Genomic DNA, 57671 nt, shown 5'->3' with positions numbered 1-57671 from the left:
TCACTACCGGAAGCTCCAGGTGGGAATCGACAGACGTATCTCCATGCCCGGGGAAGTGCTTGACAACAGGTACGATGCCCTCACTCGCAATACCCTTCATTTCTGCAATGCCAAGCTCGATAACCTTTGCGGACGTGTTGCCGAAGGAACGGACCCCGATCACCGGATTGTCCGGATTGCTGTTGATATCCAGCACCGGGGCAAAATCCACATTGAAGCCTGCGGTTTGCACTTCTCTGGCCAGCAGCTTACCCATCATTTCTGCTGCCTCCGCATTACTGCTTGCACCAACCGATCCACTTGCCGGAATCTTCGCATATTCGTCCGGCATACGGCTGACCTTGCCGCCTTCCTGGTCGACACTGACGAACAGCGGTGCGGGGTTTCCGGCATTGCTGCGCTTCAGTTCATTGGTGAGGCTGACCAGCCCCTTCAGGCTCTTTATATTGTCCCCGTACAGGATGATGCCGCCAACCTTGTCATTAGAGATCATAGTTTGTGTCTGCGCGCTTACTTCTGTCCCGTCAATCCCCACGAGGAGCATCTGGCCGATCTTGTCTTCCAGCGGCATGGAAGCAATCTCCTGTTCAAGCACACCTACTGGGCCGCTTCCTTCAGCGCCGGCAGGCTCTGGAGAAGCGGCAGTCACCGGTGGTGGGGACTGAGCCGGAGGTGAAGCAGCATCCGTTTGCCGGGGAGGAGGATTTTCAGAAGAGGAACCTGCTTTTCCGCTGCAGCCGCTGCTTAAGAGGAGGCAAGTAATGGTCATAACCAAAGTAATCCTTTTATAGCTTGGAACAACAGGGTTACTGTGTTCGTGGAACCGGGTCATTGTATGCTGACTCCCCTTTCTGTTTGCTGGATCACAAGTGCAGATGTTAAGATGAAGTAGACATTTGCTACATAAGCTTTGCTACACTGCACACAAAATTTTAAGGATGAGGTGAATTTGATCATGAAAGAAGAATTGGTAAATGCGCTAAATGAACAAATGAATTTTGAGTTTTATTCTGCACATGTGTACCTCGCGATGGCTGCATATTGCTCCGGCGAAAGTCTCGATGGCTTCGCTAATTTTTTCCTGATCCAGGCAGAAGAAGAACGGTTCCATGCAATGAAAATCTACAAATTCCTGAATGACCGGGACTTCCGGGCCAGACTGGCTGCCCTTCCCGAGCCTAAAAATGAGTATACATCCATGCTGGACGCATTTGAGCATGCATTCGCCCATGAACAGCAGAACACCTCAAGATTCTATCATTTGGCTGACTTGGCGCTTGATGAACGGGAACATGCGACCATCTATTTCCTGAAATGGTTCATCGATGAGCAGGTGGAAGAAGAGGCATTATTCAGTAATATTATCGCCAAGCTGAAGCGGATTGAAACCGACAGCAATGCCTTCTACATGCTGGATGCTGAGTTTGCAGGACGCACATTCACAGCACCGGCTGAATAAGAAACTGCGTAGCTATTGAATCGCAGCAGGCAGCTTGACACCCAGCATCTTCCCTCCGCTGCGTACTATAAGGATATTCCCTGTTTTGAGTGAAGGCTGGAATTCACGGGAAGCGGTTTTGACAGTGAACAACGGCTTCTGGCTGATAAGATCATAAGCATGATATAATCCGTCGGATTGTCCAGTATACATGGTCCGGCCGAAGATATCCATTTGAACCGAGGGATTTTCACCCTGCTTCGTGCTGATCACTTGTCCATTTGCGAGCTTCATGGTAATCAGGCTGTTGTCGCTATAATTGTAATACATCAGCCGATCCTGGATCACCTTGTACAGTGGGAATACATGGTCGGAAAGCGGCTGGTTCCATTGCTTCAGAGGTTTCCCATTCTCTGTATAGTTCCAGAAGTTATACTGGGCAACCTTCTGCCCTTGCATAACATACAGGTTGCTGCCATCCAGAAACGCTGAACCATACACCCCTCCGGACCGGAATCCACCGTCTGAAGGGGTGTTGTTGTCTGTCCAGCGGTAATTGCGTTCACCTTGGAGCTGACCGGTCTGCAGGTTGAAAATAGATACCAGAACTTTACGGTTCACCGGGTCTTCATCCAGCATTTCCAGTGATTTGATGGAATACACCAGACCATCGCGAATGGTCAACGGCATACTCTGGCGGTATTGCTCCCATAACTTCTTACCCGTCTTAGAGTCATAAGCTATGATCGACGGGAAGGTTAAGACTCCAGCGCTGGTATAGAGGCGGATCAGCACTCCATCCACTTCTGTTAAGTCCGTGTAGCCCTCATAATTGCTGTCCTCGGCGATTATCCATTTGAGCTTCCCGGTGGAAGCATCCACAGCCGCAAGCTGTCTGCCTTGAGTCACATAAATCTTGTCTCCCAGAGGATGTATGCTGGATGCATTAGAAAAAGGCAAAGAAGTATTCCATACTTTCCGTCCTGACTCTGCTACGGCGTATAACGTGCCGGTTTGCGTTACTCCATAAATCATTCCTTTGCTGTAGGTGTACAGCGGCGCCAGGGCGCTGCCGTATTCCCACAGCTTTTTGCCTGTAGCTGCGTTCAGCGCAGCTAATGTATAGTTCTTCTGGAGCGCAAAAACCTTGCCGTTCTCTGCGAGAGCAGTAATGGACTGGGCCGGGAGACTGCTCGGAATGGTGGCCGTGGAGAAAGACCACAACGGCTTAAGTACAGGGGCTGTGACTTGAGTATAGAAAGGATTTCCAATACTGACAGCTGCCTTCTCAGCCGAAGCGGCAGGGAGGAGGTCTCCGGCATACAGGGGGAATATCACACTAATTCCGGCGAGAACGGAAGTGATCTGTTTAAGCTTAATTCTGTTCATTTTATCAATGCTCCTTTTGTGTTAGAAGTAGACTCCATTTCGAATAGAACTAAACCTTACTACCTTTAGACTGGGAAAATAGAAAAAAGTTACAGTCATATATGCTGAACTTAAGAATGCAAGCCGGCTGCTTGACCAAACCTTTGTGAATCAAGAATATTGCCAATTCAGCAAGTTAGATCGTTGAGTTCTGAAGTTGAACAAGGGCAAACAATGTTGCGTGCGGCAAAACACTTCCGGTCTTCCAACTCTATTTGGCTGGGCGAACACTTGCGCGGCCCGGCAACACTGTTTCTCTAGACCCACCCGGTTGTCTGCGTGTAGTATAGAACGATACTATTCTTTGGAGGTTCTTTGCTTGGAAAACTACAGTGATATCAAACAAAGTGAAAAAGGGGCCTGGCTGAGTCTTTTTGCATATATCCTGCTGTCTGCCATCAAGTTATTTATGGGTACAGCTTCAAACTCTCAAGCACTTCTTGCCGACGGTTTGAACAACAGCACGGATATTATTGCCTCGCTGGCCATTCTGGCAGGGCTTAAGATTTCCAGGCGGCCGCCAGACTCCAATCACAGCTATGGACATTTCAGGGCGGAAACTGTGGCGGCACTGGTCGCTTCTTTCATAATGATCGCTGTAGGACTTCAAGTTCTGTATCAGGGTGTGAACAAATTCATTCAGCCCGCACTCGAGACACCCGATCTAGTATCCGCATGGACGGCAGCAGGCTGCGCTATAGTAATGTTCGCTGTTTACATGTACAACATCAGACTTGCCCGCAGACTGAACAGCAATGCCATGCAGGCCGTTGCTCAGGATAACCGGTCAGATGCTCTTGTGAGTATTGGTGCTTTTATCGGGATTGTCGGTTCGCAATTCGGCCTGCCTTGGCTGGATCCGCTGACCGCTACAATTGTCGGGGGATTGATCTGCAAGACTGCCTGGGATATCTTCCGCAAGGCAACACATGATCTTACCGACGGTTTTGATGCCAATAAGCTTGAGCTGATGAAACAGACCGTTGCTAATATTGAAGGGGTTGAATCCATTAAGGATATCAAGGCCAGAATACATGGAAATAATGTGCTGGTGGATACGACGGTACTGGTAGACTCCAACTTAAATGTGGTGCAGAGCCATGATATTACCGAGAAAATTGAGGATCAGCTGAAGGACCTTCACCAGGTCGCTAATGTTCTGGTACATATTGAACCCGTGTAAATGCAGCTCTTCTGTGTGACGTAGAACTTCAAGTAATTCAACGGTCAGACACCGATCTGTAGTATGCTTAACGCAAACTGGAGGTGGGCTATACAATGAGGAAGGTAAACCTGGAAGGCCTAACATTACTCGCCGATGATGTTGCCCGATTGGCACGGTTCTATCATGAAGTCCTGGGATTTGCAATCGTTGTAGAAGAAGCGCATTACGTAGAATTCAGCAATTCAGGCGTCCGGTTGGCAATTTGTTCCAAACCCCTTATGGCGGAGAATACCAATGGTCATTTCTCCTTCAGTGAGCAACGAAGCGGACAAGCCGCCGAGCTTAATTTCCAATGTGATTCGCCGGATGAAGTATATACTTTGTACGATGAATTCATTTCGAAAGGAGCTATGGACATCATGAAGCCGCAAGTGAAGTCTTGGGGTCATACTACTGCTTTCTTTGCCGATCCCGAAGGGAATATTCATTCCTTATTTGCGATAAATCCTGCGTAAGCTGAAGATCCAGAAGCACTAATAGCGAAGAGGCGTAACCAGGTTAGTGGTTACGCCTTTTATGTTGTAATTAATATCTGTTTATGCTCTCAAAAGCTCTTATGGCCGCCAAAAAGTTGAACAGTCTGCTTTATCCAAAATATTAAACTCAATTAATGTTTCAAGTAATGAGAAATCAACTGGTTTATCCCAGTGGATACGCACCAGCTGCTGGGTATGATTATAGCCAGCCTGCACAATTGTATCAGAAAAATAATTAATCACTGCCTTTTCAGGAGCAACGGCCAAATGATGTTTGGCGATGCTGAAGCCAATAATAAAGGTGCCGTGATCGGTAAACATAGGCTGATTCCACGCAATCTTTGGCACTAAAGTCGGGAATTCCATGATTACCCACGTCAAAACCTCTTCCGTTCGGGCCCGATGCTGCGGGTTAGCAATATTCGCTACATACTCTGCAAAAACTTCCATGTTGTTCCCTCCTGAAATAAAATCATCTCGTTCTGAGAATCCCTCAAACCCATTATGCGTACTAAGTATATCTATGAAAAGCTTGATATAACAGAGTTGCTGATTCACCTGTTTGTGTCCATGTCCCAAAAGATTTCACAGCAGAGATGCTATAACAATATTAGGGAGTCCGGTGTCATTTATATACGTTTAATATTTTTGTTTAAACAAACGCTTGACTTCACTAACGGGATTGGGTATATAATAACATTATGATAATAACACAATGATAATATCTAACGGGCTAACATACTCCCAATTCTTAGCCAAAGGAGTATCCACATGCCGCAAGAACCGGTCACTGACCGCAATGGCTTAACCGAGGAACAATTTTTACAGGGCTATGATGCAGGGATGTATGAGCGTCCGTCCGTAACAGTCGATATGCTGATCTTTATCGTAATGGAGCACAGTATGCGATTGAACGCCTTCGGAGCAAGGTGGAGTACACTGATATTATTTTTAATCTGATGCCGCCCTTGTTTACACTGTCCGAGCTTCAACGGGTCTATGAAATTATACTTGGCAGAGAACTGCTGGCGCCCGCCTTCCGCCGTAAATTGGCCGACCGTGTGACCGAAACTGAGGAGTTCACCAAAGATGCCGGTCATCGGCCTTCGAAGCTGTACCGGTACAGAGTGGACCGTGATACAAATTAAATTTTGAGTGAATACAGAATGGAGAGTTATAAATGGAGACTTTTACTTACTTTTACCGCAGCGGTTCGCCGTTCTCGCAGTGGTATCCTTGCAATTTCACTGTAGATGAGATGAGCTTTAACTGTGCAGAACAATACATGATGTACGGCAAGGCGCTTTTATTCAAGGATGAAGGCACGGCCAGACAGATATTACGCGCAAGAACACCCAGGGAACAAAAGGAGCTGGGTCGTAAAGTGAGCGGCTTCAATGACAGCGAATGGAATGCTCACTGCAGAGACATTGTCTACCAGGGGAACCGGGAGAAATTTCTGCAAAATGAAGAGCTACTGCAGCTATTGCTGAATACAAAGGGAACTACACTAGTTGAAGCCAGTCCGACAGACCGTATTTGGGGTGTGGGCTTGGCCGAGAATGACCACCGCATCCACAGCAGAAGAACCTGGAGAGGCACCAATTGGCTGGGTGAAGTGCTTACGCAGCTTCGTGACGACCTGTTACAGGAATAAACAAACCCCGGTACGACTCCGGGATAAGGAGTGAACACATAGGATGAACAACCTGAATCCGAGGAATAGAAGAGCAGCAATCGCGCAAGAAACACTGGATATATTGGAAAAAGGAAATTACGTTAACCGGATGGGCCGGCTTGTTGACATTGCTGAAGATGTCAGAGCAGCCATCTCAAATACCCGGCTATATGCACCGGAGGAGCTGCCGCAGCTTAACGATGCAATGGCGGAACACCTCAAGGGAGGTGCCAGGCAGACCGCGAAGCTGGCTGTCACCAGCGAATCCACTTTGGCTGCGGCCTATCGATTAGTTGTAAAAGAGGGCCGTGATCAGACGGTATGCCTGAACTTTGCTTCAGCCAAGAACCCGGGTGGCGGCTTCCTGGGAGGAAGCCAGGCACAGGAGGAAAGTTTAGCCCGTGCTTCTGCACTTTATCTGTCCATCGCCCCCAAAAATGAAATGTACCAACACAACCGCGGCCGTAAGACCTGTCTATATTCCCATTACATGATTCATTCTCCTCAGGTACCTGTCATCCGTGACAGCCAGGATCAGCTGCTGGACGAACCGTATCTGGTGTCGTTCATTACCGCGCCAGCAGTGAACGCGGGAGTCGTCCGCGAGCGGGAGGCTCAGGAGATTGGAATGATCCCAACCGTTATGCTGGAGCGCATCCGCTATATTCTGACTGTAGCCGCTAATAATGGGCATAAGACTATCGTACTCGGAGCATTTGGCTGCGGAGTTTTCCGGAATAATCCGAATGAGGTGGCCGAATGGTTCAGACAGGTGCTGCTGGATGAAGGCTATCAAAGGCTGTTTGACCAGATCGTATTTGCTGTGTTGGATCACTCTCCGAATCACGGTGTGCTTGGCGCTTTTCAGACAACCTTCAATGTGTAAAAGGTTTCTTTTCTGACCGTTTGCCCAACATAACACCCCTTCTTTCGGCTTAAGCATTGGCATCTGTCAATGCTTTTTACCAGTTTACTCCTTCGTAGGCATGAATGTAAGTACTGTATATGCTGCATGGCGATTTTAACTCTTCTTTGATTCTGGAATATAATCGATATTTGTTACATTGTGTCGTGTGATGTTATTAACAGAACTTTTATGCCGAAAAGTAGAAAATAAAATAGGCTTTTCATTATGTAAAATATGGTAAAAGGTAGGGTGAGTCAATGATTAACTGGAAAGATTCATATGACATCGGAGTGGAGAAGATTGACTGCCAGCACCGACAGCTGCTTGTGAAGCTGAACGAATTTTTTGATGCCTGTACGAACCAGCAGGGCAAAGAGAAGATTGAAGAAACCCTGAAATTTCTCAAGGACTATACGCTAGAGCATTTCAGTGATGAAGAGAAATTAATGCAGGATATTGAATTCCCGGAATTGACCGAGCACCGCAAGACCCATGCCGAGTTTGTCCAGACTGTGCTGGATCTTGAAGAGAGCATTAAGACTAAGGGTATTTCTGTACTTTCGACCATTAAGCTGAACCGCACATTAACTGACTGGCTGCTCAATCACATCAACAAATGCGATAAACTGATTGGTCAATGCATGGCCAGCAAAGGGAATCAAGCGATATAGATTACAGCGTGAATATTTCATAATGAAGATGAAGATGCCGCAGGGCATTTTCTTTTTTTTTGGCCTTTATTTTCATTGCCGGAGCAGAGTTTATACTACTCGAATGCTTTGTGTTATCATTTGAATTAGAGATTCAGATAAACTGCAAGGCAAGGGAGTGGAATGATGAAAATATTGCGTATGCTTGCTTCGGGTCTGGTCATGCTGCTTGTGCTGGGTCTTGTGAATTTCTACATTGGGCTGCATCTATGGGTTCTGCTGGTGAAATGGCTGCCGGGGATTCACGCAGGGGTATTTTGGCCGCTGTTTCTGCTCATTGCTTTTGCTTATATGATTGGAATGGTTCCTTGGCCTAAAGCGGTGAAGCCGGCTGCCCGGCTGTTCAAGGTGATTGGTTCCTATTATCTCGCCTGCATGGAATTTGCCATTATAGTGCTCCCGCTTACGGATTTGCTCTACTGGGTGCTTGGTCTAATGGGGGTCGAGCGTGCAGCGTTTACTTCGAAGGCGGGTACAACACTGGTTCTCCTGCTGGCTATCTTCCTCATCTGGGGTTCGCGCAATGCCTGGAGTACAGTTGTGCGAAATCACCCGATTCCAATTGACAAGTCAAATGGAACTAGTGCACCGCTGACCATTGCGGTCGCATCCGATCTCCATCTGGGTAACATTGTCGGCAACCGTCATCTGCGCCGCATGGTGGCAGAGATGAACCGGATGCAGCCGGACCTGATTCTGCTCGCAGGAGATGTGCTTGATGACAGTATTGAGCCGTTTATCCGCAACGGGATGAGTGAAGAGATCCGAAAGCTCAAAGCGCGCCACGGGGTTTACGCTGTACTCGGCAATCACGAATATTATGGAGGTTCCATTAAACAATACACAGAGCTGATGGACAGTATCGGGATCAAAGTCCTGCAGGACGATGTAGTAGACACCGCTGGTCTGTATATTGTGGGGCGAAAAGATAAAACCGCCGAGTCTATGGAGGCCGGTGGCCGCAAAAGCGTGGAATCCTTGCTGGAAGGACTTGATCTGTCCCGGCCGGTAATTATGATGGATCATCAGCCCACCGGATTTGATATCGCCGCCAAGGCGGGAGTGGACGTATTGCTCTCGGGACATACACACCGGGGTCAAATTGCTCCGAACCACTGGATTACCAGACGGTTATTTGAACTGGACTGGGGCTATCTGCGTAAAGATAAGATGCATGTGATTGTCTCCTCCGGTTACGGAACCTGGGGACCGCCCATCCGTTTGGCTAGCCGTTCCGAGCTGATCAAGCTTGAGGTTAGACTGGAGGGCAGCAAGCGCTACAGAGACGAGCCGGTTCACGGAAATCCTGTTCTGATATAACAAAAGATGAGCCCCTGCCTCGTATTTTGAGGTGCGGGGGCTTATTTTGTTTTGACATTTACAGCTGCATCCGTTATGTTAAAAACAGAAATAGTTAAGCTATTAACTAAATGGAGCTGAACAGAAAGTATGGACGATCTGCAAGAGGGGAATTTACCGCAAGATGATCTGCAGGAATATGTGCTGAACCTCCCGCTACCGAATGAAGCTTTTTTTACACTGGTTGAGGCGACTGCAGGTCTGGTGGCTGTGTCTGAGAGGTACTGGCAGTCCAAGGGTTTAAATGGTGCAAGAATCCGGGTACTCGTGGAGATTGCCAAGCAAGGCGGAAGGGTGTTGCCTTCGGTGCTTGCCGGGAAAATCGGTGTTACCAAGGCCAATATCAGCCTGTTGTTGACCCCGCTGGAACGGGATGGCTACGTCACCCGGGCTGAGCATGCCCAGGATGGACGCAAGTCAGTGATTTCACTTACGGATGCCGGCCGTATTCTATTAGCAGAGCAGCTTCCCGGTAACCGCGAGGCCGTTGCTGGAAGGATGAGCCGTTTGAACGGAGAGGAACTGCGCCAGCTAACACAGCTGCTGCAAAAGCTGAACCGGTAATGACAGCATGTAATCAATAAGACACCAAGCTGCATGAACGGTGAAACAGAATTTGTGGCAAGCTGTAGGCTAAATCCCTACATTCTTGGGATGTCCATACGTCCCTTGCTTCACCTATATAGTTAATAGCTTAACTATTATTTTCAAATACATTAGGCCTATTTAAGGAGGAAGAATGAAAATGACCATTCTGATTACCGGAGCTACAGGGCAACTTGGCAGCCAGATTATAGAAAACCTGCTATCCCGTGTCTCAGCCAGTAACTTCGTTGCGGGGGTACGTAATTTAGATACAGCCGCACAATTAACCGGTCGTGGGGTGGAAGTCCGGTGTTTTGATTACGATCGGCCGGAAACACTACAGAATGCTTTGGCCGGAGTGTCCAAGCTGTTGTTAATCTCCAGCTCACATACGGATGATGCTGTAAGGCTGGCAGGGCACAAGAATGTAATCGATGCGGCCAAGACAGCCGGAGTTGCGCATATTCTCTACACCAGCTTCGCTTTTCCGCAGGCAGGTAATATACATCCAGGCAATGTTCATGCGCTTACTGAACAAGCGATACTGGAGTCGGGGATGGAGTATACCATTTTACGCAACGGGCTCTACATTGATTTCGTAGGAGTGCTCGGACTGAATGAAGCGATTCGCAGCGGTGTGCTGCTGACCCGGCCCGGGGATTGGCGGTTCAATGCTGTAACACGAGGCGACCTAGCACGGGCAACGGCAAATGTTCTTACCGGAACCGGACATGAGCATCGGGTATATGAGCTGGCTGCGCCGCAGACCTGGTCTTTTGACAATCTGGCAGAGGTGCTTACTGAGCTTGCCGGCAAGCCTGTAACTCATACTGAAGATATGTCTATACAGCACTGGATTTATCATTTTCTAAGCAGTATCGACACCACATCTACCTCTGAGGATCTGGAACACCTTATGGGCCAGCCTGCCGCTTCACTAAAGGAGAGCATTATGCCATTTTTGAATCTGGGAGATCTGTAAAATATAGTCCTCCTACCGCCAAAGTTGTCTAAACTCCTTAATGTTGCTACTATGATGACAGCAAAAGGGATTACCCAGGGAGTGATAGAGATGAAGAAAATAATAGTGGCCGACGATGATATGAATATCCGCACCCTATTGCGGCATGTACTGACGAGGGAAGGGTATCAGGTGCTGGAAGCTGCCGACGGCCGCGAGGCGATGGGTCTGATGAAGAAGAGTACAGTAGATCTGGCCGTGGTCGATGTGATGATGCCCTATATGGACGGGCTTGAGTTGTGTGAGTACATCCGGGAGACCTACGATATTCCGGTTATCCTGCTTACCGCGCGCCAGCAGCTCAGCGACAAGGAGCAGGGATATTTGCGCGGGACCGATGACTATGTGACAAAGCCGTTTGAACCGGAAGAGCTTTTGTTCCGCATCAAAGCGCTGTTCCGCCGCTACTCCGTGGCTGCAAGCGACAAGATCCGCCTGAATTCTCTGGTGATTGACCGCAAGAATTATGAGATCAGCGACGGGAATGATGTGCTTTTACTGCCGGTGAAGGAGTTCGAGCTGCTGGCCCAGCTTGCGCAGTACCCCGGCCGGCTGTTCTCGCGCAGCGAGCTGATTGAGCTGGTATGGGGCGCGGATTACGAGGGGGATGAGCGGACGGTAGATGTGCATATCAAACGCCTGCGCGACCGGTTCAGCGGATACAAGAATGATTTTACCATCCGCACGGTCCGCGGCATCGGCTACAAAGTGGAAATGGTGAATCTATGAAATCCCTGTATGTAAGAATGAGTATATTGTTCTGCTCGGTGATTGTGATCAGCAGCGTGCTGGGATTTCTCATGTCCAACGCTTATTATCAGGTCAAAATCAAACCGCAGAACGACGCAAAGCTGACCAAAATGGCCCTTGGCCTGCAGTCCTTTATAGAAGATCACCCGGATGCTGTGGAAGAATATCTGCTAAGCACAGCCTCCTTGGGATACAAGATGTATCTCTCGAACGATCAAGGCGATGAACGGTTTTATGGTCTGCCTTTCCGTAAAAATGATCTGAAGGAAGGCGAGCTGCAAAAAGTGCTGGCCGGAGGCATCTACCATGGTGTGGCTGACTTTCCCAGTCAAATGTTCATTACAGGCTTTTTTGATAATCAGCTCAGCAATTCGATAGGCGTTCCCATACATATTCACGGCCAGACCTATGCACTGTTTATGCGTCCGGATGCCGAAGTGCAGTTTGGCGAGCTGCGGATCTTTTTTGCGGTACTTATTGCGGTTACGATTCTGTTCAGCCTCTGGTTTGTTCTGATTACTGTCTTTCATGTGGTTAGGCCGATCACCCGGTTGACGGAAGCTACGAAAAAAATCTCCAAGGGCAGATACGATATCAAGCTCTACACGGCACGGCGCGATGAAATCGGCCAGCTGGCATCCCACTTTATGGTCATGAGCCGGGAACTGGAGCGGACGAACCGGTCACGGCAGGAATTTGTCGCCAACGTCTCGCATGAGATCGAATCGCCATTGACCTCTATTCAGGGCTTCGCCCATGCTCTTAAGGATGCTACTCTCCCGGATCAGCAGCGGATAGAGTACCTGTCCATTATTGATGAGGAGAGCCGGAGGCTGTCGATGCTAAGCAAGCAGCTGCTTACCTTGTCATCGCTCGATTATGACGGAAATGCGCTGGATAAGAGAAGCATTGATCTCCGGGCGCAGCTGCGCCAGGTTGTGCAGATTATGGAGTGGCGGCTGACGGAGAAGGAGCTTGCCGTACGGCTGCATGCAGCGGATATCACCCTTCAGGGCGATTCCAATCTGCTCTATCAGGTATGGATGAATCTGTTGTCCAATGCGGTAAAATATACCCAAGCCGGCGGGTCGATCTCGATTTCGGCGGAAGTCTCTGACCACAGCTGTGTCATAAGCTTTGCGGATAATGGCGAAGGCATTCCAGAGGATCAGCTTCCGATGATATTTGACCGCTTTTATAAAGTGGACCGTGCACGTACCCGTGACAGTAACAGTACCGGACTTGGATTATCCATTGTGCGTAAAATCATCGAAGTGCACGGCGGAACCATCGAAGCAGAGAGCCATCTCGGGAAAGGGACGACTTTTACGGTAACGCTGCCGCTTCTGTAATTTTCTATTCATACTCCGTTCATTTTCATCTTCTAAACTGTGGTTATACAGATTAGAAGGAGTGGTTACATGTTTTTGGCATTGAGGGAGATGAGGCACTCCAAAGCACGCTACAGCCTCATTATGGTCATTATGCTGCTGGTTTCGTTTCTGGTCTTGTTCGTAACCGGGTTGGCGCGGGGTCTGGCTTATGCCAATGTTTCAGCCGTGGAAAATATGTCCGCGAACTATTTTGCCGTGCAAAGTGACGCTGATCATGCGTTCAGACGTTCCCAATTAAGTGAGACGGAGCTTACTGCCGCCCGTTCGATGGTCGGGGAAAAGAACGCAACACCGCTGGCGGTGCAAATGAGCACGATTACGGCAGACGGTGCCGATGTGAAGGCGGACATTACTTTTTTTGCAGTAGATATGGATGGTATGCTGAAACCAAAGGTGGTTCAGGGCGATGGCATTACCAATGAAACCAAGGGCAGTGTCGTTGTGGATTCGAAGCTCAAAGAGTCGGGAATCAGCATCGGCAGTCTGGTCAAGGATCAAGCTTCAGGGCTGACCTTTAAGGTCGCCGGTTTTGTAAAGGACAGCTCCTACAGCCATACTCCTGTCGTATACATCAACAATCTGGACTGGCAGGCGATGAGACAGGGTACAGGACAGGGCGGCAGCAGCGCTCAGCAGGTCCCTTATAATGTTATTGCACTCAAGACTACTTCCTCTGTTGCAGCACAGATCACAAGCAAGCTGAACAATGTAGAGGTCATTACACAAAAACAGGCGATTGCCAGCATCCCAGGTTATTCTGCCGAACAAAATTCACTCTTGATGATGATCGTATTCCTGTTCGTGATCTCTGGGTTCGTGCTTGCGGTATTCTTCTATGTGATCACGATCCAAAAGTCCAGCCAGTTCGGTATCTTGAAGGCAATGGGCACCAAAATGTCCTATTTAGCCTGGAGTGTGGTCGGTCAGGTGCTGATCCTCTCAGTAGCTAGTCTGACGATCAGCCTGCTGCTGACCTTTGGGATGAATATGGGGCTGCCGGATACGATGCCATTTCAGCTGAAAGGCCAGACGATTGGGCTGACCAGTGTGCTGTTTATCGGTATGTCGCTGCTGGGGTCGCTAATTTCTGTAGCCAAAGTAGCAAAAGTAGACGCCTTAGATGCGATTGGGAGGACTGGAGCATGAGTGCCAAACTGATGATGAAGCAAGTGACTCATACGTATGGTGACGGAGATGGGGCAAGGACCATCTTGAATCATCTTGATCTTACTGTAAATGATAGTGAATTTGTTGCAGTACTGGGGCCTTCAGGCACAGGGAAAAGCACCTTTCTCTCCGCCGCAGGGGCGCTGCTGACTCCGACCAGCGGGGAAATCTACATCGATGGTGAGCCGCTGGGCAACAAGGACAAAAGCGCCTTAACCGAGCTGCGGCTACAAAAAATCGGCTTTATGTTCCAAAGCGCACAGCTTCTTCCGTATCTGAAAGTAGAGGAGCAATTACTGTATGTGGCTAAACTGGCGAAGCTCAGTACCAAGGAAGCCAAAGAGCGTTCAGCTTATCTATTGAAGCGGCTGGGAATTTGGGAGCGGCGGAATCATTACCCTGAGAAGCTCTCCGGCGGGGAGAAGCAGCGTGTGGCGATTGCCAGAGCGTGGATGAATAAGCCGGCGGTTCTGTTCGCGGATGAGCCGACAGCCAGCCTCGATTTCAGCCGCGGCAAGGAGGTTGTGCAGATGATCGCAGACGAGGTGAAGAACGAAGGCAAAGCTGCGGTTATGGTAACCCATGACGAGCGTATGCTGGAATGGTGCGACCGGGTGTATCATTTGCAGGATGGCGTGCTGGTTGAGCAGTAAGGGATGAATAGGCTGGGACCGGGAAGACGTGACACTACACAATCTGGACATCAGACGCAGCTATGTGTCACAGACCCGGAAGTAGGCGCTGATGAAGCTGAATCATGAGTTTTAAAAGATAAGTTTATATAGAGTGACGAAGGTGATTTATGATAAATCCAGAGGGATCTGATCCTTTTGGATTTTTTGTATGCTAACTAATCAAGCAACATCGCAAACAAATCGAATAATTATTGCTTGTGAGTTTCTTGAGAGATTGATATCGTATGATATATTCGTCGAGTATGTGCAGAATGGGGTTACTTATGAAGAGTTGGGGCAAATTTTTGATTGTAGTGGTGGCGTTGCTCGCGTTTGGGCTGCTGTTTTTATATATGGAATCGCTTAAGAGTGCGGTGATGCCGCTTGCTAAGCATGGAGTGCTGGACTTAAGGGAAACCCGTCTTCCTGATCAAGGCTTGGTGAATTTGAACGGCGAATGGGATTTCTATGAAGGAAGGCTGTTAACGCCGGCTGATCTGAACGAAGAAACGGTAAAGGGACAGCTTTATTTGAACGTGCCTGGAGCGTGGGAAGGGAAGCATAAGAACGAGGGAATGCACCGAAAAGGGTATGGCACCTATCATCTGAAGCTGCTGGTTCCGAACGGTGATTCGGTCTACGGGATCAAAATTAACAATATCCGCATGTCGCACAAGTTATACATTAACGGGAAGCTGGAGGGTGAGAGTGGTGTTCCGGTGAAGGCTAAAGAGCAAAGCCACCCGGGTAATACGCCGTATACCGTTTTTTTTCATTCCAGTGATGAAACGATTGATATTGTTATTCAGGTTGCCAACTACGAATTTATTAATGGAGGCGTGATCCGTCCCATTCAGTTTGGAGCACAGAAAGAAATCCTCTGGTTAGGAGCCTTTGGCATTGGTGCGGATTTGGCTTGCATTCTGATCTTTATTATGTTCGGCGCCCACCAGCTAACCATGTATTTCCCTGAGCGCAGGGACAGAAGCAATCTGTATTGTGGAATATTCCTGTTATGTTTTTCAGTGAGTCAGATGCTTCAGGACGAGAAACTCTTCCAGCGTCTGCTGCCGGATATCTCGTTCAATGTGACCTACAAGCTCATGGATCTCAGTATTTTTTTTATGATCCCTGTACTGGGTATTTTACTTTTTTCTTCACTCAACAGCCGGTTGATGTCCAGAAAGCTGCAGATACTGCTGATTGGCCCTTTTACTGCTTATGCTGCAGCCATACTGATCTTACCCTACAGGATCTATAACGAAGTTAAACCGGAGTATCTGCTCTATCTGGTTCTTGTGGATATTTATATTATTGCGAGGTTAGTTTTTCTCTGGATCATTTCTAAGAAAGGGACACATGAGAGTAAAGAATTGATCCTGTTCATACTGGCAATTGTGTCAATGATGATCTATCTGGTAGGGGATCTTCTGTCAACGGAAAATATTCTGGCGTCTGATATTGTCAGCAAGCTGGCTGCTTTGGGATTTGTCATGCTGATGAATACGTTGCTGGCAATCCGCTTCTCCCGCACCTTCGAGAAAACCCAAGCCCTGACTCATGAGCTTATGGTCTCCAATCAGATCAAAGATGAATTTCTCATTCATACCTCTCACGAGCTTAGAACCCCGCTGCATGGAATTATGAATATTTCATCATCCCTTCTGGATAATTCCGAGGGCACTCTGTCAGCCGGGCAGCTTGAAAGTCTGTGGCTAGTAAAAGATACGGCAGTGAAGCTGTCCATGCTAATGCAGGATTTGATTGATGTTACACGGCTCAAGCATGGGGATCTGCAAATGCAATTTTCGGTTGTGAACGTGCGGGCGGCAGTACAGATTGTACTGGATGTGCTGCAATTCGAGCTGGCCGATAAAGATGTGGCTCTGGTGAATCAGGTATCTCCGAAATTGTGGGTTCATGCGGATGAAAACCGCTTTAGACAAATTTTATATAACCTTGTACATAACGCAATCAAACATACGGATAGAGGAATGATCTCTGTCAATGGGACGATTGCGGATAACTTGGTTCATTTGTTTGTTCAGGATACGGGCGAAGGTATAGCTCCGGACAAACAATCTGACTTGCTCGTACGGGATGATCCCTTTGGCGCAAGCGGGCCTGAAGGCAGGTACTCGGGCATGGGGGTCGGGTTGTATATCAGCCGCAAGCTGGTAGAGGGAATGGGCGGACAAATCCGCTTGGACTGGACCGAGGCGGGGAAGGGGACCCGTATGGCCTTTACCATTCCAAGTGCTAAAGAACGCAGGTCTGCAGCGGATAATGAAGCGGAGCTACCCCGGTTTCGAAATCCACGCAAGTCCGGTTCTCTGGAGATTACAGAGCAATATGAATATACAATTCTGATTGTAGATGACGAGGCCTCCAATATTCACGCTCTTCTTACTATTTTGCGGAGACATCCGTATAATGTGCTGACTGCACTGTCGGGCAGGGAAGCGCTGGACAAAGTCAGCCGGTACCCCCGGATTGATCTCGTCATTCTTGATGTGATGATGCCGGATATGTCAGGAATCGAGCTATGCCGTAAGCTGCGTGAAAAGTATACCATTCTGGATTTACCAATACTGTTCGCTACCGCCAAGGACCGGTCACAGGATATTGCACTGGGCTTTGCGGCAGGAGCCAATGATTATTTGAGCAAACCGTTTGACGGGGAGACTCTGATTGCCAGAATTCAGACATTGCTGGTCATGAAGACCTCCATTCATCAGGCCATTCAGAATGAACTGGCCTTTTATCAGGCTCAGATTAAGCCACATTTCCTCTACAATGCCTTGAGCAGCGTAATCTCCTTCTGCTATACGGATGGAGAGAAGGCGGCTTACCTGCTGTCCAGTCTTAGCCAGTATCTGCGCTATATTCTGGATATGGATCATAAAGAGATATTTGTTCCTCTGGGCAGAGAGCTGGAGTTGATCGATGCATACGTAGAGATTGATCTGGCCCGTTTTGATGACCGTTTTGAATTTGTTAGTGATGTGAACGAAGGCTTGAAGAACTTTCAAATCCCTTCCCTGATTATCCAGCCGCTCGTAGAAAATGCTATTCGTCACGGACTGTTTGACAAGGACGGGCAAGGACTGGTTACACTCACGGTTGCAGAAGAGGAACATAGTCTGCTGATAACGATAGAGGATAACGGTTCTGGTATCTCCGACGACGTACTGTACCGCATTTCCAGTGGTGAACGGCCACGGGAAGGTACGGGGGGGATCGGTATTTTTAATATCCGGCGCAGATTGGAGTCGATACCCGGTGCGGTCTTAACTGTGAGCTCGAAACTGGGCTGTGGGACCAAAGTGATGATAGCCCTGCCGCTCGAGCATAACAAGGAAGGGTAAAGGAGGAAGAGATTATTGTTCACAGTAGTTGTTGTGGAGGATGAAAAACCGATCCTGGAGCTAATGAAGGTGGTTGTTGGAAGAAACCCCGATTGCCAAGTGGTGGGTGCTTTCAGTAATCCGTTAGAGGCTCTGGAGGCTCTGCCGTCCCTTAAACCGGATATTGCCTTTTTGGATGTAGAGATGCCTAAGCTATCCGGGCTGGAGCTGGCGGGCAGAATGATTGATTGCTGCGAACACACACGTATTGTTTTCACTACGGCCCACAAGGAATATGCTTTGGAGGCTTTCAATGTATTCGCCTTTGATTACATTCTGAAGCCCATTACGCCCGCCAGTGTCCAGCGTATTACGGATCGTCTACTGAAGGAATCTGGGAGGCCGGTTTCGACGAACATGGATCTACACTCCCAGAGAACATCTATCCGCTGTTTTGGCGGTTTCGAGGTTCGCAATTTCAAGGGGGATTTGGTGCGTTGGCCCACACGTAAGACTGAGGAGCTGTTTGCCTATCTGCTGTGTTATCCCAATCAGGAAGCGGGGAAGTGGCAGCTTGTCGATGCTTTGTGGCCCGAGATGGATGAAGCACGATCGGTTCATAATTTGCATAATACGGTCTACCGGCTGAAAAAAATCCTAAAGGAGCATCAGCTTGGCCTAGATATAGGCAAAACCGGGGAAGGATATTTGCTGGAGGTCCTTGAGACTACGTACGACCTGCTGGAGTTTCAGCGTTACAACTCTGCACAGTCTGATGCTCACGGGGAAATTGCACGGCTGGAAAGCTTGTGCATGATGTATCAAGGGCATCTGTTTGACCGTAAGGACTACTTATGGAAGCATTGGCTGGAAGAAGACTACCGCAAGCGGTTTTTGTCCGTGGTCTATGATCTGGGCCGACTCTGCCTGACCCGGAAAGATTGGATCCGTGCAGAGCAAAGACTGAGTGATAGTTTGGAGATATATCCTTTTGAAGAAAATATATGTATGTTGCTCATGGAAGTGTATGCAGCGAGCGGAAAATGGGAGAGATTACGTACGTTTTATACCAATTTTGAAGAAAGGTACTGCATAGAATTTGGAATAGCACCATCCCGGGAATTGCAGGATCTCGCTATTGGCTACATAAAAGATAACCAAGGGTAGTTTTATGCCCCAAAATGACCTTGAAATCCACAATTCAGTGGAGGAAGAGGTCGTTTTTTTATGGATCATTATTGACGTATTTCGACATCATGCCGCGAATCTGAGAGAAATTTGAGAGAATGCGTTTCTATAATGGAGCTTAGGAATGTGACTAAAGTCATGTATGGAAAGGATGGTGGGCCAATGCGGCGAAAGTTCGGAGCGCTCATTCTGGTGGTCTTTGCCGTGTTTTTGCTGCAGAACACTGCACCTGTCTCCATGGCACAGACGCCGGCTCAGTATGATGCGGAGGGGCTTTACACCTATGCAGAGCAAGCGGTGTTCTATGTGCGGGCGTTTCGGGAGGATGGCACAGTCAAGGATGTAGGCAGCGGATTTCTGATTCAGCCAGATGGCACAGCTATCACGGCCTATCATGTGGTGGAAGGGGCGGCGCGGCTTGTCTGTGTAAGAAATGACGGCGTTGAAGCCGTCTGCAGGGTGCTGGTATTCGATGAGGTGGCGGATACAGCGGTGCTGAAGCTGCCGTCCCCTGGTAAGGACAATCCCTATCCGTATCTGTCCTTGCGTACTGGCCCGGTCAAGCATGGGGAGAAGGTGTTTGCCATTGGTTATCCTCTGAAAGAGACCAAGATCATCACCGAGGGAATCGTGAATGCACCCGGTGTGGCTATTAACGGCAGGAAACGTATTTTGATGTCAGCAACGCTGGTCAATGGCATGTCCGGAGGGCCGCTGATTGACCAGGACGGATATGCGGCTGGACTGCTGTCTGGCTCACTGCGTACGATGAACGGCATTCACCTGGCGGTAGATGCAGAGACAGTGAAGCGGGTAGTCAGCCGGACAGGAATGTAGAACCGGCGCAGAACCCGGGTCTGCCGGTGGGGGCAGGCGGTTAAGAGATATTTACTACATAGATCAGATTCGTTAACCAAAATCCTGGCAGGAGGGTGCATGAATGAGAACATGGGCTAAAAAAAGCCTGACCACCGTACTGGCCGCAGTGATGCTGACGGCCGGTATGCCGTGGCCGGGACAACAGGTGAATGCAGCGGGAAGCTATGAGGATGTGTATGTGTCCGGAACGAAGCTTCTGCACAATGGCGACTGGTACCCGGAAAAAACATCCGACTATGACGAAGATACCGAATCGGATGCTCTGCTAGTCAACGCTTTTGGATGGTTCTCCAAAGTGCAGAATGGCAATGTGGTTCCTGGAGTTACCATTGATAAAGTTGACGGCGATCTGGACGGCGGGCCGCATTTGGGTGACGCTGATGTGCTTAATGCGACCATTCGGATCGCTGACAACCCTCAACTGAAGCAACTGGCGGAAGGGGAAGGGCAGTTCAGAGTTTATATTCGCAGTCTATATGAATCGGATGATGACAGTGCAGAAGTGGAGGTCCACAGTAAAAATCTGGGGAGATGGTACCGCGAGGATTATGTGGGAGCCGGACCTAACCGGGATGACCAGACGACAGACTGGGTTGATCTGGAACCCGATGATGTGATCACCATTCACTTAGAGAGCTGGGGGTCTGGTACGGTCACCGGCATCCACTTGAACTTCCGTGATGTGATTGCGCCTACCGTTAAGGATTACATCTTTGATACTACGGGAACGCAGCGTGACAATACTACGATTGATGAGAAAGAGCTGCTGGTGAAATGGGGCGACGAAGTGAATCTGACCTACCCGTTCAGTGAGCCGCTCAAGGCATCTTCCGGAGAAGCAGCCGACCTTATGCGGCATGATCTGTTCACCAATCCTTCGGGAACGGGATTGCCTGCCGACGGGGAGAATCAGGGGATGCAGCTGCCCGCAGCAACAAGCTGGGCTCAGTTCACCGACAAGCTTAGCTATACCTATAAAGCGGCTAATTACCAGCATACGGGCAATCTGCCTATTGTGAACGGCGGCGAGATAAGTACACTTCCGTCCGGAATCAACCTGAATGAGAAGTCACTGAAGCAGAAAGTCATCGATGCCGATTTTCATGATGCAGCCGGTAATCCGCTGATTGTCAGTAACTTCGGCCAGCGGGCTTCTGCTGCTGCAGGCGATATCTTTCTTCGCGGTAAGGCTATTAATCCATTCGATGCAACGGCCGACCCGGGCAATGCCAGTGACGGTTTCAGGGTTATTGTTGATGCGGTTCCGCCCAAATATAGCTTCGCTGCCAACGGTATCCAGCCGGATATTGTGACGGGAAGCACATTGAACAAGGGGGATACCCTGGATTTCAAGGTGCGGCTGACGGAAGACGTTATCGCTAAAAAAGGATTGTCGGCGGACGGGTTGTTCCTGTATTTCAACAATGGGATGAAAGCCTATTATGTTGAAGGGGAAAATTCATCGCTTTGGACTTTCCGGGCGGCCGTGACGGAGGACGATCTGGATGTGGCACTGCTTAAGGTCATTGCCCTGACCCATTCGTCCAGAGCCGGCGATAGGCCTGCTTATGCGGACAAGGGAGTGCTTCAGGATTATGCCGGCAATCTGCTGACGGATCCTGTGAATACCAGCAAATCGGCGGCTCCGGCTCCGACAGATCCCTCCCGGCAGGTTCCGAATACCAAGATTGACTGGGCGAAGCTGTCCATTGACAATACCGACCCGAGCTTCAAATATCTCTACGATACGCCGGGTGCAACGGGGAACTCGTGGGCACGGTCAGGCAAGATCACCATTGATGCCCGTGATCCTCAAGTCATCGCACCTCCTCTCGACCCGGATGAGGCCGGACAGCCAAGACCAAGCCGCGGCATTTACCGGCCGCTTAATATGACAGGCTCCTCGGGTGAATCTGCGAATCTGGGTCTGGTCTACTATTACTGGAGCCAGAGTCCGGATGATCCGCTGGCCGGAAAAGAAGCCGACGAGTTCGCGGCGGTTAAGCGCTACTCACTTACAGGACAGCAGCCCCGGGAAGGGCTGTATACCGGTGAACTGGATGATTTCAATCTGATGGTGGCCAACAATAGCACCAATCTGCTGTCTCCACCCGCCAAGGCACTAATGGCTGAAGGTAGCGGGACCTGGTACCTGCATACTTGGACGGCGGATATGACCTGGGATTCGGCCCGTGAGCTCATGCAGTACGAGAAGATGAAGACATATAAGTCCAGCCATGCTGCCTCTTACAATGGCTGGATCAACGAGTACAAGGCTACTCATACCGGAGCATCCGAGGCGGATGCGGAAACGTATGCGAACGGCAAAGCCCTTGAAGCGGTCGGTGATTACGGCGATCTGTCCTTGTGGACGGCGGCGGACTTCAAGCATGACGATTCCAACTGGATTTACGGCAAGACCGCCATTCTGCTGGACAACAAGGCTCCAGTCCTTGGCGCTTCCATCTCCGGAATTAATCATACGGCCGTAGTCAAGGCAACAGTCGGGGCATCGGATGAACACAGCGGCATTGATCCTGCTTCGCTGCAATTTCAGTGGGTTAAGGTGGGGGAAACCCCCGGAGAGCTGGATTGGCACGTTGTTCCTTCGGATCGTAGTGTGACGACTCTGAACAATGTAGTAGAAGACGGGGAATATATTCTGTACTTGAGAACTTCCGACAGAGCCGGAAATACGGCTGAATTCCAGATGGTTGAGCATGTTGTGGTTGACTCTGCCAGAGAAGTCAGCATCTCCTTCACTCCAGAAGCGCCGGAATCCTATATCCGAAGTCAGGATATCGAAGTTACCGCTCGGGGAGCGGCGGTACTGGAGCTGCAGTACGTCTTCAGTCCTTCTGCTGTCCGGCCAGCTGAGAGCCTGTACCGTACAACGGCGATGGAGTCTGTGTATAAAGACGTCAGTGTGACGGATTCGGTCTACCGCGGTGTCGTTCAGGCGGTCTACGGTCTGAACGGAGAGCAGTACCTTCATATCCGGCTCAAAGAAGATGGGAATGTGCGGTACTACGACTACAGCACACTGTACCGGTTCGACAATGCCGCTCCTGAAATCACATTCAGTCTGAACGGTGTGAGCTACCCCCGTCCGGCTTATTCAGTGCTTGTGACCTCAAACGAGCTGTATAACCCATCCGGGACAGTGGTGGAGTACCAGTGGTTGCCGGAGAATGCTGCTCCGCCGGAGGAATCCTCCGGTGGCTGGCTGCCGCTTCCGGAGGACGGTAAGGCCGTTCTGGACAGCAGTCAGCTGGCTCCTGGCCAATCGGCAGGCTACGTCCTGTATGTGTATGCCCGGGATGGACTGGGCAACAGTGCCGTCACCCACACCGGAACCTTCCGCTTGTACCGTGCGGATACCTCTCCAGTGGAGGTGCTGCAGTCCGATCTGGTTGCTTTTGAAAGCGGCAGCGGGCAGGGAAGCAAGGCGATCCTTCAGCTGGAGCTGAAGAGTGTCTCCAAGGACGGGTTTGAATACTCTGTCTCCAGCGACAATGGCACCACATGGGGATTGTGGAGACCCTACACGAATTTCGTGCAGGTGGCTGTTCAACAGACCTCAACTGACCAGCTTCAGTTAAAGGCCAAATTCCGTTCACCTTCGGGTGTGGAGAGCACTCCTGTATCTATTGATACGAGCCATTTCGATGCTACGGCCGATCCTCTGTATGGTCTGGCCTCTTACAGTACTCTGAGGCCGACAAAGAGCGGTGGTATTTCGTTGAGCATAGCTGTGGCCACAGGGATCAAGGTGACCCCTGCGGCAGATAATCCAGCTCTGGCAGAGCGGGTGAAGGGCAATACCTTCAAGATTTCGCAAAATGGCCTCTATACCTTTAATCTGGTTGACCTGACAGCGCCGGAGCGCAAGACCCAGCTGCTGGCGGTAGTGAGCAATATCGATTTGACCCCGCCAGTAGGAGTGGTTGAATACAACATAACCGGACCTACAAGAGGGAATGTGACTGCCAAGCTCTCTACCTCCGAGCCGGTGCGTATTGTGAACAATGGAGGAAGAGACAGCTATATTTTCAAGGACAACGGTTCATTCACCTTCGAATTTGAGGATGAAGCAGGGAACTTGGGCTCTACTAAGGCGACGGTGAATAATATCGACAGAACGCCTCCGGAAGTATCTCTGGTCAAGAGCTATGCCTACGGAATAGGCGGCTCCAAATCCTTCAAGACGATTCTGGACACTCTGGGCAACGTGCTGTTGTCGACCGGAGTAACGCTGACGGCAGAAAAAAGCTTGCCGGGCAGCGAGGATTTCCAAGTAGTACAAGGTAAGAATCCAGCGGTCATGCTTCAGAACGATCCGGTCAAGCTCATTGTACAGGACCGGCAGGGCAATACTGCGGCTCTGGAGGAGACCATTGCCAATATTGCTCCTGACCTGTTGCAGCCGCGGATTACCCAGGAATTTGTGGACGGGACCGGGCAGCCGCTGGAGGCAGGCAAGCGGGTCACCATCAACGGCAAGACCTATGCCAAGGGTGCGGTGAAGGTAACGCTGAGTGGGCGGATTGATGAGCCTAACCAGATGTTCGCAGGAGCTGTCCCGGTGGTGCAGGGAACTGGCTATGCCAACAAAATCAGCGACGCGGACGGCAACTATGCCTATACCGTCACCTACCGCGCAAACGGCAATACCAGAATGGTACTGAGTGATCTTCTGGGTCGCACCGTTGTGTCGGCCATTCAAGTGGACGGACTGGATAACACGGCGCCGGAGATTCAGCTGAAACGTCCGGTGACTGCGGTAATCCGGGGACAGAAGGATTTCGAGCCGCTGCGGGATCTTGGCGGCTTCACCGCAATGGATAATGTATCTGCAGCGGATAAGCTGAAGGTCACAGTAAGCGCACTAGATCTGACCAAGACAGGCAAACAGATGGTCACTTATACAATAACCGACCAGGTGGGCAATACGGCGACTGCCAAGCAGGAGGTTATGGTCATGAATGACAGCGGTCTGCTGATTATCGGCAACGGCCAGGTACTGTCCTCCAGCCTGGCGGAAACGGTATTGTTCGACACGAACCGGATTACGTTCAGTGTGCTTGGCTATGACAAGATGAGCGTAGGCGGAAAGGAGCGGGTTAATGAGAGGGCTGCGTATACGCTGCTCTATCACACCGGATTGTACCGGGAGGGTCAGATGAAAACGATCGCCGAGGAAATACCACTCCAGGAGCTGACAGCGAATCAATATCAAGTCATCTTCCCGAAGACTGGCTGGTACACCCTTATTATCAGAACGCAAGAGAGAGAAAGAGAGTATGTCACCTTCTTTATCGGCGGCAAGGAATCATAAGCTAGCATCAGGCTCTAATACCGGGTGAGAAAGCGGGCGAACGAAAGAGGTGGAAGTATCCCTCTTCGGGTGCCGGCTTTCTTCCTACATCCCTAGAATGAAGGAGTTAAGATTGAATGAGAGGATTAAAGCAGACAATCACGGTTCTACTGGCGTTACTCCTTGCCTTCGGTTCTCCCGTCTCGGCACTGGCCGGTGAAATCGGCAAGAAGGACACAACGGTTCTGAGCAACAGCCTCGTGAAAGTAACCGTTAATAATGATACGGGCCGATTTGCCATCCGCACGGTGGAAGGGCAGCCGATCCGCAAGAAAGACCAGAATATTAACATGATGTTCAGGGGCGATGATCCAGAGACTTCGTTTACGACCTTCCGCATTGACGGAACTGATTATATTTTCGGTAACCCTTACAAGTTCGGCGCAGATTTTTTTTCCGAGATTACAATGCCCCAGATTGTCCAGAATACCGACGGAACCAAGCAGATTGAGACGATATGGACGATTAAGGGTATCCAGATCAAGCAGATTATCAAGCTGTATATGAACACTTCCGATGTGATGAATGCCGGCAATGTGAATGTCAGCTATCTGGTTGTGAATAACACGAAATCCACGGTCGAGGTGGGCTCGCGTATTCTGCTGGACACCATGGTCGGCAGCAATGATGGTCCGGCCTTTCAAGTAGGTAAGGTCTACAAGACCCCTTTGCAAGTAGAGCGGAGGCTGGTGGATGCGGATAAGCTTCCTCCCGGCATCGGCGACGATGAGAAGGCGCTCTATACGCTGCCTGCCTATTGGGTTATGAAGGATAAGTATGACAGCACGGACCCGCTGGCGACCCATGCTGTGGCCTATGGCTTCAATAATTTTTCGGAGAACGACATCAATATTGTCGATGAAATGGTTGTGGGCCACTGGAGCAAAATGGCTAATACGAAGTGGGATTATGAGGTTAATCCGAACCTCGACTTCACGGCGGACACCAATGATTACGGGACAGCGGATTCGGCTGTTGCCTTGTACTGGAACCCTGACGCTATTGCTGCAGGTGCCGTACACAGCTATGAAACGGTATACGGGCTGGGAGAAATTGTGCAGCCGGACAAGGCGTTCTCCATCCGCTATATCGATCCGGTGAACCAGCTGGCGACACTGGAGGATGGCAGCGGATATGAGAACGAGGGCGTCTTTGATATCACTGCCGAGGTGGAAAATCTGGAGGCGTATGCCACGGAGCAATCCAGTATTAGCGTTAGTCTTCAGTTGGACAACGCACTTAAATTCGTTGATTTGGATACAGACGGGAAGATCAAACGGGATGCGAACGGAAAAATCATGACAAGGTCGGGCAACTCGCAGACTGCGATATTCCGCAAGGATGCCACACCGGAGGAGGCGGAGCAGGGGATCCAGCCGAAATTCAAGCCAGGTGAAACTGTAACAGCTTCCTTCAAGGTCATAGCTACCGGTAAAGCTTGGCCGACAACGCCGGAATATTTGCTGAACGTCAGCAGTCCGGAGACTGAGGCCAAGCTGGAAAACATCAAGGATGAGACGGTTAAGGCCCAGTATAAGTCGAGCAAGGCCAATTTTGTATTGTTGCCTCCTGTCGGCACGGCTACCTCGACCTATGTATACGCGATGTCTCCAGAGGAAGTGTACACCTCGGATGTGAAGTACATTACCCTCAATCTGTCCAACATCGAGGCGTACAATACCGGAAGCGCGACGACAGTCCCCAATTTCGACCTCTATTTCAGAGAAGTCGCTACAGGCAACCGCTACAAGGTACCGGTAAAAGAAGCGGTTATTCTGCAGCCTGCCAATGACGGTCAGGTGGGCGATATGCGGATTACCTACCGCACCGGTGATCTGGTTGATAAAGCTGGCAACATCCAAAAGGATGAAGACGGCCGGGAGCGTAAGGATCTGGGGCCAAATCTGCCTCTGGGAGAATATCAGGTGGAGATTGACTACAAGGATTCGGGGGATACCGGCGGTCTGTATGATCTGACCACCTCTCAACGGTTTGTGGTCAGCGACAACGAAGAGGCCCGGATCAAGAAGGCAAGCATTCTGGCAGTAGTCAAGAGAAGCTTCGACTTTACAACTCCTTATAACAGCAGCAACAAGAGCGAGCTGGAGGAGGCCTACGAAGAGGCGTTCCCGGGGTACACCTTCCCCGGCCAGGCTGGATATGCGGGAATGAAGACAGCCTATACTACCGCCATGAATGCGATGGTTCTCAGTGCCAAAGTAACGGACCCTGAATTCGGCGGAGAGTATCTCATGCAGGCAGAGGAGGTTCCCGCCTATCATCTGCAAGCTTTTGAGAGTGAAGAGGAACTCGAGGAATACAAGGAGAGCCTGGCTGAAGAGGATAGCGGCACTGGCAGCGACGAGGAGGAAGAGCCAGGCGATGAGGTGCTGCTGGAGATTCGCGGGATGATTAACCAGATTGGCAGCGGCACTGACGCCGAGTATGTGGTGGACACCAAGAGTGAGCCGGCGATCATAAACAACGCTGTGGCCTATACCGGAAAGGACATGGTGTTCGCCAGTGGCAAGCTCGATGTGCTTAGCATTAAAAAGGCGATTAATACAGACGATACGCCATTATTCGATACGTTAAGTGTAAAAGGTGAAGGTACTCTGAGCGTGGCGGGCAGCGGTTTTGTTTTCTTTGACGGCGAATGGACACTTGATTTCTTCAACGGCTTCAGCAAATCACTGACGAAGCAGGAAGAGGAAGAAGACGGCGATGACGGTGAAGAAGAGCCGGATGAGCAGAAGGAGCAAAAGAAGAAAGATCAGGGAGGCGGTGCGGAGGACAGCTCACTCAACGGAGCGCTAACCTGGGCTGCCGGTGCTGTGGGTGAGCGCCTCAATCCACTGCGTCAGCTGATGATTCCGGATGTCTATTTCAACCAGCGTAGCCTATTCGCGGCACCAAGCTTCTCGGTTAACGGCTTCGGATTGAAGTTTAACGATTATATTCTCCGTCCGGGTGGCATCTCGTTCGGAGGTAACGTCAATATGAAGATTGTTGAGTCGGAGATTAACAATGTGATTTTTAATGACAAAGGTTTTGTCGGCATTGACGCCAAGCTCAAATTCGATCTGAACGAGAGTATTGGATTGATCTCCAAATCGAAGGAGGGCGACGAGGAGGACGGCGGCAAACCGTCGGGCGAAATCTCAATTGTCCATTATGTGCAGGAAGTAGAGGACGTGTCCAATACCTATGGCCTGAAGTTCGATGCAACCGTGAGCAGCGTGGGTGTAGGAGTGGAGCTTGCCTTCAAGCAGGTTGCGGACAAGCGGATTTTGCCGGATGCCATCGGCTTTAAAGCGGAGCTCGGAGATCCGGGCGTGCTGATTACCGGCGCTACCTATCTGACTGGCATCCGCGGCGCGATCCGCGAACTGGCAGATACGATTGCCGGAGAGGGCGATGTGCCGCTGACACTGGAGGCCGGTGCAGACATCACCTTCGGTGTCCAGCCGGCAACCTTCTACGGCAGCATTGATATGACGCTGAAGAAATCGGGAATTAAGCTGGTGGGGAAAATGGACTATAGCCCGTCTCCCGAATCGGACAAGCTGACTATGCTGACTGAAGCCAAGATCGCCGCCCAATGGATGACGCCATGGTTCGTCAGCGCCTCGGCAACAGTGGATGTGCTGGGCTGGGATGTCATTATCGGCAAGGCGTCCCTATTCGTAGGCCAGAATCTGATCAAGAACCGGATTGATTTTGAAGGCTTCCTGAGCGCGAAGCTCCAGATCCCTTCTGATGTGCCGATGGTTGGCGGAATGCCGCTGGCCGGTGTATCGCTGGGGGTCAACAATGACAAGATGTGGGGTAGCTTCGCGATTTTGTTCATCAGTCTGGGTGTGACCTATTATTTCGACGGTGATATTGAATTTGGCACCTCAGGTGAGAAGCTTCCGGATGGATTGCTGTATCTGCAGGTTCAGGATCCGGAAACCGGGCCTAAGCTGGTCGTGTTCGGCCAAGGTGCGGAAGCGGTGGCCACGTCATGGGTCACGAAGGAAGACGTGCAGCATGAAATTGAGTATCACAGTATCGCGGACGGTGTGAGCCTCATGGACAATGGCTCGCTGGATGTGGGCATCGGAGGCATCAAGGTTTCTGAAGATGGCAAGCTTCATGAAATCCCGATCTCGAAGGTAACCGGGAATGCGATCCTGGAAGTGCAATATTACGGCAATTCTGTGCCGCAGCTTGAACTAATGGACAACAACAACCGTGAGTACAAGCTTGTGTACGATGAGCGCCGAGTCAATGATCCGAGCGCCAATGCCTTCACCCAGGTCATTGCCGGGCAGAACGAAACGATCCGCAAAGCGTATATTGCCATTCCGGCAAGCCGGGCCGGCAGCGGCACCTGGAAGCTGCGTGCGGATCAGACGGTGGATACGCGGTTGTTCAACATTCCTGAGGTGTCCAAGCTGGATGAGGTCAGATTGGACCAGGACAGCGGGAACGCGAACGCCTTCACAGCCTCCTGGAAGGTATCCAATGCCAAGTCTGACGATACAGTCAGCCTATATTTAACCAAAGATCCGGTACTGCCGGCTGCTTCCGCTGACGGAGCGGTTCAAGCACCCGGAGATGCAGGCGTACTGATCGCCAAGGATCTGAAAGTAGACCAGGGCGGCAGCGTATCCGGCAGTCTCACTTCCGGCAGCGTCTTGATCGATGCTACCCAGGTATCCCTGCTTGGAGCAACGGAGGACATCCGGGGCCTGATGGCCCAGGGTGACTATTATCTGCGGGCGGAGCTGAAATCGTCCACGAGCTTCGGGACGAAGACGAGCGCAAACAAGTTCACGCTGGTTGACCCTCTGGCTCCGGCGGAGGTAAGCGACGTAGCGGTCAAGCCTGCGGGCAACGGATATTTTGAGCTGTCCTTCAAACCAGAGGAGAAAAAATCGGCCCAGACCAGCTATGAGCATAGCTACAGCATAGAAGTTCTTCAGCAGGCGAACGGAAAGCTTCAGGAGTACGAGAATTTCAGCTCACTGCAGTTCACTGAGGAGGAATTACAGCCGTACTGGAATAAACAAAGCGGCAAATATGAAGGCATCCGGCTCGGCGGCTGGACACCAGCCTCTACGTCGAGCCAGGTGGATCATTCCAGTCTAGAAGGCAAGGCGTTTGCTGGTGATTCGCTGAGCTACAAGGGGCTGAAGGTTGGGGAGAAATACGTCGTGGGCGTATCCTCGGCAGTGAAGCCAGACAAGGCTGCAGACAAAAATGAGAATTGGCATTTCGCCAAGCGGGTGGATACGGCTAGCACGCTCCTGCCGGTTCCGGCGAAGCCTGCCCTGTCCATTCTGAGTACAGATTCAACCCAAGTAGGAAAGGCAACCGCCGCTTATGCAGAGGTGCTGAGCAGCAGCGCTGCAAAGCAGAGTATTCGTGTTGTTTCCAATCAGCGCAATGTGGAGGTCGAGGCGATTTATGACGGCAAGTCACTGGGCCAAACAGAGCTTACGGACGGCTCGGCCGGAAGCAGCGGGACGCTGAATTTCACTACTTTTACAACAGACGGAACTTATGCGGTTGAGCTTCGCACAAGAAACAAAACAACCGGCGATTTCACAATTACAATGCTATATCTGACCGTGGACACAATAAATCCGGTTCTCTATATTGATTCTCCGCTTCCAGGGGCCAGGACTTCGGGAGGCAAGATTAAGGTATCCGGACGGACGAGTAACGATGCTGTGCTGAAAGTGAACGGTCAGCCGGTAACCGTAGGCACAAATGGTCACTTTGACGGTGAAGTCACTGCGGCTGGTACGGAGCCCACGCTGAATTTGACGTTTGAGGCTGTAGACCATGTTGGCAACACCAACAGTGCCTCGGTTGTACTGACCAATGGAGGGTATCAGCTGCCGGTTGGCCTGGTGCTGCGAACAGTAGGTACCCTTGGCGTTAAGGATGAACGGCAACTGGAAGCCTTCCTGCGGATCCCCGATGGCAAGGATGCCAGCGGCAAAGCCAAGTACAAGGAAGTGCCGGTTGCCGAGAACGACTTGGCCAAGCTGACTTATTCCTTGTACACAGGAGAAGCTGCCGAGGTCTCCGAGGACGGCAAGGTCAAGGGAGTGGCTGAAGGCGCATCAATCGTGTCTGCAGAATACAAACTGTCGGAAAACGCTTCGCTTCAAGGAATGACGGTGGTGAACGTAGTTACCGACATCAAGGCATATACCTCTGCAGTTTCCGGCAATGGGGCAGCAACGAAGATCAATGTATTGTCAGCAGGAGACCTGAACGACGCTAAGCTGGTCTACAAGATATACCCTGCAGGCGACAGTGTTACAACAGCTCCGCGCTACAAGGATGATGTAAGCGGTTGGAAGGTTCTTCCGGCTGACGGTATTCTTCCGGCCGCCAGCGGCGACCGGATAGCAGTAGCTAAGCGTCCTGATGGCGGCAAGCAGGCGCTGGCGGTATCGGCGCTTATGCCGGCGGTGCTGTGGAGTGACAGTGGAAGCGGCACAGGCGGTGGCAACACAGGTGGCGGCAGCACAGGTGGCGGTACGGGCGGCGGTGCCGGCGGTGCGGGTGCAGGCAGTGCAGGAACCGGCAACGATTCCGGCGTTCTTGTCGGCGGCACCGCAGTTCTGGCAGAAATGCAGAATGGCCGTCTGGCGGCCAGAATCACCGGCGCCGGAGCGGTGGGCGACGCCTCTTCCAAGATCTTGCTGATCGAAGGCAAGAATGCGGTCGTGAGCGGATATGAATTCGCCATTGACCGTAAGGTGCTGTCACAGACAGCGGGTCTGAGCCAAAGGATTCATATTGTACTGCCTTATGCGGAGCTGACCTTCCCTGCCGGTGCAGCAGCAGCAACAGGAGAGGATCTGAAAATCAGCATCGACAAGAACAGCAGTAGCCGGAAGGCAGAGCTCGCACAAATGGCCAAGACACTTGGCGCTACACTGCTGGGCGATGGAGATGGAGTTACTTTTGATGTACAGGAAGCAGGCATTTACAAGAACCGTTCAGTCACGGCGAAGGTGGCTGTGCCAGATACAATTGCCGCAAGAGATATTACTGCGGTTGTGCTGAAGGACAGCAGAGGCAGCTGGACTACGGTGCCATGGTCGCTGGATGTTGTCAGCAACAAGGCATATGTCGATCTGAATTTGACAGGCAACGGAACCCTTGGATTTATCAGCAAGAAACCGGCATTCACCGATGTGAATGATACCCATTGGGCGAAGACGACGATTCTGGAGGCGGCGGCCAAGCTGTATATGCAAGGCCGTTCCGATAAGCAGTTCGAGCCGAACAGCCGCATTACACGGGCCGAGTACCCCGCAGTGCTGCTCCGGGTTCTGGGGCTGATGAATCAGCAGGAGCAGGTGTCCTTCTCTGATGTGAAGACGGACAGCTGGTACAGCCGCACATTGTCCATTGCCGTCAAGAACGGATTAGCCACCGGCTACAAGGACGGCACATTCCGTCCGAATGAGGAAATTTCCCGTTTGTCAGCGATGGTAATGGCCGGACGGGCGGTGAAGCTGCTGGGAGTGGACAAACAGGTCACGAAAGCGGAAGCCGATACCATCCTGGCGAAGTTCAAGGATGCTGAAGCAATTCCGGATTGGGCGAGGGATGCGGTTGTCCTGTGTGTCATGCAGAAGCTGATCTCGGGGCAGGATGGATACCTTCTCCCTGAGGGTGTACTCACCCGTGCCCAGGCTGCAGCTATTGCGATCCGCCTTGGTGATCTTGAAACAGTGGGCACTCCGTAAGTAGCGAGGAAGAGGAAATTCATTTCATAAGGTGGAAGGTGACCTATGCTATTCTCAAATAAATGGATCAAGCTGTTATGCTGCGCTTTGCTGCTGGTTCCGCTGCAGCCCGGCGCTAAACCGGCGAACGCCAGCGGCGGAAGCTGGGGGGATCATGCGGATACCAGCTGGTATTCAAGCGACTATTCTACCTATATTATTGATTCGGCGGCCAAGCTTGCGGGTGTCGCTAAGCTTGTGAACGACGGCATTACTGATTTCGGCAGCACAACGCTTCAAATTGCCGCCACGGGTCCGCTGTCGCTGGCAGAATATAACTGGATGCCGATTGGCAATGCGGAGCATCCGTTTCGCGGAACTCTCGTGGGTCAGGCCGGGCTTAGCCCGGAGCTGACCGGTATGACGGTTACTGACAGCGTATATGGGGGGCTGATCGGCCGCATGAGCGGGGCCACGGTTGGCCGGTTCTCCCTATCCGGCAGTATTGACACTATTGTATCCGGTGACGCATCTGTGGGCGGGATTGCCGGATACATGGATGAAGACAGCACCATCCTGGATGTGAACAGTGATGTATCCGTTCAGGTTAGAGGAACGGTGACAGGCAATGTGTATGCCGGCGGGATCGTTGGCAGCGGATCAGGGCTGCTGTCGGCAGTGGCAAACCATGGCCGCATTTCGCTTATCGGCGCAAATTGGGGGATGGCTGGAGGTATTGCAGGCTCCACTAATAGTGTTCTGACACTGAAGAAGAGTGACAATACCGGACCGGTGAGCGTATCTGGCAGTGTCTACATGGCAGACGCAGGCGGCATTATCGGTCTGGTGTCCGCCCCGTTGTTCATGGCAGAGGAAGATACTTTCATGAAGAACAGCGGCCAGATCACGCTCGCAGATGTCGGGAGCGGGTCTGCAGGCGGGATTATGGGCAGGGTGACAGCGGATAGCAGCGTCACCATTTCGCTTCAGACCTCGAATACTGGGGAGATTCGAGTGGATTCCGGAGCTGCGGCTGGGGCTGGCGGTACTGGTATCGCTGCGGGTGGACTGGTCGGTGCGTATGAGAACACCGGAGGGCTGAACGTTTCTATCCCATTCGTGCAGACCGCACCGGCCATAGTCAACAAGGCGGGCGGACGAGCTTATACCGGCAGTATTGTCGGCCGCGTAGCCGGTGACTTCACCTGGGGACAGAGCGTTGTCAACAACTCGTCTCTGGCTGCCGGAGGTTCGTCCGAGGTCTACACTGGCGGGATCGCCGGCAAGGTAGAGGGAACAGCCTCCTTCGTGGCATCGGCTTGGAATCAGGCCACAATCCAGGTGGCGGCTTCCGGTACTGGAGTATATACCGGTGGATTAGTAGGCTTCGCAGGCGACCAGCTGCTATTTCACAGCACTGGAGCTGAAGCATATGGTAACAGCGGCAGCATTGCTGTAACCGGAACGGCATCGGATGTGAATACCGGGGGGATTATCTCCAACCGGAACTATGGCAAGGCTGCTGCCAATGTATTGAGTAAAGGGGATATTGAGGTTACGGGGGGAGAAAGACTCTACAGCGGCGGATACGTAGGGAAGATGACCAATGGGGAATCCGGAATAACCAACGAATCCTACAACGGCCATATTTCCGTGTCCTCTATAGCATCCGGTACTGATAATCAGGTGTATACCGGCGGAATTGTAGGATACTACGGGCTGGGCGGCGTCATCACTGATCCTGTCTTCACTGGAAGGATTAAGGTTGCCGGGGGAGCAGGCGTTCATACAGGCGGTGTTGCCGGCTATATGACGGGAGGCGGCACCATTGCCGGTGCGGTCATCGGCGGAACGGCCGGGTCACCGGCCGTGATTCATTCCAGCGGTAACGCCGGGGGTGTTGCCGGCTACGCAAACGGTGTGATACGTTCTTCCACCGTCAAAAATACTGAGATTACTGCTTCAAGGTCCGGCGGTTCAGCAGGTGGTATCGCTGGTACAGCCAGCGGTCAAATTGCGGACGTGGCGGTAGGCGAAGCGGATGCCGACGGCAGCTACACTGTGAAGATTACCACCGCCGCCGCCGATTCGGCAGCGGGCGGCGTAGCAGGACGGGATGCCGGGACACTGGTGCTTGGAACAGCCAGAGTTAACCGTATCACTCTGTCCGCAGAAGAATTGGCGGCTCGCTCCTCCCTTGGGGGGCTGGCAGGTAAACTTTCGCTAGGAACCACGGTAAGTGTGGCCGGAAAGACTTTTAATGTGCGGAGTATAAAGATGAGCTCCGCAGCGGCCGGCAGTGCCTTAGGCGGAGTTATTGGTGACAACAGCCTGGATCTTAATGCGGACATCTTGCAGAACGTATCCGATATTTCGATTGATGCCCAGGGTGATCATTCAGATCTGGGTGGCATTGCTGGCAGAAACAGCGGCCAGCTGACTAAGCTGACTGTAATGGATGTAAGCATCAAGTCGGCTGGGGCTGCCAGTCAGCTCGGGGGGATTGCAGGATGGTCCACGGGTGTGATCATCAGCCCGGTCGTTATTCCCGGGGACGGGGAGCTGCAGCTCGCCATAGAAGGTTCGGATAGCACAGTCGGCGGTGTAGCCGGAAGCCTCAGCGGAGGAGCTGCGGTCAGCGGCAACGGGGCAGACCGCAATGTGACCGGACTAAGCATCACCGCTGCAGCATCTGCCAGTAAAGCGCGGATCGGTGGTATCGCAGGTGATAGCAAGTCCTCTGCAATCAGGAATATGATTGTGGAGAGTCCGGTATTGAATGCGGCAGGTGCGGACAGCATGATCGGGGGGCTGGTCGGAAGGATTACCGGTGCAGACATAGAGCAGTCGGTGGTCCGGGGGATTCTTCCCGATTATGCCATACTGAATGTGTCCGGCAGTGGCGTCCAGGCGGGCGGTGTGGCCGGACGGGCCGAAGATGCAGTGCTCACAGGAGGCGGAGCATCGGCTCCAGCCGCCGAGACTCTGCTGCTGACCGGGACGGAATCAGCGGCCGGTCTGTATGCCGGAGGTATCGTAGGCTATAACACAGACAGCGCCATCAAGCAGGTGTCTGGTTCCACGATCAAGCTTTCATTGAAAGGAACAGGGACCATCGCCGGCGGCATTACCGGCTATAACCGGGGCGTGGCCGGCTATGGTCTGCCCGCTGCTTCCAGAGTGATGGAGGACAATGTGATGAACGCTATGACCCTTGTCCTGTCCGCTTCGGCGGCTTCCTCGACTGCAGGAGGTCTGATCGGACTGAATGATGCCAGAAGTGACGAGGATTCAGGGAAGCCAGCCTCTTCATCCATAAGCTCCATTCAGCGCAGTAAAATGACCGGAAGCCTTACGGTCCATGGACCTTCTTCGGTTACCGGCGGCCTGGTTGGCGAGAACCGGAGCGTTGTTGCCAAGAACAGCATCAGCAACCTCCTTCCTGTTGTATCTGACGGGGGCAACGGAGTGGTTGGTGGTCTAGTTGGCAGAAACACGGGTACGATCTATTTCATGTCCTCCAATGCAGTTCTGTCCGCAGGAGGTAAGTCTACTGTTATCGGGGGGCTGGCGGGAGTCAACACGGGCCGGGTCGGGTCGTCCTATAACGAGACGGATCTGAAGAGCAGCCTGTCCGGCACGGCAGACAACTACGCTCTACTGGGCGGTTTGATTGGCAGGAACAGCGGTAGTATTGATAAAAGCTTCACTATGTCCAAAGTGACGGCGAGCGGTGCCTATACGTATGTTGGCGGACTAATCGGTGATCATTCCGGTTCCGTGATCAATTCGTACACAGGCAAGGATGTCTCTGCCAGCGGCAAAGGCTCATACAGCGGCGGCCTGATCGGACGGATGACAGAGGGCACGGTAGCCAGCAGCTACTCCGCCGGGAGGATCACCGGAGACAAAGGTGCGTATGCCGGAGGCTTTGCGGGATATTACGCCAGTACTAACAAGAAGCTCATTGACGATACGTATTACGTTAAGGATGAGAGCCTATCCATCAACAGCGGAGTCCTGGACTTTGGCGGGGGAGCTTATAATGAATTGAACAATTATGCCCGTCTGAGTCCTGTTCTGTCCTCCACACTGGCCGATAGTAAAGTATTTGCGGCCTTATCCGGCTGGACCTTCGGCAGTTCACCCTGGCGGTATGGCTCAGCCGGTGCGAAGTATACATACCCGGAGCTGAACCTGAGCGCTGATGATAGTGATGCAGGCAGCAATCCGCCTAACCTGAATTTGGACTGGTATACACAAAATCCGCAAGCGCTGCGCTTTACCATCAAAACAGAGGATGAGCTGGCAGGACTGGCAGCAATTGTAAACGGTATAGCGGCAGAGGTCGAACCGTTCAATTTCATCGGAAGAACGGTCGATGTGGCGGGGCCGATCAGTATCAGAGCTTCGAGCTGGACTCCTATTGGGAAGGATAACAGCCATTCTTTTGAAGGCACGTTTAACGGCAATCATCACTTAATCGGAGATTTCAGAGTAATTGAAGGGGAATATGCAGGTTTATTCGGAGTGATCGGAAGCAGTGCGGTTGTCCGCCAAGTTTCTGTAGCACCTCTTTCCTTAACCGGCAGCAGCTACGCCGGAGCCCTGGCGGGATTGAACCTGGGTAAGGTTGAGCAGGTGGAGGGAAGCTTGTCAGGTGGAGCCAAAGTGGCCGGAGGGACAGCAGCCGGAGGTCTGATTGGCCAGAATAATGGCGAGGTCACCGCCTTGGCGATGACTCTCGGTGAAGGAAGCAAGGTGTCCAGTACGGACGACGGGGCTTCCGTGGGCGGCCTAATCGGCAACAGCCGCTCGGGCCTCAACCAAGGCAGCCTGAGCTCGAGAGCCGGAAGAATTGAAGCGACAGGCCGTAATGCCGCAGCAGGCGGTGCGGCTGGAAGAGTGGACGGCGAACTTACCTCCATCTCCGTTACCTTGCAGGATGGAGGGGCAATTGTCGCGGAAAGTCAGGATAGTGTAGCTGGTGGTGTGGCTGGTGTGGCAGAATCCGGAACATCCGACGGCCTGACTGTCAGTTTGACTGGCGGAGGCGTACAGGCCCTTGCCCCGGGTTCCATGGCCGGTGGGATATTTGGCCATTCGGCAGCAGGCCAGGTGATCCGCCATGCCAAGGTACAGGGAGATCACTCTCCCGGGGCTGCTGTCTCAGCCAGTGTGGCAGCCGGCGGCATTGCCGGCGATAAAGCAGGTGCTGGCAGCAATACGTTTGATATTGAGTCGGTTCAGGTTCGGGACATAACGGTTGTTTCTGCGGGAGAAGGCGGAATTGTGGGCGGGATCGCCGGCAAGCTTGCGGATGCCGCATTGAAGGATAATGTATTCAGCGGAGTCCTCCGGGCAACGGGCAACAGTGCTACAGCCGGCGGGATCGTCGGGCAGGCCAAGGACTCCATTCTGTACAAGCTGGAATCTTCACCGCAGATTACAGTGAACGCGTCCTCAGGTGTAGTTGCAGCCGGCGGCATTGCCGGAATTCTGGAATCCTCGAAGAGAGACACTCCGCTGGACTTTGGGCTGCTGGTCTCGTTATATCCGGGGGTATATGAAGCGGAGCTTCCTGCGGGTTTGATCTCTATTCACACGTCCGGTCAGGCAGCAGAGCTGTATGCCGGCGGTATTGCCGGGAAGCTGGACTCCGTCTCCCTGTACAATTCCTCCTCCTCGGTCTCCCTAGACCTGAGCGGAGGGAAGACAGCGACAGCCGGCGGCGCGGTCGGCTATGCCAAAGACACCCGGATGGCTGGAATTGATAGCACAAGTCCGCTTCAGGCTGGCAGCAGCACGAATTACAATGTGGGCGGTCTGGCGGGGAAGGTGTCCGGAGGCAGCATCGCCTACTCCAAGGCTCAAGCAGCCGATAACATGCCGATTGTTGTTGGAGATAGCATCGCGGCAGGCAGAACAGAAGCCTATGCACATATCGGCGGGTTCGTGGGCCAGGCGGACGGTGCAGATATCCTTTCCTCCTCGGCTACCCAAGGAATCTTGATGAAGAGCACCTATCCGTATTCCACCGTCTATGCGGGCGGATTCGCCGGTCTCTTGGGAGAAGACAAGAGCGGCGTCATTTCCGTAGCATCTGCTACGGGTGAGATTACGGTTCGCGGGGCGGCCGGGGTCTATGCAGGTGGCTTTGCCGGTACTGTCAATCAGTACCGTATTGAGCAGGCCTACGCCTCAGGGAATGTATCGAGCACAGCCTTTGATGCCAGAGGCGGCGGGTTCGCCGGAGTTATTAACCACGGAAGTACCATTGAAGATGCCTATGCGGCTCAGGTACAGGTCAGCGTTGCCGGAAGCAACGGGGCAACCCGTTCGTATGCAGGTGGCTTTGCCGGTTACAATGATGGCAGCCTTTCACGGGTTTATGAGGGCGTATCTGAGGTTTCAGCCGTGGCGGGCGGCTCTAATTCCTATATGGGTGCTTTTATCGGCTATAACTTCCGGAATGGTCTGATCGAGGACTCTTATTATGAGGGAAGTCTGGCTCCGATCAAACATGATACAAGCAGCGGTGTGCAGAGTGGGAATCTGCAGTTGTTGTCCTTGGACGGTTACAGCCAGCCGGAGGGCTGGAATTTCTCGGGAATTAACCCGGTATGGGGCTTTTCCGATGCTAAGCAGTCTTATGCGCCTATACTTGTAGGGCTATCCAGCTGGCGGTTCTCACCTGATCTGAATGTGATTACGGGTGCAAGCAAGAATCAGACTTCATATTCGGCAGGCACCGCCGAAGAACTGGCGGCACTTTCGCTTTTGTATGATGATGGCGCTTCTGTCTATGCTTTGTTTGATCCGGCAGCCGCTGCACCGCTCTCAATCAAGAGTATCACACTGACTGGAGATATTTCCCTGTCCGGCAAGCTGTGGCTCCCGGTGGCGGACTTTAGAGGTGTGCTGGACGGCAAACTTCATACCATTTCAGGCTTGAATAATCATTCAGGTGATTTTAACCACTATAGCTTGATTGCCGATAATTTCGGCGTCATTGCTAATGTGAAGCTGCAGGATGCGGTTGTAAGCGTAGGACCTTACACCGGTGTGGTTGCCGCAGTAAATCATCCGGACGGGATGATCAAGAATGTGACTGTAAGTGGCGGCAGGGTGTCGGGCACGTCAGCTGGAGGAGTTACCGGTGACAATCAGGGGATGCTAAGCGGCATTATTACTGAGAATCTCACGGTTGCGGGCGAAGAGTATGCTGGCGGGGCAGCAGGGCTTAATACTGGACAATTGGAAGGTATCTCTGTAAAAGGCCTGACCATCAGCTCTCCAGCCGTGGCGGGCGGCATCACCGGTCTCAATGAGGGAAGCATAGAGGCCTCGTATTCTAGAGCCACTATCAAGGCTTTCGGCCAAAACGGAAGCAGTACGGCCGGCGGGATTGCCGGACAGAACGGAGATGTCGGCCGGATTCATGGGAGCTTCTCGTTCTCTGACATCGTTGTGAGTGCCAAGGACTCAAGCGCAGGAGGCATCGCCGGAGCAAGCAGAGGGACGATTGCCGACAGCTACAATACTGGAACGGTGGAATCAAAAGGTCAGGCCACTGCCCGCGCGGGCGGCATCGCCGGGGAGGCAGCAGCGGGAATGATCTCCACCGCTGTGAATGGAGGGCAGATCGCTTCCAGCATCAACGGCAAACTGGTCAAGGGCGGAACGTTTGCCGGTGGCATTGCCGGACAGGCTGCAAAGACAGTAGTTCTCAGCCACAACTTCTATGATGCACAGATGCTCCAGTATCCGGTAGCTTATTACACCGCAGAGGGAAGTAAGACCAGCGGTGTTGTGGGGCAAGCGGAAGGAATAAGCACCGTACGGCTGACTGGCGGTATGCAGCCTGACGGATTGGAACCTTCCATCTGGAAGACGGTCCAGGGCTTCTATCCACAGTTGGCGTCGTTCTCGGGTGGAGTGGACAGCGATTTGTCCACTGTGGCGGTTGTATTAAAGGAAGGAGATACTGCATATAAGGTAAGGGGGAAATATACGACCACTCCTGACGCAACGATCCACTGGACGGCTCAGGATGAATCCGGCTCGGGTCCGATTTATCTGACCGCATCTAAGAGTGGGATCAGCAGGCTGATCGTTGTTAACAAAACGCCGCTGGCCTACGGCGAAACAGCTGTTGCACCAACAAGCTCCACGGCTCTTCAGTTCAAGGACAAGACCGAGGTGATCCTGACAACGGCTGAGGCGGAAGGCCGGGTTCATTATACAATGGATGGTTCAGCACCTTCCGAATTTTCACCGGTGTATGCGAAGCCCATCCCGTTAAGTGCTTCTGCCGTAGTCAAGGCAATAACGGTAGTAGAAGGCAAGAATGACAGTGCACTGCTCATTGCAGAATTCAAGAAGATTACGGACGTGGACAATGGCAGTGGCAACGGTGACGGCGGTGGGGGCAACTCCGGGAATGGCGGCGGCAGTTCCGGCGGTGGCACTGGTGGTGCAAGCTCCGGAAGCGGGAGCAGCAGCACGTTGCCGGTGGACAGCGGCAACGGGTTCGACATCCTGGTGAACGGCAAGGCCGCGTCAGTGGCTGAGGCCAAGAGCACAACCGCAAACGGTAGAACCACAACCACTATTACTGTCGATGAGGCGGCTCTGATCAAATTGCTGCAGGGTGCAGCCGGTCCGGCCGACGTATCCATTATCTTCAGCGGGAAGACCGATGTGAACCGGGCGGAGCTGAGCGTAAAGCTGGTCAAGCTGATGGCGGAGCACCAGGCGGTGATCCGGCTGGATACCGGGACGGTTGCCTTCCGTATTCCCACCGCGCTTCTAGCTGTTTCGGCAGCGGATCAGGAGGTAGTGAGTCTTGAGTTTTCAGCGCCCGATGAGCAGGTGACCAAGCGGTTGGAGCAAGCCGCAGCAGCCGGTTCATATACCTTCCTTGCAAAGCCGATTAATTTCCGGGCTATGTATGGAAGAGGAGATCAGATGAAGGAGATAGGAATGTTCGACGCTTTTGTGGAGCGGACGATGGCTTTGCCTAAGACAGCGGCTGCCTCGAACGCCATTGGAGTGAGCATCGCGTCAGACGGAAGCGTCAGTCCGCAGCCTATCCGGATTACAGAAGGTGACCAGAGTCTGACCGCTGTGATCAAAAGCTTATCTGCAAGTGGTCTGTATGCTGTGATTTCTGCTAAGGCCGAGACTTCTTTCCGTGATGTTCAGTCACATTGGGCACGGGAAGCTATTACTAACCTGACCCGCCGGTTGATTGTGGGAGGTACAGGGAGCGGAAGCTTTGAACCGGAGCGCAGTATAACCCGGGCAGAATTTTCGGCCATCCTCGTGAAAGCACTGGGTCTCGGCGGGTATGCGGCTGCAGACAGCAGTACATTCAGTGATGTGAACGCGGGAGCCTGGTATGCTTCTTATGTAAAGACTGCTGCTGAGTATGGTCTCGTATCCGGTTATCCGGACGGCAGCTTTGGGGCACAGGAACCCATCAGCCGCCAGCAGATGATGACGGTCCTCTCCAGAGCCATGAAGCTCACGGGCTTGCAGACAGAGGTCAGTCAGGCACGCAAGGAAGAGCTGCTGAAGCCCTTTGCCGATGCCGGCAGTGTTGCTGGTTATGCCAAGAGCGGTTTTGCCGCAGGTATCGTAGCAGGACTGGTATCTGGAAGAAGCAGCACAAAGCTGGCTCCCTCCGATCTGACTACCAGAGCTGAAGCAGTAACTGTTATAGAGAAGCTGCTTAAGTTGGCTGGACTCATCTAATGAACGGTAATACGCATGCGGCAGAGGTTTGCTCAGAATAAAAGCCTGGTTATACCAATGAAGACCAGTGAGTCTTACGTTAATGGAGGCTCACTGTCTTTTACAGCTTTGGATTACAGGAAATCTTTAGCAAAGGTTATTTCTTCTATTTACATATCGTTTATTTCGTACCTTGAGTGAATGAGACAAGGACAGAAATTGAGGGATTATGAGATGATGTTATACATTGCTCAGCGTTTTGAGAAGAAGCCAGAAGAGATCGACGCGATGAAAGACAAAAGGCAGCCCGTGGTATCAAGAATTTCAGCGAATACAGATCAGGTCCTCCGGCTGCACCTTGAGATGGATTTCAGAAGGCTGGAAAGAATGTATTTCAAACAAGAACAAATCCAGGAACTGAAGAGGCATGCCAACAGTTCCCAGAAGCTAATCTCACTGCAGCAATTGGAGCGGCTGGAGACTACTACAAACAGTTGTATATCATCCATGCTCAAGCGGTTGTTTGAAGCAGGGTACGGGCAGGAACTCAAACGGCGGGGACTTGTACAGGAATACCAGACCACCGTTCCGGTCATTTTACATTCTAGTGTGTGATTGAATCGACACCGATGAAGCTATATCTGAAGGGATACGTAGCTTGCAGCAGGGAAACCCATACAGTACACTTTCTTTATCCGGTACGATCTAGGATCACTTGAGATGAGTATTCTGTGAAAAAGGAAGTGTTAAGGAATGAATGCAGAGATGGTTATGAAGGAGCTTGAATTACTAGGTAAGGAACGGACCAAGAAAATATACAGCTCAAATGGAGCGCAGGAACCGCTTTTTGGCGTGGCTACCGGCGCGATGAAGCCTATTTTCAAGAAAACCAAAATCAATCAGCCTCTGGCTGAGCAGCTTTATGCCACAGGAAATTACGATGCGATGTATTTTGCGGGCATCATTGCCGACCCCAATGCCATGACGGAAGCCGACTATGAACGGTGGATGGATGCAGCTTATTTTTATATGTTGTCTGATTATGTAGTTGCAGTAACCTTGGCAGAAGCGGATATTGCTCAAGAAGTTGCCGATAAATGGATCGCGAGCGGGGAAGAGCTTAGAATGTCAGCGGGCTGGAGTTGTTATTGTTGGCTACTCGGCAACCGGCCGGACGAAGAATTTGCCGACAGCAAAATTGCCGGTATGCTTGAACGCGTGAAAAATACGATTCATGATTCTCCGGAACGCACCAAATACGCGATGAACAACTTTCTATACACAGTGGCGGTATCCTATTCCCCTCTCCATGATAAGGCATTCGAGACCGCAAAGACTGTAGGCCAGGTAGAAGTCAATAAGGATAAGGCAAACAGCAAGTTTCTTCACGCTTACGAAAATATTCAAAAGGCAGTCGAAAAAGGTAGGGTTGGTTTTAAACGCAAACATGTAAGATGTTGACGGTGATTAGAGTTAATAACTCCGTCAGGGTCTTTCGCCTATTTGGAATTCTTCGCCTATCGTAGCTTGACTGGTAACCTGCAGCAACGCTATGAATGATATCGCTAACTTAACGAAGCCTGACTCACTAACTGGTGAATGTCAGGCTTTTTAATAAGTAACAGCTTGCGAATTGCCTTCCAAAATAATCAGTAGAACCGAATCCGACGCCTAATGAAATCGTAATGGCTTTATGCATGTATGAGGAAGCCACTCGAATTAGGCTCATGCGCTCTGGGTTGGTTTCTTGCGTATGCTAGTAAGTTCAAAAGCCTCTTTAGGAATTCCCATTTCATGAGCCTTCTTCTTTTTAATTACCATGGCCTGTTGTAAGCTTGTGGCTTGAAATTCAATTGTGGTGCCAAGCGGCTCCTCAAATGCATAGTAACTTTTTTTATTGGACATTACTTGTGCCTCCTCATCGTATTCTCGAATAATTTTGCCAAAGGGCATAAGTATATTATCTTGGCTGTTTCCCAGATAGGGCATATCACTTGAATAGTGTGCGTCTCATCTCAAAGAACTATGCACGAAAGACATCCAGGCTTTGATTCAATTCAATTGAATTGTATTGATTCCATTAAGTCTACTATCACGATCGATATATGTAATAGCTGATGACGTACCATCTTTATTCAGAGCTGAGTTTTTCCGTAGTTCATGACTGATGTCTTGTTGGTATTACCAAGGCAATCAGCAGTACAAAACCTATAGTACCGCGATCCGGAAGTCGCCAAGATGATGGGCAATTGGAGAGTCGAGCTGTAAACCTTGACCGAGCCGCAAGGCCATTAGCGTTTATCCTCATCTATTAACAAAGGACAGGGCAAGTGCTCCCTGTCCTTTGTCAGTTCATAAGGGTGCTTGCGGAATCTGAGTTTCACCCTTTGAAGATGAGGGTATATAACCTATGTTTTTGAAATATAACACGAGAAGAGATTCCAGAAGTTGGAAGGTGAGGAGAGTCATGAATTTTCCAGTCAACATCCTGCTCGTAGACGGTCACCCGGAAAACCTGATTGCCATTGAGGCAATTCTCAGCGGAGAACCCTATCGTTTGGTTCGCGCATATTCCGGGATGGAAGCTTTGCGGTGTTTATTGGAAGAGGAATTTGCTGTTATTGTCATGGATGTGCACATGCCGGAAATGGACGGGTTTGAGACCGCCAGTATCATCCGTACCCGGGAGAAAAACAAATACGTGCCAATCATTTTTATGACGGTCACCAGTAATACAATGGAGCATATCGTCGCCAGCTATTCCGTCGGTGCAGTGGATTATATGACGAAACCCGTTATTCCGCAAATTTTCAAATCCAAAATTGAGGGTTACGTCAGCATGTATGAAGCTAACAAAGCCCTTCAGATACAAAGTGAAATGTTGCAGAAACAAACGAGGCAGATGGAAAAAACCAATCAGGCGCTCAGTAAGGCAAAGGAAGCTGCGGAAATCGCCTCCCGTGTGAAATCGGAATTTCTGGCCATGATGAGCCATGAAATCCGGACTCCACTGAATGGAATCATTGGCATGTCGGATCTGCTTCAGGCCTGCGATTTGCCGGAAGAATACGCTGAGATGGCAGGGATTATCCACAAAAGCGGCAATGCACTGCTCTCTGTCATTAACCATATCCTTGATTTTTCCAAAATCGAATCCGGAAAGATAGAGTTGGAGGAGGCACCCTTTTCCCTTCAGCACTGCCTGAATGAAACCATTGATTTGTTCACGGCTCAAACCAGAGAACGGAATCTGGAAATGATGTTAATGGTTGATCCATTAGTGCCATCTAGCATAAAAGGGGATATGAACCGCCTGCGTCAGGTGCTGAATAATCTTGTAGGCAATGCAGTAAAGTTTACACCTGAAGGCAGTGTATACATAATGGTTAACAAGCTGGCGGAGACGGAAAGTTCGCTTACGCTTGAATTTATGATTAAAGATACCGGGATCGGTATCCCTCCGGACAAAATAAACGAACTGTTTCAGCCATTCTCTCAGCTCGATGCCTCAACCACACGGAAGTTCGGAGGCACGGGGCTTGGATTATCGATCAGTAAATCGCTGGTCGAACTAATGGGCGGTACGATTTGGGTTGAACCGTCGAATGGACCTGGAGCAACGTTCATTTTTACGATTGAAGTCAAACCGCACTATTCAAAAATATATGATGCAAAAGGGGCAGGCTACCGTGAAGGATCAAAACCAAATGAACGAAAAAAACGATGATCAAATTGACGCCGGTGAACTGCTTAACGCCTTAATGGCAATGAAAAAAGGCAACTTCACCTATAGAATGCCCTATGACCGCACAGGTATAGCCGGCAAGGTAGCGGATACGTTTAATGAGATCATGGATATTCAAGAAGGACTAGTCTATGAAGTTCAGACCGTAGCCAAGGTTGTTGGTAAAGAAGGCAATCTGTCGAGAAGGTTTGTGCAGAAAAATCTGGGTGGTTCATGGGAAACGATCACCAATTCGCTCAATGGGCTAGTCATTGATTTGATTCAACCGACGAGCGAGATGGTTTGGGTGATTAACGCCGTAGCCAAAGGCGATCTGTCCCAGAAGGTGGAACTGGAAATCGAAGGAAGACCGCTCACCGGGGAATTCCAGAGAACGGCAAGCAACATTAATATGATGGTGAATCAGCTCAGCACCTTTGCCTCCGAGGTTACTCGTGTGGCGCGTGAGGTTGGTACGGAAGGGATTTTAGGCGGCCAGGCAGATGTTAAAGGTGTTTCGGGGACCTGGAAAGATCTTACGGATAGCGTGAATTACATGGCTACGAACCTCACCGATCAAGTGCGTAATATCGCGGCAGTAACAACGGCTGTAGCCAATGGGGATCTGTCGAAGCAAATCACAGTAAATGCACGGGGAGAAATCCTCGAACTGAAAAATACAATCAACACCATGGTGGACCAGCTCTCCATGTTCTCTTCAGAGGTTACCCGTGTGGCGCGTGAAGTCGGTACGGAGGGTAAGCTCGGCGGGCAGGCTGACGTTAAAGACGTATCCGGGACTTGGCGGGATTTGACCGAAAGCGTAAACTACATGGCGTCCAACCTGACCAACCAGGTGCGTAACATCGCGGTGGTTACAACAGCGGTTGCAAATGGCGACCTGTCGAAGAAGATAACTGCAGATGTGCAAGGCGAAATTCTGGAGCTTAAGAACACCATCAATACCATGGTGGATCAGTTGTCGACCTTCGCTTCCGAGGTAACCCGGATGGCGCGCGAGGTCGGTACGGAAGGGATACTCGGCGGGCAGGCGGATGTTAAAGGCGTATCCGGGACCTGGCGGGATTTGACCGAAAGCGTAAACTACATGGCGTCTAACCTGACCAACCAGGTGCGTAACATCGCTGAAGTGACAACCGCAGTTGCTAAGGGCGACTTATCGAAGACGATCACCGTGGATGCGAAGGGCGAGATCCTCCAATTGAAAAGCACCATTAACATCATGGTGGATCAGCTTAGCAACTTCGCCTCTGAGGTTACACGGGTGGCCCGCGAGGTTTCTACGGAAGGAATTCTGGGCGGTCAAGCAGATGTTAAAGGGGTATCCGGCACCTGGAAGGATTTAACGGATAGCGTTAACTTTATGGCCGGTACACTGACCGATCAGGTGCGTAATATCGCCGAAGTGACCACAGCGGTTGCGAAAGGTGACCTGTCCAAGCAGATCACGGTGAATGCGACGGGCGAAATTCTGGAGCTTAAAAACACCATTAACACCATGGTGGAGCAGCTCTCTACGTTTGCTTCCGAGGTTACGCGGGTGGCACGGGAGGTAGGTACAGAGGGGATGCTGGGCGGACAAGCCCAAGTGAAAGGCGTTGCCGGAACCTGGCGCGATTTGACCGAAAGCGTAAACTATATGGCTTCGAACTTGACCAACCAGGTGCGCAACATCGCCGTCGTGACGACGGCAGTAGCGAACGGCGATCTGTCCAAGAAAATCACAGCAGATGTGCAAGGAGAAATCCTGGAACTGAAGAATACGATTAATACGATGGTGGACCAGCTCTCGATGTTCTCCTCCGAAGTTACGCGGGTGGCGCGCGAGGTGGGTACGGATGGGAAACTGGGCGGACAAGCTCAGGTTAAGGGGGTCGGCGGGACCTGGAAAGACTTGACCGAAGGCGTTAATAACATGGCCCGGAATCTGACCGACCAGGTGCGGAATATCGCGGACGTCACGACGGCTGTCGCTAAGGGCGACCTGTCCAAAAAAATCACCGTAGACGTAAAAGGAGAAATCCTGGAACTGAAGAATACGATCAACACGATGGTGGACCAGCTCTCGACCTTCGCCTCCGAGGTTACACGTGTAGCCCGCGAGGTTGGCACGGATGGTAAACTTGGCGCGCAAGCAGAAGTAAAGGATGTCTCCGGTACGTGGAAAGATCTGACCGATACCGTTAACTACATGGCCAGCAACCTGACTATTCAGATGCGTAACATTGCTGGCGTTACAACGGCGGTTGCGAACGGGGACCTGTCCAAAAAAATCACTGTAGACGTAAAAGGCGAACTATTGGAACTAAAAAACACGATCAACACGATGGTGGATCAGCTGAATTCATTCGCCTCCGAGGTTACACGGGTGGCCCGTGAGGTTGGTACGGACGGAAAGCTGGGCGGACAGGCCCAGGTTCGCGGCGTCGGCGGGATCTGGAAAGACCTCACCGATAACGTTAACATTATGGCGACCAACCTGACGGATCAGGTACGAGGAATCGCCAAGGTCGTGACTGCGGTTGCGAACGGCAACCTGAAACAAAAACTGACCGTGGAAGCCAAAGGCGAAATCGCCGAACTGACGGATACAATCAACAATATGATCGATACACTGGCGACCTTCGCCGACCAGGTGACCACCGTGGCCAGGGAGGTGGGCGCCGAAGGGAAACTGGGCGGACAAGCAAGTGTGCCTGGAGCAGCCGGTACTTGGCGTGACCTGACCGACAACGTTAACTACATGGCGAGTACGCTTACCACTCAGGTGCGTGCCATCACTAACGTCGCAACAGCGGTAACGAATGGCGATCTGTCACGTGCTATTGACGTATCTGCATCCGGAGAAGTCGCAACGCTCAAAGACAATATAAACGAAATGATCCGGAACCTGAAGGAAACAACCCGAATCAACACAGAGCAGGACTGGCTCAAGACCAATCTCGCCAAATTTTCACGGCTGCTTCAAGGACAAAGAGATTTGTATGCGGTCAGCCGCATGATCCTGTCCGAGCTGGCTCCGCTTGTGTCCATGCAGCATGGTGTTTTCTATATCAATGAACCCGTCGATGGTGAACCGGTCCTGAAGCTGTTTGCCAGCTATGCTTACCAGAGCCGCAAACATCTAGCGAACGAATTCCGCGCCGGGCAAGGGTTGGTAGGCCAGTGCCTAATCGAGAAGCAACGGATCCTGCTTACCAATGTGCCAGGAGATTATGTCGTGATATCGTCCGCTTTGGGAGAAGCGACGCCACTCAACATCATTTTGCTCCCGATCATTTTTGAAGATCAGGTACTTGCGATTCTCGAACTCGCAACCTTTCGCCCCTACAGCGATATCGACATTGCATTCCTGGATCAGCTTACGGAATCCATCGGAATTGTGATTAACACCATGCAGGCGAACCAGCGTACGGAGGAGCTGCTGATCCAGTCGCAGTCCCTCACCGAAGAACTCCAAAAGCAGCAGATGGAGCTGCGGAATACCAATGACGAACTGGAGGATAAAGCAAAGCTGCTCGTGCTGCAGAAAGCAGAAGTGGAGAGCAAAAACCATGAGGTTGAAGTAGCCAAACGTTACCTGGAGGAGAAAGCGGAACAGCTTGCGCTCACGTCCAAGTACAAATCCGAATTTTTGGCTAACATGTCGCATGAACTTCGTACCCCTCTGAATTCCTTGCTGCTGCTCGCTGAACAGCTTGCCGAGAACCCGGATGACAATCTTCATGAGATTCAGGTGAAGTTCGCGAAGACCATCCAGGACTCCGGACTCGAATTGCTTAACCTTATTAATGATATTCTTGACCTGTCCAAAATCGAATCCGGTACCATAACGCCAGATTACAGTGAAGTATCTTTGGCGGAACTGACAGACGGGCTGGACCGAACCTTCCGTCATATGGTGGATGCCAAGAAGCTCGACTACCGGATCAAGGTTGATCCCGGGGTGCCGGCTAGTGTCATGACAGATTTTAAACGGCTTCAGCAAATTTTGAAAAACCTGCTCTCAAATGCCTTTAAGTTCACGGAACAAGGGCAGATCATGCTTCAGATCCGGAAAGCGGGCGAGGGCTGGCACCCGGATAATGAATCGTTGAACCGTGCCAAAACGGTCATTTGCTTTTCCGTAAGCGACACAGGGATCGGTATCCCCCATGAAAAACAGCAGATCATTTTCGAAGCTTTCCAGCAGGCCGACGGCAGTACGAATCGGGAATACGGTGGAACAGGCTTGGGCCTTGCGATATCACGTGAGATTTCCGAAATGCTAGGCGGTGAAATCACCCTGTACAGTGAAGTGGGCAAGGGGAGCGTATTTAATCTGTACCTTCCAACGGAAGCGGAATTCACAGAACTGGAGCCGAAAAAGGCACATGTTCCGGAGGTGATCGATATCACCCCGCCGAAACGCAGAAGCAGCCTGGTTAAAGCCGAGGAAGACGCTTTGATGGATGACCGGGATCATATTGAGCCGGGAGACCGTGTATTCCTGATTATCGAGGATGACCAGAAATTCAATGAAATCATTCTCGATCTTCTCCGTAAAAGAGGCATCAAAGCTGTCATTTCAGCCAGCGGCTATGATGCCCTCGAACTCGTTCATAAGTATCATCCGATTGCGATTACGCTGGACTTGCACCTTGGCGGGGATTCCAACGGTTGGCTCGTATTGGAGCAGTTGAAGAGCGATATCGATGTGCGGCATATTCCGATTTGCGTCATGACCGTCGATGAAGATGAGTTGCTCCTGCTGCAAAAGGGGGTTCACGATTACTTCCGGAAACCGGTGACGAACGAGGAACTCGAGAATGCCCTTGATCGTTTGAACCAATTTGCGGACCATAAGGGCCGCAACCTGCTGGTGGCCATCCATGATGAGCAAGAGCGTAAGCAAATTGTCGAACTGCTAAGCAGTCAGAATCTCAAGCTCACGGCAGTGGACACGGGGCGCAAAGCTTTGAACCAGATCAACACCAAAGATTACGACTGTGTAGTGCTGGACAATAACTTGCCGGATATGAATCTTATCCGCCTAGTCCGTGACATGTACAAGAACGCCAAAAACAAAAGGGTTCCCGTCGTAGCCCGCCTGAGCAAGAAGTTGACGTCAGAGGAGGAGAAGGAGTGGGATGAGCTCTTTAAAATGGCGGTTATCAAAGAGGTGAAGTCGAATATCCAGTTAATTGACGAAACGACGCTCTTTTTGCACCTCAAAGCGGAGGAGCTGCCGTCCGGTTTAAGGGACAAGCTGGTTAAACGATATAATTCCGATGAAATGATTGAGTATAAGAAAGTGCTTGTTGTGGATGATGACATCCGAAACATTTTTGCACTTACCTCCATCTTGGAACGCCATCATATGAAAGTCATTCCTGCAGAGAACGGCCAGGATGCTATCCATCTCCTGGAACAGACACCTGACATCGATATCGTGCTAATGGATATTATGATGCCGGGAATGGACGGTTACGAAACGACCCGCGCGATCCGGCAGAATGTGAAATTCAAGCGCCTTCCTATTCTTGCACTTACGGCGAAAGCCATGAAGGGAGACCGGGAGCTGTGCCTTGAAGCAGGCTGCTCGGATTATATCACCAAACCGGTCAACAGCGCGCAGTTGTTATCTATGATGCGTACATGGTTAGACAAGTGACCCCTTCTAAGTTCTAGATTCAAGTGGAAACAGCTTCGCAGGAGATATGTAAGCTGTTTGGGTGGAAGCTCCGCGAACGGACCGTGGTCCAATCTCTGATGTCCCCAGATTTTATTTATTCTCCTTAGCGTTGAAAATCCGGGGACAAAGGCGACCGCTGCCGCTTTTACGCAGGTCGTTCCGTCCTCTCGCTGGAGGAGGATATTCAGAACATCACCTCGTTCGTATCGTCAATGCCTACAATCTATTGAAGCGAGCAGCCATGAACCAAAGACATAGAGCAGCGTCCTCCGATGACGAGGAGCGCTGCTCTATTGAATTTTATGCTTATAAAATTGAAGGTGACTTGTCTCTGCTCGCAGAAAATCCACTTTTGAGCCCCCCCATTTTCCATCTTCTTTGCTCAGCAATAGATTTCGTTGCTCGCAGGGATGCACGTAAATCCAGCCTGAAGGTAAGCTTAAGTAGGAGGCAAGGAAGAATGGAGGTAAGGGATGTGGAAGGGAATTCATTCAAACCGGAGCAAACCTGGTCACCGGCTGTACTGGGCGGGGGTGGCTATATTACAGGGCTGATTCAGCATCCCGCAAAAAGCGGTGTGTTGTACGCCCGCTGCGATGTGGCGGGAGTCTTCGCCAGCATTGACGGCGGCTTCCGCTGGGAAGCACGTAATGCCGGACTCACTAAGGCGTATCACCACCAGGTGCAGAGCTTTGCCATTAGTCCGCATCACCCGGAGGTGCTGTTCCGCTGCTCGGGGGAAGTGCGAAGCCGCAAATTTCACGGCTCGGTTCACAAATCAGACGATGACGGACACACCTGGAGAGAGGTTTGTACAGGCATGGGTTTTTACGGCAATGGGCCGACCCGGATGTACGGTGAAATTATCGCGGTAGATCCTCATCACCCGGGAATTGTAGCTGCCGGGGGCTACACGGGCGGTTTATGGATCAGCAGGGATGAAGGGGAGTCCTGGAAGCAGTCTTCGCTGCCGGAGGAGCGGTTTGGCTGCGTCGCCTTCCATCCCGGTATACCGGGATTACTGTATGCTGGAACCATAAGCGATGAAGATCTCAATATGGATTATGTCGAGACAGACGGCGGCGGGGTGTTGGGACTGCTTCAGGACCCGCCCCGTGGCAAGGCTGGCAGGCTGTATGCCAGCACCGACCTCGGTGAATCCTGGGTGCTGCTGCATGAAGGCCCAAGCTTTGCCGAGCTTGCCTGCGATATCCGGGATCCGCAGCACCTGCGTGCTGCCTGCATCTGGAATGGCATCCTCCACAGTCAGAATGGCGGGCAGACCTGGCAGCCGGACATGACAGGGCTGCTCCAGGATGGGCATAGATACGGTACAGTTGTACAGGATATCCATCACCCGCAGCTGTGGTATACAGCCCCGGATGCCCGGCCTCACATGCAGACCGTTCCGCCGATTCCACTGTATGTATCCGGTCTAGACAGCGGCGTCACTGAACCATGGAAGCTCCTCCGGCAGCATAAGGATGAGAATTTGAGCGGATTTCCAGCCTATATGGATCACTTCGGCAGTGGTTCACGTGCGGAGGCCACGGGATGGGCAATATCCAAAATTCTAGTTGACCGCTTTATTGAAGAACGCCTCTATCTGACGAATTGGTACGGAGTTGCAGTTAGTACAGATAGAGGAAGGACATGGCGGGCTGCACAGTTTCAGGGGCTGGAAACGACCTGCATGGAAGCCGTCACCTCCGCTTGGGAGCAGCCGGGCAAGTTCTGTGTTACGATGGCTGACCACCCTCCGAAGGTTACTGAGGATGGCGGAAAAAGCTTTTGGAATCTCCCGGGTCTACCCGGTTATTCAGGAAGTACTGCAGCTGTAATACCGCGAACATCCCGTCAGAGTTATCTCTACGGACTAGTTGGTCAGGGGCGGACCGCATGTATTGCGCTCAGCCGTGACAACGGAGAGACTGCTTCAGCTGTACTTACATTGAGTCCCGGTCTGTTTGTGCAGGCTTTGCAGGAGGACGGAGTGAATGCAGACACCTTTTATGCCTATATGGATGGAGCAATTGCATCGGGGGCTGGAATCTACCGCTCTACGGATAGTGGAATGACCTGGGAGCAAACTGCTTTTCGCCCTCCTGCCTACATGACGGAAATACCGCATATGAAGAACTGGATTGAAGCCGATTTGCTGTCTGTAGTTGTCTATCAGGTCAAGAATGCCTGCGGGGCCAATCAGCTGCTGGCGGCAAACCCCTTACAAGAAGGCCGGGTACTGGTGGGTGAATGGACCGAAGGGATCTGGGAATCATCCGATAGCGGAGACAACTGGGTATCCATTGGAGCAGGTCTGCCTTTTAAGCGAAGAGGTCTGGGCTCTGTATTGAACGCTGTAGCTTATTCTCCAAGTTACCCGGATACGATATATGCTGGCTTCATTACAGAAGGACTATGGCGCAGCACCAATGGAGGCCAGTCCTGGAGCAAGCTGTATCCTGCTGAAGTGGATGGGGTCTTGAATGTATCCGCTCTGACTCTAGGAATTGGTGACCATGGAGAGGATCTGATAATCGTTGCCTGTGAACCGATGGTTATGAATGGTACAGACTCTCAAGTGTTGTGCAGCAGGGATGGCGGTGAGAGCTGGGAGGCTTGGAATCAGACAGAGCTGGGGGCGGTTCGCTGGAAAGGAATTGCCCTTGATCGTGTAGGAAAACAGGTGCTCGGCGTCTCCTGCGGTAATGGTGCCTACCGTGTACTCCTGAAGGACAAAATATAATTCGGCACAAAAACCGGACATCGTTGCTGCAGCATAGTTTTCGTTGCTGTAGTACCTTGTTGAGCTTTGCGGAAAACGCTTACATTGAAGATGCCGGACGACATTATAGTCGTAATTTCACCGGCTAATGTGAGTGGAGGCCTGATTAAAGTGGTACCACGTATGAGGGGGAAATGGTTCCATGGTTGGCTGGCCGTAGTTCTGATCTTTGCTTCATTACTCGTCCCAAGTGTCCCGGTGCTGGGAGCTGGCGAGAATTTGCTGGGTAATCCCGGGTTTGAGTCGGGAGATACGCTGTGGGAGAAGTGGGGGAGTCCGGTGGTGACAACCGCCGAGAAGCACGGTGGCGCAAAAAGTCTTCTGGTTAAGCGCAGTACAGGTGGGGCATCAGCGTCAGTCGCAGTTCAACAGGGGAAAACCTACCGGGTTGGATTATGGGTTAAGTTTGCTGCTGCCGGGGTCACGAATGCAACGATGGATATGGACATTTTCGGCACGCAGCAATCGAAGGAACAGCTGCATTTCTCGGGTTCTACGGAATGGGAATACCGGCAGCTCCTGTATACACCCGGGCCAGGTGTGCAATATATCCGCTTGTCGTTCTGGAACGGTACGAGTAAGGATTATTATATCGACGACGCTGTCATTCGGGAGAATGTGGATATTGAACGCCCAACGACTCCGGGTGTATGGCAGGCCCAGCATGACTCCAAAGCGCTGAAGCTAACCTGGACGGGGTCCACGGATGATATGGGAGTTGATTCCTACCAGATTTTTTACAAAAAAACAGATGCTGCTGACTGGAATACCGCGGCTGTCCCTCAACAGGAATCTGTTAACCAGTACACGTATACCCTCAATAATTTGGATCCTTTTTCAGTGTATGCAATTATGCTGCGGGCCAAGGATGTCGCGGGCAATACCTCCGATGCCGTGATGGGACTAGAGGCTACGCCGGGATTTAATCAGGTACCCAATGGAGGTCTGGAGTCTGGACACATCTTTCCATGGTATAGAACAGGGACTGTACAAACGACAACTTATGATCCCTATTCCGGAATGTATGCGCTGAAGCTGAAGAATCTATCCACAGTCAAAACGCCATTACTCCCCGCTAATAGCAACGCTTCTTATCTGGTTTCGTTTTGGAGCAAATTCAATGCGGTACTGCCGGGGCCATTCACGGTAACACTGGATGTATATCAAGGTTTCTCTGTAAAATCCTATCCGTTCTATACTAACGCCACAGCAGCATGGTCCCGTTCGGAGCAGCAGATTCAGACCGGCAACGGATTGGCTGGCCTGCAGCTGCGGGGCGCGAATTGGAGCGGCGGAGATATGTACCTGGATCAAGTTTTTATCGGCAAGATGCCTGTAATTCCGACTAACCTTAGTCCAACTGCACCTGCGGGTTTCAAGGCTGGAACCATAGACGGGGTATCTGCAGAGCTGGAATGGGCAGCCTCCACAGGACCCTTTGGAGTGAGAGAATATAAGCTGCTATACAAAAAAGCGGCCGACACCGAGTGGAGCAGCCTGACGGTTCCTTATGTTTCCGGGCAATCACTGTATGCTTACAAGCTGGAAGGACTGTCGCCTGAGAGTCTGTATGACATTGAGGTTAAAGCGGTTAGTGAAGGGACCGCAATCTCTGCCCCGAGTACGCTTCAGGTGACCACCGGCAGGATGGTCCCGGTCAACCCGAACGCTAGCGTTGAAGCGACAGCATTGCTCGACCGGCTCTATGCAACGGTGGGGAAAGCCGTCTACACGGGCCAACATAATTATTACGAAGAGCCCGCGAAATGGTACGACACGGCAGCAGAGCTGACCGGTTATTATCCGGCATTATGGGGTTCGGATTTCGCCTATTATATCGGGGGAGACATAGGCGAGCTGCGCCAATCCATGATTGACGAGGCCGTTCTTCAGGGTAAGGCAGGAACCATGGTGACTCTAACCTATCACCAGACCCGGCCTATGGACCCGGCTACCTCCGGCTGGGAGAGTGTCACGGGTGACGTGACAGAAGCCCAAATGACAGAGATTGTCACTCCCGGCACCGCACTGTACAACCAGTGGGCTGCCCAGGTGGATGAGATCGCGGGATATTTGGAGCAGCTGCAGGATGAAGGTATTCCTGTATTATGGCGTCCATATCACGAGATGAATGCTGAATTTTTCTGGTGGGGTGCAAGACCGGAGCTGTTCAGGCAGCTATGGCACAACATGTACGACCGCTTAACTAATCTTCATGGTCTGAATAATCTGATCTGGGTGTGGAGTCCGAATGCGGAGAGCTCCTGGGCATACGATTCAACCCCCTATTATCCCGGCCACGATGTGGTAGATGTGTTGGCCATGGACATCTACAACAACGATTACCGTGACACTTATTACAACAAGCTTCTGAAGCTCAGCGG

The 57671-nt window shown here is 51.5% G+C and carries 30 protein-coding genes and 1 pseudogene (2 of these 31 running past the window's edge); 27 read left to right on the top strand and 4 right to left on the bottom strand.

The window, feature by feature from the left end; translation table 11 throughout:
• Positions 1–769, bottom strand: partial view of a beta-N-acetylhexosaminidase gene (nagZ, locus tag A3848_RS03120; RefSeq protein ID WP_074083663.1) — the 5' portion only. 500 nt of this gene lie to the left of the window's left edge; the window shows 769 of its 1269 coding nt (coding positions 1–769); it begins with the start codon at positions 767–769; its stop codon lies beyond the left edge, outside the window.
• 186 nt (positions 770–955) lie between these two features.
• Here nagZ and A3848_RS03115 point away from each other — a divergent pair, with 186 nt between their 5' ends.
• Positions 956–1459 (top strand): ferritin, encoded by a 504-nt coding sequence (locus A3848_RS03115; protein ID WP_074083494.1) that lies wholly within the window; start codon positions 956–958, stop codon positions 1457–1459.
• A gap of 12 nt (positions 1460–1471) precedes the next feature.
• Here the strand turns inward: A3848_RS03115 and A3848_RS03110 are convergent, their stop codons facing one another.
• Entirely contained in the window at positions 1472–2827 is a 1356-nt protein-coding gene (locus A3848_RS03110) for an outer membrane protein assembly factor BamB family protein (RefSeq protein WP_074083493.1), read from the bottom strand.
• 358 nt (positions 2828–3185) lie between these two features.
• On the opposite strand from A3848_RS03110, the gene A3848_RS03105 reads away from it, so the two are divergent.
• The gene (locus A3848_RS03105; RefSeq protein ID WP_074083492.1) at positions 3186–4049 is read left to right on the top strand and encodes a cation diffusion facilitator family transporter; all 864 of its coding nucleotides are present in this window, start codon (positions 3186–3188) and stop codon (positions 4047–4049) included.
• 95 nt (positions 4050–4144) lie between these two features.
• Positions 4145–4546 (top strand): VOC family protein, encoded by a 402-nt coding sequence (locus tag A3848_RS03100; RefSeq protein WP_074083491.1) that lies wholly within the window; start codon positions 4145–4147, stop codon positions 4544–4546.
• Positions 4547–4645: 99 nt separating this feature from the next.
• Here A3848_RS03100 and A3848_RS03095 read toward each other — a convergent pair whose 3' ends face one another.
• Positions 4646–5017, bottom strand: coding sequence for an iron chaperone (locus tag A3848_RS03095; protein WP_074083490.1), 372 nt, complete (start codon positions 5015–5017; stop codon positions 4646–4648).
• A gap of 321 nt (positions 5018–5338) precedes the next feature.
• Between A3848_RS03095 and A3848_RS03090 the strand changes: the two genes are divergently transcribed.
• The 20 genes and pseudogenes from A3848_RS03090 (at position 5339) to A3848_RS02995 (ending at position 44544) form a co-directional block, all read left to right on the top strand.
• Positions 5339–5527, top strand: a complete 189-nt coding sequence (locus A3848_RS03090; protein WP_074083489.1) for a hypothetical protein — start codon at positions 5339–5341, stop codon at positions 5525–5527.
• Positions 5470–5715, top strand: a pseudogene (locus A3848_RS03085) (NrtR DNA-binding winged helix domain-containing protein); the annotation flags it as partial. The gene A3848_RS03090 and the pseudogene A3848_RS03085, both read left to right, overlap by 58 nt.
• Before the next feature lie 32 nt (positions 5716–5747).
• Positions 5748–6224, top strand: coding sequence for a riboflavin biosynthesis intermediates N-glycosidase (locus A3848_RS03080; protein ID WP_074083488.1), 477 nt, complete (start codon positions 5748–5750; stop codon positions 6222–6224).
• A gap of 43 nt (positions 6225–6267) precedes the next feature.
• Positions 6268–7131: a TIGR02452 family protein gene (locus A3848_RS03075; RefSeq protein ID WP_074083487.1), complete on the top strand. Its 864-nt coding sequence runs from the start codon at positions 6268–6270 to the stop codon at positions 7129–7131.
• Positions 7132–7409: 278 nt separating this feature from the next.
• On the top strand, positions 7410–7823 hold the full coding sequence (locus A3848_RS03070) for a bacteriohemerythrin (protein WP_083606620.1): 414 nt from the start codon (positions 7410–7412) through the stop codon (positions 7821–7823).
• Between the two features lie 165 nt (positions 7824–7988).
• Positions 7989–9182 carry a metallophosphoesterase gene (locus A3848_RS03065; RefSeq protein WP_074083486.1) on the top strand — a complete coding sequence of 398 codons (1194 nt, stop codon included), beginning with the start codon at positions 7989–7991 and terminating at the stop codon, positions 9180–9182.
• 129 nt (positions 9183–9311) lie between these two features.
• Positions 9312–9785, top strand: coding sequence for a MarR family winged helix-turn-helix transcriptional regulator (locus tag A3848_RS03060; RefSeq protein WP_074083485.1), 474 nt, complete (start codon positions 9312–9314; stop codon positions 9783–9785).
• A gap of 181 nt (positions 9786–9966) precedes the next feature.
• Positions 9967–10788, top strand: coding sequence for an SDR family oxidoreductase (locus tag A3848_RS03055; RefSeq protein WP_074083484.1), 822 nt, complete (start codon positions 9967–9969; stop codon positions 10786–10788).
• A 90-nt stretch (positions 10789–10878) separates the two neighbouring features.
• A complete protein-coding gene (locus A3848_RS03050) occupies positions 10879–11556 on the top strand; it encodes a response regulator transcription factor (RefSeq protein WP_074083483.1) in 678 nt (225 codons plus the stop codon).
• The gene (locus tag A3848_RS03045; RefSeq protein ID WP_074083482.1) at positions 11553–12929 is read left to right on the top strand and encodes a sensor histidine kinase; all 1377 of its coding nucleotides are present in this window, start codon (positions 11553–11555) and stop codon (positions 12927–12929) included. The genes A3848_RS03050 and A3848_RS03045 overlap by 4 nt, the downstream gene beginning before the upstream one ends.
• Before the next feature lie 69 nt (positions 12930–12998).
• Positions 12999–14117 carry an ABC transporter permease gene (locus A3848_RS03040; protein ID WP_074083481.1) on the top strand — a complete coding sequence of 373 codons (1119 nt, stop codon included), beginning with the start codon at positions 12999–13001 and terminating at the stop codon, positions 14115–14117.
• Positions 14114–14791: an ABC transporter ATP-binding protein gene (locus A3848_RS03035; protein WP_074083480.1), complete on the top strand. Its 678-nt coding sequence runs from the start codon at positions 14114–14116 to the stop codon at positions 14789–14791. The genes A3848_RS03040 and A3848_RS03035 overlap by 4 nt, the downstream gene beginning before the upstream one ends.
• A gap of 305 nt (positions 14792–15096) precedes the next feature.
• The gene (locus A3848_RS03030) at positions 15097–18180 is read left to right on the top strand and encodes an ATP-binding protein (protein ID WP_256702126.1); all 3084 of its coding nucleotides are present in this window, start codon (positions 15097–15099) and stop codon (positions 18178–18180) included.
• A gap of 15 nt (positions 18181–18195) precedes the next feature.
• Positions 18196–19326, top strand: coding sequence for a response regulator (locus tag A3848_RS03025; RefSeq protein ID WP_074083478.1), 1131 nt, complete (start codon positions 18196–18198; stop codon positions 19324–19326).
• A gap of 183 nt (positions 19327–19509) precedes the next feature.
• Positions 19510–20184 carry a S1 family peptidase gene (locus tag A3848_RS03020; protein ID WP_074083477.1) on the top strand — a complete coding sequence of 225 codons (675 nt, stop codon included), beginning with the start codon at positions 19510–19512 and terminating at the stop codon, positions 20182–20184.
• 103 nt (positions 20185–20287) lie between these two features.
• The gene (locus tag A3848_RS03015; RefSeq protein ID WP_074083476.1) at positions 20288–25564 is read left to right on the top strand and encodes a hypothetical protein; all 5277 of its coding nucleotides are present in this window, start codon (positions 20288–20290) and stop codon (positions 25562–25564) included.
• Positions 25565–25680: 116 nt separating this feature from the next.
• Positions 25681–33366, top strand: a complete 7686-nt coding sequence (locus A3848_RS03010; protein ID WP_074083475.1) for an S-layer homology domain-containing protein — start codon at positions 25681–25683, stop codon at positions 33364–33366.
• A gap of 45 nt (positions 33367–33411) precedes the next feature.
• Positions 33412–43104 carry an S-layer homology domain-containing protein gene (locus tag A3848_RS03005; protein ID WP_074083474.1) on the top strand — a complete coding sequence of 3231 codons (9693 nt, stop codon included), beginning with the start codon at positions 33412–33414 and terminating at the stop codon, positions 43102–43104.
• A 216-nt stretch (positions 43105–43320) separates the two neighbouring features.
• Positions 43321–43698 (top strand): hypothetical protein, encoded by a 378-nt coding sequence (locus tag A3848_RS03000; protein WP_178381892.1) that lies wholly within the window; start codon positions 43321–43323, stop codon positions 43696–43698.
• 138 nt (positions 43699–43836) lie between these two features.
• Positions 43837–44544: a DNA alkylation repair protein gene (locus A3848_RS02995; protein ID WP_074083472.1), complete on the top strand. Its 708-nt coding sequence runs from the start codon at positions 43837–43839 to the stop codon at positions 44542–44544.
• A 264-nt stretch (positions 44545–44808) separates the two neighbouring features.
• Here A3848_RS02995 and A3848_RS02990 read toward each other — a convergent pair whose 3' ends face one another.
• Positions 44809–44988, bottom strand: a complete 180-nt coding sequence (locus tag A3848_RS02990; RefSeq protein WP_074083471.1) for a hypothetical protein — start codon at positions 44986–44988, stop codon at positions 44809–44811.
• A 562-nt stretch (positions 44989–45550) separates the two neighbouring features.
• On the opposite strand from A3848_RS02990, the gene A3848_RS02985 reads away from it, so the two are divergent.
• The 4 genes from A3848_RS02985 to A3848_RS02970 all read left to right on the top strand — a co-directional run.
• Entirely contained in the window at positions 45551–46810 is a 1260-nt protein-coding gene (locus tag A3848_RS02985) for an ATP-binding protein (protein ID WP_074083470.1), read from the top strand.
• Positions 46791–52481, top strand: a complete 5691-nt coding sequence (locus A3848_RS02980) for a HAMP domain-containing protein (RefSeq protein WP_256702125.1) — start codon at positions 46791–46793, stop codon at positions 52479–52481. Before A3848_RS02985 ends, A3848_RS02980 begins: the two co-directional genes overlap by 20 nt.
• Before the next feature lie 481 nt (positions 52482–52962).
• Entirely contained in the window at positions 52963–55248 is a 2286-nt protein-coding gene (locus A3848_RS02975) for a beta propeller repeat protein (RefSeq protein WP_074083469.1), read from the top strand.
• A 66-nt stretch (positions 55249–55314) separates the two neighbouring features.
• Positions 55315–57671, top strand: partial view of a glycosyl hydrolase gene (locus tag A3848_RS02970; RefSeq protein WP_178381891.1) — the 5' portion only. The gene runs 715 nt beyond the window's last position; the window shows 2357 of its 3072 coding nt (coding positions 1–2357); it begins with the start codon at positions 55315–55317; its stop codon lies beyond the right edge, outside the window.

Source organism: Paenibacillus sp. P32E, assembly GCF_001909085.1.
Lineage (GTDB): Bacteria > Bacillota > Bacilli > Paenibacillales > Paenibacillaceae > Paenibacillus_AQ > Paenibacillus_AQ helianthi.
This window is presented reverse-complemented; position numbering and strand designations above follow the sequence as displayed.

Excerpts from the sequence above, each read along its gene's own strand:
- A3848_RS03115 (WP_074083494.1), top strand. The coding sequence starts at position 956 with ATGAAAGAAGAATTGGTAAATGCGCTAAATGAACAAATGAATTTTGAG.
- A3848_RS03110 (WP_074083493.1), bottom strand. The coding sequence starts at position 2,827 with ATGAACAGAATTAAGCTTAAACAGATCACTTCCGTTCTCGCCGGAATT.
- A3848_RS03100 (WP_074083491.1), top strand. The coding sequence starts at position 4,145 with ATGAGGAAGGTAAACCTGGAAGGCCTAACATTACTCGCCGATGATGTT.
- A3848_RS03095 (WP_074083490.1), bottom strand. The coding sequence starts at position 5,017 with ATGGAAGTTTTTGCAGAGTATGTAGCGAATATTGCTAACCCGCAGCAT.
- A3848_RS03090 (WP_074083489.1), top strand. The coding sequence starts at position 5,339 with ATGCCGCAAGAACCGGTCACTGACCGCAATGGCTTAACCGAGGAACAA.
- A3848_RS03080 (WP_074083488.1), top strand. The coding sequence starts at position 5,748 with ATGGAGACTTTTACTTACTTTTACCGCAGCGGTTCGCCGTTCTCGCAG.
- A3848_RS03075 (WP_074083487.1), top strand. The coding sequence starts at position 6,268 with ATGAACAACCTGAATCCGAGGAATAGAAGAGCAGCAATCGCGCAAGAA.
- A3848_RS03070 (WP_083606620.1), top strand. The coding sequence starts at position 7,410 with ATGATTAACTGGAAAGATTCATATGACATCGGAGTGGAGAAGATTGAC.
- A3848_RS03065 (WP_074083486.1), top strand. The coding sequence starts at position 7,989 with ATGAAAATATTGCGTATGCTTGCTTCGGGTCTGGTCATGCTGCTTGTG.
- A3848_RS03060 (WP_074083485.1), top strand. The coding sequence starts at position 9,312 with ATGGACGATCTGCAAGAGGGGAATTTACCGCAAGATGATCTGCAGGAA.
- A3848_RS03055 (WP_074083484.1), top strand. The coding sequence starts at position 9,967 with ATGACCATTCTGATTACCGGAGCTACAGGGCAACTTGGCAGCCAGATT.
- A3848_RS03050 (WP_074083483.1), top strand. The coding sequence starts at position 10,879 with ATGAAGAAAATAATAGTGGCCGACGATGATATGAATATCCGCACCCTA.
- A3848_RS03045 (WP_074083482.1), top strand. The coding sequence starts at position 11,553 with ATGAAATCCCTGTATGTAAGAATGAGTATATTGTTCTGCTCGGTGATT.
- A3848_RS03040 (WP_074083481.1), top strand. The coding sequence starts at position 12,999 with ATGTTTTTGGCATTGAGGGAGATGAGGCACTCCAAAGCACGCTACAGC.
- A3848_RS03035 (WP_074083480.1), top strand. The coding sequence starts at position 14,114 with ATGAGTGCCAAACTGATGATGAAGCAAGTGACTCATACGTATGGTGAC.
- A3848_RS03030 (WP_256702126.1), top strand. The coding sequence starts at position 15,097 with ATGAAGAGTTGGGGCAAATTTTTGATTGTAGTGGTGGCGTTGCTCGCG.
- A3848_RS03020 (WP_074083477.1), top strand. The coding sequence starts at position 19,510 with ATGCGGCGAAAGTTCGGAGCGCTCATTCTGGTGGTCTTTGCCGTGTTT.
- A3848_RS03015 (WP_074083476.1), top strand. The coding sequence starts at position 20,288 with ATGAGAACATGGGCTAAAAAAAGCCTGACCACCGTACTGGCCGCAGTG.
- A3848_RS03010 (WP_074083475.1), top strand. The coding sequence starts at position 25,681 with ATGAGAGGATTAAAGCAGACAATCACGGTTCTACTGGCGTTACTCCTT.
- A3848_RS03005 (WP_074083474.1), top strand. The coding sequence starts at position 33,412 with ATGCTATTCTCAAATAAATGGATCAAGCTGTTATGCTGCGCTTTGCTG.
- A3848_RS03000 (WP_178381892.1), top strand. The coding sequence starts at position 43,321 with ATGTTATACATTGCTCAGCGTTTTGAGAAGAAGCCAGAAGAGATCGAC.
- A3848_RS02995 (WP_074083472.1), top strand. The coding sequence starts at position 43,837 with ATGAATGCAGAGATGGTTATGAAGGAGCTTGAATTACTAGGTAAGGAA.
- A3848_RS02990 (WP_074083471.1), bottom strand. The coding sequence starts at position 44,988 with ATGTCCAATAAAAAAAGTTACTATGCATTTGAGGAGCCGCTTGGCACC.
- A3848_RS02985 (WP_074083470.1), top strand. The coding sequence starts at position 45,551 with ATGAATTTTCCAGTCAACATCCTGCTCGTAGACGGTCACCCGGAAAAC.
- A3848_RS02980 (WP_256702125.1), top strand. The coding sequence starts at position 46,791 with ATGAACGAAAAAAACGATGATCAAATTGACGCCGGTGAACTGCTTAAC.
- A3848_RS02975 (WP_074083469.1), top strand. The coding sequence starts at position 52,963 with ATGGAGGTAAGGGATGTGGAAGGGAATTCATTCAAACCGGAGCAAACC.